The following is a 56791-nucleotide window of genomic DNA, read 5'->3' as shown; positions in this document are numbered from 1 at the left end:
GCGGCGGTCGTGTGCGCAGTGCCGGAAGCGCCTGCCGCATGGGCTTTTTCGACGTCGAGGCGCGTGATGCGCCCGCCGGGCCCGGTCCCGATGACGGTTGTGATGTCGACGCCGAGTTCCTGCGCGATCTTGCGCGCCAGCGGCGAGGATTTGCGGCGGACGCCGTCGGAGGCGGAGGGCACTGCCGGCGCCTCGGCGATGTCGGCAGGGTCCTGGGCGGGTCGTTGCGCGGTCTGCCGTCGTGCCGATGCGGTGTCGGCCGGCTGACCAGGTGCCGAAGACGCCGCGGCGGCGGTTCCGCTGCCGTCGCCGAGGATGGCGATGGGTTCGCCGATGGGAACGCGGGTTCCGGGTGCGGCGATGATGTGTTCGAGGACGCCGTCGTCGTAGGCCTCGAGTTCCATCAGGGCTTTGTCGGTTTCGATTTCGGCGAGCACGTCGCCTCGGGTGACGGTGTCACCGACCTGTTTGAGCCAGGTGGCGACGACGCCGTCTTCCATGGTGTCGGAGAGGCGCGGCATGGTGATTTCGGACAACGATGTTTCCTCTCAGCGTCGCTTGCCCACGGCCGCAAGGGTTTCGACGGCGGCGGTGTAGAGCGATTCGACGGACGGCAGGGCCAGCTTCTCGAGCGGCTTGGCATAGGGGAGCGGCACTTCGGCCATGGCGACGCGGCGCACGGGAGCGTCGAGATAGTCGAAGGCGCCGTCGGAGATCGAGGCCGCTATCTCGGCGCCGATGCCGTAGGTGAGCCAGTCGTCCTCGCCGATGACCGCGCAGCCGGTGCCGCGGACCGAGCGGACGAGGGTGTCGCGGTCGAGTGGGCGCAGGCTGCGCAGGTCGATCACCTCGGCGGAGATGCCCTCGGCGGCAAGCTGTTCCGCGACCTGGGCGCAGACGGTGGCCATGCGGGAGTAGCCGATGAGAGTGATGTCGGTCCCCTTACGGGTGACGGCGGCCTTGCCGATCTGCGCGGGCGGAAGATCGTGCGGTACGTCGCCTTTGGTGTTGTAGAGCGACAGGTTCTCGAGGAACAGCACCGGGTCGTCGTCGTCGATGGCGGCTTTGAGCAGGGCACGGGCGTCGGCGGGGGTGCTGGGTGCCACGACTTTGAGCCCGGGTACGAACGCGTAGTAGAGCTCGATGTTCTGCGAGTGGGTGGCGCCGAGTTGCTGTCCGCCGCCGCCCGGGGTGCGGATGACCATCGGCACGCTGGTCTGCCCGCCGAACATGCCGTAGATCTTGGCGGCGTGGTTGACGATCTGGTCGAGGGCGAGCAGGGAGAAGTTGATCGTCATGATCTCGACGACCGGGCGGAGGCCGAGCATGGCTGCGCCGATGGCCGCGCCGACGAATCCCTCTTCGGCGATGGGGGTGTCGCGCACGCGCTGGTCGCCGAATTCGTTCAGCAGTCCGGCGGTGATCTTGTAGGAGCCTTCGAAGACGCCGATCTCCTCACCGATCAGGAAGATGTCGTCGTCGCGGCGCATTTCCTCGCGCAGGGTTTCGCGCAGCGCTTCGCGGTAGGTCATGACAGGCACGGGATGGTCCTCAGGCGGTGAAGAGCGGGTCGGCGGGCAGGCGGCGGGAATCGCCGGGCACCGGGGTGGCGTAGGTGTAGTCGAACAGGCTCGACGGCTCCGGGTGCGGGCTGGCGTCGGCGAACTCGACGGCGGCGGCGACCCCGGCGTCGACCGATGAAGCGATGGCGCCGGCCGAATCATCGTCCAGGACACCAATACTCAGCAATGCCGCCTTCCAGCGCTCGACCGGGTCGTGCGAGCGCGCTGCCGACACCGCCTGCTCACTGCGATACTTCGCGGGATCGACCACCGAATGGCCCTTGAGGCGGTGGCTGACCGCCTCCAGCAGGGCCGGCTGGCCGTCGCGCCGCGCGGCCTCGATCAACTCGCCGGCGATATCGCGGACGGCGAGGACGTCGGTGCCGTCGACGCGTTCACCGCGCATGCGGTAGGCGGCGGCGCGCTTCCACAGATCGGGTTCGGCGGAGGACTTCTCGACGGTGGTGCCCATACCGGTCTGGTTGTTGACCACCAGGAAGACGATCGGCAGCTTCCACAGTGCGGCCAGGTTCAGCGATTCGTGGAAGGCGCCGATATTGGTTGTGCCCTCACCCATTTGGCAGACCACGACGTCGTCGCCGCCGCGGTAGTCGATCGCCAGCGCCGCGCCGACCGCCAGCGGTACCTGGCCGCCGACGATGGCGTAGCCGCCGAGCAGCCGAGTCTCGGTGTCGTACATGTGCATCGATCCGCCCCACCCTTTGGAGGTGCCGGTGGAGCGGCCGTACAGCTCGGCCATGACCCGGCCGGGCTCGATGCCCTTGGCGAGGGCGTAACCGTGTTCGCGGTAGTTGGTGAACAGATAGTCGGTGGGCCGCATCGCCGCGCCCAGGCCCACCACGGTGGCCTCCTCGCCGAGGTTGAGGTGGCAGTAGCCGCCGATCTTGGCCTGCTGGTAACTCTGCGCGGTGCGTTCCTCGAACCGGCGCACGAACAGCATGTCGCGGTACAGCTTTCGCAGTGTGTCGGGGTGTTCGGCCGCCACGCGGGACTCGAACGATGCTGTCGGCGTGGCCGTTCGGTCGGCCGGCGCAGAGTCGGTCGCTGCGGTGCGGGCTTGCTCCGATGCGGTCGATTCGGCGGCCGGGGGCCGTCGTTTCGGTGCGCGCCGGGTCGACGTGCGCGTGGCCTGCTGCGGGGTTGTGGTAGTCACGGTGGTGCTCCTCAACGTGAACGCGGCGCGGTGTGGATCGGCAGGCCGAGCCCGGTCAGGGCTGCTTCCATACCGATCTCGCCGAGGGTGGGGTGGGCGTGGATGGTGTCGGCGAGTTCATCGAGTGTCGCTTCGAGCGAGATCGCCAGTGCGCCTTCGGCGATCAGGTCGCTCGCCGAGGGGCCGATGATGTGCACGCCGAGTACTTCCCGATGGCGTGCGCCGGCCACGATTTTGCAGAAGCCTTCGGTGTCGCCGAGTGCCTTGGCTCGCCCGAGTGCGGCGAACGGGAATTTGGCGGTGATCACCTCGTGGCCGCCGGCGCGGGCCGCGTCCTCGGTGAGGCCGACGCTCGCGATCTCCGGGTGGGTGAACGTCGCCGCGGGGATGGCGGTGTAGTCGATGCCGGCGTCGTGACCGGCGATGACGTCGGCGGCGGTGATGCCCTGGTGGGAGGCGACGTGGGCCAGCAGCGCCTTGCCGGTGACATCGCCGATGGCGTAGACGTGTTCGGCCGTGGTCCGCAGCCGCTCGTCGACGAGAATGAAACCCCGGGCGTCGGTGTCGATTCCGGCGTATTTCAGGTCGAGATCGGCGGTGTTGGGACGGCGGCCCACACCGACGAGCACGACGTCGGCCTGGATTGTCCGTGTCGTCGCACCGTCGACCTCGACCGTCAGCGCATCGCCGCTCTGCTCGATGCCGGTGACGGTGCAGCCGGTGAGGACGCTGATGCCGCGCTGGGTGAACGAGCGGCCCAGCGCGGCACCGATCTCCTTGTCCTCCAACGGGACCAGCCGATCCTGCATCTCGACGACGGTCACGTCGGCGCCGAAGGTCGCGAACAGGCCGGCCCATTCGGCGCCGACCGCGCTGCCGCCGATGACGACCAGTCGCGCGGGCACCTCCGTGACTCCGAACGCGCCGTCGGAGGTGATCACGCCCGGCAGGTCGGCGCCCGGAACGGGCAGCAGCGCGGGCACGGACCCGGTCGCGACGATCACGTCGGTGGCCGTCACCGTCCGGGTCGACGCGCCGGCCGGGGCGGCGCCGTAGCGCGGCCCGTCGGTGAAGACCGGCGAGGGACCGGGGTCGAATATCTCCACGGTGGTCGGTCCGGTGAAGCGGGCATGGCCCTCGATCACGGTGACGCCGTTGGCCTTCAGTAGCCCCGCCACGCCGCCGGTCAGCTCCGCGACGATGCCGTCCTTGCGTCGGCGGACGGCGGCGAAGTCGAAGCGAACGTTGTCGGCGTAGACCCCGAATTGCGATGCGGCGCTGAGCGTTTCGAATACCTCGGCCGAGCGCAGCATGGCCTTGGTGGGAATGCATCCCCAGTTCAGGCACACCCCGCCGGGGCGTTCCTTTTCCACCACGGCGACGTGCAGGCCCCGCTGGGCCGCGCGGATCGCCGCGACATATCCGCCCGGCCCGCCGCCGATGATCAAGAGATCGAATTCCGGCACTTGTGGTGCTCCTCGTCCTGGATTGTGTGACCCGAATCCGGTTGCGGTGTGGGTCATCAGGTGTGGAGTCTTATCCGTGCGCGGACGCCGGACAATTCCCGGCAAGCCCAGCAATTGCGGTTCGGAATTGGGCGCTGCGCCCAATTCCGGTCCGGGCTGTTCCGCGCCGACGGCTCAGCCGGCGGGGTGATCGAGCAGTTCGCGGGCCGTCAGCGCGAGGGAGAGTTCGAGTTGGTGGCGCGGGCCCTCCAACGGCCGCCCGAGCAGCGTCGCGGCACGCTGGAGCCGGTTGATGACGGTGTTGCGGTGGCAGTGCAACAACGGTGCGGCATGGGCGGCCGAGCAGTTCTCGGCCAGCCAGACCGTCAGCGTGTGCAGCAGGATGTCGCGCTCCTTCGCGGGCAGCGCCAGAATCGGGCCCAGTGATCGCTGTACCAATCGCTGCGCCAGATCGGGCGCGCGCACCAGCAGGGCTTCGGGGTAGTTGTCGTCGAGCCGGGTGAGGGTCGCGTCGCGACCAGCGGTATCCAGTGCGAGGATGGCGAGTGCGTGGGCGACGTCGATCTCGGCCAACCCCTCCACCGCCGGAGAAAGCCCGGCGTGTCCGAGAACCAGTGGTTCCAGCACCTCCGCCACCTGCTGCGGGGAGTGCTGTTCGAGCGCGACGATGCCGACCGTGTGATCGCCCCGATCGTGGCGGACCGAGCGAATTCCCATGGCCGCCAACGCGCTTTCGGTCCCCAGTCGTAGCGGCTGCGGTTCACCGCGAGCGACGACCACCAGGTAGTCGCCGCCGGCGGGGATGGCGAGTTCCCGCGCCGCATGCGCGGCGAAGACGGCATCGCGGCCACGGCCGGAGAGGACATCTTCGATCAGGGCGTGGCGGCGGCGCTCGTCGCGTCGAACGCGATCGAGTTCGGCGCCGCGATAGGAGGTCACCAGCGCCGAGGACATCCCGTCGACCACCGCCCACATGGCGGTCCCGATTTCGCGGAAATCGGCAGGTGACATGTCTCCGGCACGATCCATCAGGGCTTCCCACACGATGCGCCCGCCGAGGCGGAAGGTGCGCTGCATGGCCTCGAGCGGAACGCCCTGCGCGGCGCGTTGCCGCCCGATCGCGGCGGCCACATCGTCGCTTTCGGCGCCGGCTCCTTTCGCCGCGAGCAGTTCCAGCACCCGGGTCAGGAACCGCCGGCATCCGTCCCGCAGATCCTCCCGGCTCACCGCCGAATAGTCCGTCCACTCCGGATTGTCGGTGAACACCGCCGCCATGAGCCGGGCGGTGAGCTCGGCGATATCGCTGCCGCACGCCCTCGCCAACTCCGCGGAGTCGGGCACGGGTTCGGGAATTTCAGCGGGCGACACGTCGGCCACAGTACGTCGAGATCGGACGAACGGACACAACCGGTCGGTCGTCTAGTGGCTCTTACCTGCGGATTCGCCCGATCGTCCAAGTCGTCCGGCGAAGTTGTCCAGGTTGCGCAGATCCCCGGCTGTGGTCACTGCCACATTCTTTCCTCCACAGTGATCCGCTCCACAGGCAGGAAAGTTCATGACAGGTAGCTCGACCCGCGATACGGGGAGTGCGCTGCACGCGCCACAGCTCATCGCGAATTGCCAGATGCTGTACCTGGTGTGGATCCCGGAGGATCCGCACGCCGTAGCGGCATTGGTGCCCGAGGGTTTGACCCCGCGTGCGGACGGCGCCTGCTACATGAATCAGTACATCGTCACCGACCCGATGCAGACGTCCAACGGCGCCGCCGAAGCCGATGCGTTCGGCGCGTATTCACTGACCTATCTGGGCGCCGATCTGGCGGGTCTCGATACCGAGGCGGGAGTGCCGGCTCGGTGGTGGACGCACTACTTCAACAGTTCCGAGGCGATGAATCGCTATGCGGCCGAGCGCGGTGTCCCGACCGGCCCCGGCCGTACCGAGTTGGAGATCGAACCCGAAAAGGTCGTCGCGACAACGTATCTCGGTGGCATGCCGACCATCAGGACCACAGCGCGGATCAGCGATTCACCGACCACTCGATCGGCGGGCCAGCTGCGCTACATCACGCGCGGCGAGGAGGGATTCGTCAGCGGCCGCTACCCGTTCGTCGCCGAGATGGCCGGCGGCTTCGCGGTCGAATCGCTGGAATTCCTCGATCCCGATCACGACACCTTCGCGCTGCGGCCCGCCGACCCGCTGACGGTGACCTTCGGCTTCTACTCGCCGGACATCACCTTCTGCTATCCGGGCGGCGAAGGCCCGCTGGGCAGCAAGCACGGCAGCTGAACAGACCGTCACATCGCAACACCGAAAAACTCGACGAGGAGAAGTTCGACATGGCACTGCTCGACCGAAGCGCCTGGTACGATCTTGCGCGCACGACCGAATGGACACCCACCTACATTTCGGCCGATGATCTGTTCCCGCCCGAAATGAGTGGTGGCGAGGGCATTCCCGACGAGGCGTGGTCGACCTACGACGAACCGTACAAGGTCAGCTATCGCGAGTATGTCGATGTGCAGCGGCAGAAGGACGCCGGCGCGTACTCGGTGAAGGCCGCCCTCGAACGCAACGATCTGTACAACAAGGCCGACGCCGGCTGGATCTCCATTCTCAAGGAGCACTACGCCGCGGTGGCGCTCGTGGAATACGGTGCGGCGCTGCAGGAATCGCGTTTCGTGCGATGGTCGAAGGCGCCGGGCATGCGCAATATGGCCACCTTCGGGATGCTCGACGAGATGCGGCACGGCCAGATCCAGCTGTACTTCCCGCACGAATACATCAGCAAGGACCGCCAGTTCGACTGGTCGCATCGGACCATGTGGACCAACAACTGGGTCGCGCTGGGGGCCCGCCACTACTTCGACGACATCATGATGACCCGCGACGCGGTCGCCACCTCGATCTACGCCAACTTCGCATTCGAGACCGGTTTCACCAACCTGCAGTTCATCGGCTTGTCCGGTGATGCGGCCAACGCGGGTGACTTCACCTTCTCGAAGCTGATCCAGAGCATCCAGTCCGACGAGGCGCGTCACGCGCAGCTCGGTACGCCGCTGCTGCAGATGCTGATCGAGCACGGCCAGGTGGAGAAGGCGCAGAACCACATCGACGTGTCGTTCTGGCGTTCGTATCGCCTGTTCACGATCCTGTCCGGCATCCCCATGGACTACTACGTTCCGCTGGATGTCCGGGAGAGCTCGTTCAAGGAGTTCATGCAGGAGTGGATCGTCACCCAGTTCATCAAGTCGATCGAGGACCTCGGTCTGCGCAAGCCCTGGTACTGGGACATCTTCATGCGTGACCTCGACGAACACCACCACGGCCAGCATCTGGGCACCTACTCCTGGCGCCCGACCCTGTGGTGGCACCCCGCCGCCGGCGTCAGCCCCGAGGAGCGGGACTGGCTGGAGGAGAAGTATCCCGGCTGGAACGACACCTTCGGCAAGGTGTGGGACGTCATGATCGACAACTTCGCCCACGGCCGCAACGAGAAGACGATCCCGGGCACGTTGCCGATCACCTGCAACGTCTCCCAGCTGCCGATCGTGGGCACGCCGGGCAGGAGCCTGCACGACACCACGCTCGTGCACGAAGGACGCAAGTACCACTTCGCCTCCGAGGTGGACAAGTGGATCTTCCAGCAGGACCCCGAGCGCTACAAGCACCACCGCAGCCTGATCGACCGCTTCCTGGGCGGGGAGATCCAGCCCGCGAATCTCGACGGCGTTCTCGAATACATGGGCCTCGGGGTGGTCAGCGAGGGCGGCGAGGACGCCCACAACTACGCGTGGGTGGACCGCTACCGCGACAGCCTGGTCCAGGCCGGCTGAGCGGCCGCACGGTCCTGCCCTCTCGACAAGCGTCCTCTCGAAAGTTCAAGGAGCCCTTGCCATGTCCCTGTTCCCGATTTCCTCGAAGTTCGACGGTGACTTCGTTCTGAAGCTGGTCGCCGTCGACACCGACAACACCATCGACGAGGTCGCCGCCGCGGCCGCCGAGCATTCCGTCGGCATCCACGTGCCCGACCAGCCCGGGAAGATCATCCGCGCCCGTGCCGAAGGCGCTGACGCGCCCTTCCCGCGGGAGATGAAGCTCGCCGATACCGGGCTCGAGCCGACCGACACCATCGAGTTCTACTTCAGCGAGGTTTAGATGAGCGACGAAACCAGTACGACGACGCCGATCGCCGATCCGGTCGGCCCCGTGGTCCAGGCCGGTGAGATCGCCGAGGCCGTGGGCGAAGCCGCGCGCATCGACAACGCGGGCAAACGTGTGGACATCCGCAACCGGGGTTCGTATGTGCGCGTCGAGGTCGACGGCGGTGAATGCGTCCTGCACCGGGCGACGATCGAAGAACAGCTCGGCCGCCCGTTCCAGATGCACGAACTCGAAGTGAGCATGCCGTCGTTCGTCGGACGTATCGAGACCGGCACCGAGACGGTCCGCTTCTATCTCGCCAACTTCGCCACCAGCACAAAGGAATCCGCATGACCGCCTCACTTCGCCCGCTGAAGACCTGGAGCCATCTGGCCGCGCGCCGGCGGCGTCCGAGTGAGTACGAGATCGTCTCGACGAATCTGCACTGGCATCTGCGCGACTCCGAACAGCCGTGGGATGTCGCTCACGAGGGCTACATGGCCGACTGGTATCGGCGCTACCGCAACGGAAGCCCGGTCCGCCACGACGACTGGGACTCTTTCCGCGATCCCGACGAACTGGTCTATCGCTCCTACAACATCCTGCAGGACGGCCAGGAGAACTACGTCGAAGGCCTGCTGAGCCAGCACAACGAGGAAGAGCACGACAAGAGCCTGGACTCGGAGTGGGTCACCAGCCTGGGCCGGTTGTATGCACCGGGACGGTACCTGTTGCACACCGTGCAGATGGCCAGCGCCTATCTGGTGCACATGGCTCCGGCGAGCACCATCAGCAACTGCGCGGCCTTCCAGGCGGCCGATCAGTTGCGGTGGCTGTCGCATACGGCGTACCGCACCGCCGAGCTGGCGCAATCACATCCGTCCTACGGTCTGGGTTCGGCCGAGCGCGCGCTGTGGGAGGAGTTGCCGGCCTGGCAGCGCTTCCGCGAACTCATGGAATGTGTTCTCGCCACGCGTGATTGGGCCGAATCGTTCGTCGCGCTGAACCTGGTGGCCAAACCGGCGATCGACGAGGCGTTCTACCGTCAGCAGGGGATCAGCGCACGGCGTCACGGCGACACGCTGTTCGCGTTGATGGCCGAGGCGGCGCTGCGCGACAGTGAGCGCTCGCGCCGGTGGGCGGTCGAGCTGGTGCGCACGATGGCCGAGAATCCGGACAACGTACCGGTGGTCAAGAAGTGGCTGGACCGCTGGGTGCCGCTGGCCGACGCCGCGATCGACGCGTTCTGCGCGGAACTGCCGGACAACCCGGAGGCGGCCGCGACGGCGATCCAGGCGACCCGGGCCTTCCGCAATCAGTTGCCGCTCGGGAGCTGAGATGTACAGCTCGGAGACAACCGCTGCGAGCCTTGCTTCGGGGCCCCTGCCGCAGGCGAATCCGGCCGTGACGGTGACCACCACCGACGGCGCGTCCTTCGGCTGCGCGGAGGGTGACACGCTCCTGCGTGCCGCCCTCCGGGGCGGGGTTCCCGCCGCCTACGAGTGCAACAGCGGTGGCTGCGGCAGCTGCAAGTTCGTCCTTCGCGACGGCGAGGTCGATCAGCTCGATCCGGACGCTCCCGGGCTCAGCGACCGCGACCGGCGAAAAGGCAAAATGCTTGCCTGCCAGTCGGTTCCGCGCACGGACTGCACCGTCGCGCTGACCTGCGCTCCGGCGTGGCCGCCGGGGCATCCGCGGCCGAACCGATTCTCCGCCACCGTGGTCGCACTGCGCGAGCTGACCCACGACATGGTCGAGCTGACCCTCGAATCCGCCGGCGCCGCCGAATTCCTGCCGGGGCAGTACGCGATGGTGAGCATCGACGGGGTGACCGAACACGGCCTGCCGACGCGGCCGGCCGAACGTGCCTACTCGATGTCCAATCTGCCCAATCCGGGTGGTGTGTGGCAGTTCCAGATCAAGCGAGTGCCCGGCGGGACGATCTCGCCCTACGTGACCGAGCAGCTGGGAGTCGGTGATCAGGTCCGGTTGGACGGTCCGTTCGGGCACGCGCACCTGCGACGGTCCGAACGCGATGTCGTGTGCATCGCCGGTGGGTCCGGACTGGCCCCGATGGTCTCGGTCGCGCGGGGACTGGCCGCGCGCGCGGACGCCGGCGCGCGCCGGCTGCACTTCTTCTACGGCGGCCGCGGTGCGGCGGATATGTGTGCTCGTGAGTTCGTCGACGAGGTGACTCCGAGCCTGCTGAACGCGTTTCTGTCCGAAGCGATTTCGGGAGAGCCGGACGGCGACTGGACCGGCGCGCGCGGATATGTGCACGAACTGCTCGCCGCCTACGATCTGCCGGATCTGGCGGACCACGACATCTATGTGGCGGGCCCGCCGGTGATGACCGACGCGGTGGTTCGCTTCCTGGTCCTGGAGCGGCAGGTCCCCGCCGAACGCGTTCACTTCGACCGATTCTTCTGAGGAAAACCATGGCATTCGAACTCGTGACGACATTGGACGATCTGTGGGAGGGCGATATGGAGTCCTTCACCGTCGGAGAACAAGAAATTCTGGTCGCCCACCTCGAGGGCGGCGAAGTCATCGCGACACAGGCGATCTGCCCGCACCAGCAGATCGAGCTGGTCGAAGGCGAACTGCAGGGCACGACGCTGACCTGCAAGGCGCATCTGTGGCAGTTCGATCTGCCGAACTGCCGGGGGATCAACCCCGGCCATGCCGAATTGGCGAAATTCCCGGTGAAGATCGACGGTGACGACATCTACGTCGACCCCACCGGCGACACACCCAAGATCGCACATTCCTGAGTGGGAGAAATCCATGCCTTTCGTCCGCATCGACTGGTTCCCCGGTCGGACCCTGGAGCAGAAGCGTGAGATGGTCGCGACACTGACGCCCGAAATCGCGCGAATCGCCGATTGCAAGCCGGAGACCATCCAATTCATCTTCACCGACGTCACCCGGGAGGACTGGGGACGCAACGGTCGTCTGTTCTGCGACTACTACGAATACGAGAACGATCCCCAGTAGTGCATCGCACCGGTGGGACAACATTCGAAAGAGAGATGCACATGGTTACGCTCAATTCCGATATGGGTGAGTCCTTCGGAATTCATTCCTTCGGCAACGACGACGAATTGGTGAGCCTCATCGACACCGCCAATGTCGCCTGTGGTTTCCACGCCGGTGATCCCACCGGCATCCACGAGACGGTCGCCAAGGCCCTGGCCGGCGGTGTCTCCGTCGGCGCCCACCCCGGCCTTCCCGACCTCGTCGGCTTCGGTCGCCGGGAGATGAAGCTGTTCCCCGACGAGGCGGCCGATATCGTCCGGTACCAGGTCGGTGCGCTGGTCGCGTTCCTGAAGGCGGAGGGCGCGCCACTGCACCACATCAAGGCGCACGGTTCGCTCTACGGCATGTCGTCGCGGGATCCCGAACTGGCCGAGGCGATCGCGTCGGTGGCGGCGGAGTACGAGGTGCCGATCTTCGGCATCCCGAACAGCCAGCACGAGAAGGCCGCCGAGAAGCTGGGCGTGCCCTTTTTCGCGGAGTTCTACGTCGATCTCGGGTATCGGGCGGACGGCAGCCTGATCGTGGCTCGCCGGCCACACGCGACTCCGGTCGAGGAGGCGACCGAACGGGCCCGGCGGGCGCTGACCGACGGCATCGCGACCGCGGTCACCGGCGAGGAGTTCCCGGTCCGGGTCGATACCGTCTGTGTCCACTCGGATACGCCGAACGCCTGCGAAATCGCCCGGGCGGTCCGTAACGTCCTGTCGTCGCTGTGATGACGGCCACAAGCTGCGCCCCTGAACGAAAGGAACTGTCGTGAGCGAGCATCAGGTCACCTCACCGCTGCCGGGAATCTTCTACCGTTCGCCGGCGCCGGGGCAGCCCCAGTTCGTCGAGGCGGGCGCAGCCGTCGACGCCGACCAGACCATCGGGCTGGTCGAGATCATGAAGCAGTTCACCGAGATCAAGGCCGGTGTGCGGGGGGTGCTGACGTCGTTCACGGTCGAGGACAACGCCACCCTCGCACCGGGCGATCCGGTCGCCATCATCGAAGCGAGTTGAACCATGCGTAAGTTGCTGATCGCCAACCGCGGCGAAATCGCGGTGCGTATCGCGCGGGCCGCCCGGGAGCAGGGTATTGCCACCGTCGCCGTCTACAGCGAGGCCGACGAGAGTGCCGAACACGTCCGGATCGCCGACGAAGCGGTCCTGATCGGGCCGGCGCCCGCGCCGGCGAGTTATCTGTCGGTCGACGCGGTGATCCGGGCCGTGCGTGCCAGCGGTGCGGACGCCGTCCACCCCGGGTACGGATTCCTTTCCGAGAACGCCGATTTCGCGCAGGCCGTCCTGGACGCGAACGCGGTGTGGGTCGGGCCCGCACCCAGCGCGATCCGGGAGATGGGCGACAAGGTCGCCGCGCGCAAGAGCGCCGATGCGGCGGGTGTTCCGACCGTGCCCGGATCCGACGGTGAGATCAGGGAGCTCGACGAGGCCGAGCGGGTCGCCCGGCAGATCGGGTTTCCCCTGGCGATCAAGGCGGCCGCGGGCGGCGGCGGCCGGGGCATCCGCATCGTCGAGCGCGAGGCGGACCTGGCTGCCGCGATCTCCACCGCCCAGGCCGAATCCCGGGCGGCCTTCGGAAGCGACTCGGTGTATCTGGAGCGTTTCGTTCCGCGCGCCCGTCATATCGAAGTGCAGATCTTCGGCGACGGCGCCACCGCGGTACACCTCGGACTGCGTGACTGCTCGATGCAGCGGCGCAGGCAGAAGGTGGTCGAGGAGGCCGGCGATCTCGGCCTGCCCGAGACGGTCGCGACGAATATGGCCGAATCGGCGGTTCAGCTCGCCAAATCCGTCGGTTACACCGGTGCGGGCACGGTCGAGTTCCTGTTCGACGAGCTGCGCGGCGAGTACTACTTCATCGAGATGAACACCCGCATTCAGGTCGAGCATCCGGTGACGGAGATGGTGTACGGCCGCGACCTGGTCGGCGAGCAGCTGCGGGTGGCCGCGGGCAATCCGTTGTCGTTCGCGCAGGCGGACCTGAGCCCGCGTGGGCATGCGATCGAGATCCGTGTCAACGCCGAGAATCCCGCGATGAACTTTCTGCCCAGCCCCGGGACCGTGACTCGGTTCGATCTGCCCGGTGGTCCGTTCGTGCGGGTGGACAGCGGATTCAAGGCCGGTTCGGTCGTGACCCCGTACTACGACTCGATGCTCGCCAAGATCATCGTGTGGGGCGAGGACCGGCCGAAAGCGTTGGCGCGCATGACCCGGGCCCTGCGCGAGCTCGATATCGAGGGCGTCACCACGACGGCCGGGTTCATCGGTGAGGTGCTGGCGACGGAGGAATTCCGTACCGGCGACTATCACACGACGTGGCTGGAGCGGTGGATGATCGATCGGGCGGAGGGCGGCGATGCCTGAGCAGGGCACCTCGCGCTATTCCTGGGGAGCCGATGAACATCTGGTCGTGCAGATCGCCGAGGAGATGACGCTGGCCGCGAACTTCACGGCGATGGCGATGAGTACCCAGTTGCGCGAACGCGATCTGGCCGGCGTGCTGGACATCTGTCCGGCCAACGCGTCCCTGCTGATCCGGTTCGATCCGGACCGGATCGAACCGGCGAAGCTGGAAAGCGTCGTGCGCGACATCGAAGCCGTTGTCGCACAGCAGGATCAGCCCACCATCCGCACCCGGCTGCTGGAGATTCCGGTCTGGTACGACGATCCGTTCACCCGGGAGGTGGGCGCCAAGTTCCGCGATCGCCACCAGCGTCCCGAGGGAAGCGATGTGGAATACGCGGTGGCCGAGCTGGGGCTCGACTCGGTGCAGGAGTTCATCGACCGCCACTCCGGTTCGCCGTGGCTGGTGTCCATGGTCGGGTTCGTGGCCGGTTTGCCGTTCATGTTCCAGATGGTCGAACGCGAGCGGCAGATCGAACTTCCCAAATATCTGCGGCCGCGGACCGAGACGCCGAAGCTGACGGTCGGGCACGGCGGATGCTTCGCCTGTATCTATTCGGTGAAGGGCGCGGGCGGATATCAGATGTTCGGGCTGACGCCGTTGCCGATCTTCGATCCGCGACAGAATCATCGGATCTTCCGCGAATCGATGGTGCTGTTCGAGCCCGGCGACATCGTCAAGTTCCGCCCCATCGACGTCGACGAATACCAGCACCTGGAACGCGCCGCGGAACAGGGGGAGGACGTCTACCGCACTGTCGAGGTCGACTTCGCATTGAACGAATTCCTCGCCGGCCCAGACGAATACAACGCCCGACTCCTAGGAGCTCTCGATGCACGTTGAGGTCGTAGAGCCCGGCCTGGCGACGACGATTCAGGATCTCGGTCGCAGCGGCGCCTACAACGTCGGCATCCCGCCCTCGGGTGCGCTGGACCAGACATCGGCCAAGATCGCGAATCTATTGGTGGGCAACGAAATCGGCGCCGCCGTGCTCGAGGCCCCCTATCTGGGGCCGAAGCTGGCGTTCGCCGGCCCCGCCGTCGTCGCGGTCACCGGTGCGCGAGCCGATGTGCTGGTCAACGGCGTCGAGGCCCCGGCGTGGGAATCGTTCCAGGTAGAGGAGGGCGACGTCCTGTCCTTTGGATATGTCCAGGCCGGGGCACGGTTGTACATCGCCGTCGCGGGCGGCTTCGACGTTCCCCCGGTGCTCGGATCGCGTTCCACCTACGGACTGGGCGCGCTCGGCGGTTTCGAGGGGCGGACGCTGCGGGCCGGTGACGCACTGCCGGTGGGCGCTCCGCCCGCCGAGTACGTGCCGCGTTCGGTTCCGGAGAAGGCGCGCCCCACCTGGGCGCGCGATGTCGAGCTTCGCATCGTGCTCGGTCTGTACGACTACCGCTTGACGGCGGACGGGCGAAACACACTGCTGGATACGGTGTGGTCGCTGACACCCGTCGCCGATCGGACCGGATTCCGTTACGCCGGTGCGAAACTCGACTTCGAGGATCGGGAGCAGCCCTTCGGCGCCGGGTCGGATCCGTCCAATATCGTCGACGCCGGCTATCCGATCGGCTCCATCCAGGTCCCGAGCGGCTCCGAGCCCATCATCCTGCACCGCGACGCCGTCTCCGGCGGCGGATACGCGATGGTGGGAACGGTGATCAGCGTCGATATGGATCTGGTCGGGCAATCCGCGCCCGGTACCGGAACCCGGTTCAGGGCGGTGTCGCTGGACGACGCGCTCGCCGCCCGCCGCCGAGCGCAGGCGCGATTCGTGGCGCTGACCAATGCGCTGACGACAGATGCCCTGACCTGACAGGTGGCCCGCGCCGATCCACGGCGCGGGCCACATCTGTACCGGCGAATCACCGCACCGGCACGGTGCGGCGTGGATCCACCATGAAGTCCACGCGCTTGTTCAACGCCAGCGCCTCGTCGTAGTCGATCTCGCGGAAGCGGATGGTGTCTCGGCCGGGGCGCATCTGCCCGACCTTCCACAGCGAACAATGCGGCACCGTCGCCACCACCGCGAAACCGCCGGAGGTGTTGCCATCCATGCCGAGAATCGTCAGCACGTCGCCGTTGGCCAGGACGCCGCCGACCGGGTACGCGTCGTCGAGCACATTGGAAGGGTGTCCGCCCGCGATACCGACATCCGGTCGGGCCCAGGAGAATCGGTGCGGGTTGAGCCGGGTGCCGATGCGATCGGAGTTCAGATCGACGCGCCAATGCCTGGTGACCAGATCCGACCAATCCTCCTCGGTGAGGTAGTCCGGAGTCGCGTGCGGGCCTTGGATGATCTCGATTTCCCAGTCGGTGACGAACCGCGGCCGCATCGATGCCGGGAGCCGGCGTGGTGCGATCGGTGCGGCGCCGTGTGTGGCGAGCAGATCGCCGCGCACCAGTGCGCGTCCCTCCACCCCGCCGATACCGGCGACCAGTGATGTCGCCGCCGATCCATACACCTCGGGGACGGCGAAGCCGCCGCGTATCGCCAGGTAGAGCCGAAAGCCGGCACCGGCCGATCCGATGGTGCGCAGCACGTCCCCGGCACGGACGCCGACGGTCTCCCACATCGCGACCGGGGTGTCGTTCACCAGGACTTCGGAGCCGTCGGGTGCCGCGATCGCGATCTGGGTGTCGACCAGAAACGCCACGGAGAAGCCGACTTTGGGAACTTCCAACGCCGGCGCACCGACCGGATTTCCGACCAGGGCATTGGCCGCGCGCAGCGACAGATGGTCCATCGGACCGGAGGGGAAGTACCCTAACGCCTTGAGCCCGATCCGGCCCGGCCATGCCTGCACCGTGGTCTGCAGCCCCGGATCGATGACTTCCATCGCCGTCTGCGTCACGGCACCCTCACGCTCGCCGCGGCCCGGCGCCGTTCCGCGGCGACGGCCGCCGCCCGGGGCGCGAGCCGCTCGACTCGATCGAGATACTCGGCGACCACGAATTCGCCGGATTCGATCCGGTAGGTGTAGGTCCCTTCGAAGACGCTGAGCCGCAGCGCGAGCAGCTCCTTCTCGGTCACGCGCTCGAAGCCGATCCGATCGCCGATCCGGAACAGATTGAAATCGGTTGCGGCGTCGATCGTTTCGGAGTGGGTGCCACGATGTGCGGGCCGGCTGCCGAAGTTGCGGCCGACCAGTGGCAGGGTGCGCCCGAACAGTTGGTAGCTGCCGGGTGCCTCGACCGGGTAGAGAACCACGCACGGTCCGCCGATTCCGACGGCTCCCTCCGCGGTCCACATTCTCGCGGGGTTGTATTTGGGCACCGAAATCTGGGTCAGCGGATCGAGCGAAAACAAGGACGGAAGTCCGGGAAAATATCCGATGAAGGCGTTCCACCACGTGGTCTCGGCAAATCGCTGGAAGAATTCTTCCCGGTTGACGAATCCGTTGCATCGAACGATGTAGTCGATGTTGTCGCCGTCGGTGACATTGGGTGCGTCGTTGCGGGTGGTGATCCGATATCGGGCCACCGCCTCGCGGGTCATCTCGTCGTCGAAGGCGATGGGCAGCGTCACGATTCGGCTCGACAGCACCAGCGAGTCGGTATCCGGCGTGCTTCGCTCTCGTTCGACCAGCTCATCGAGCAGACGCGGCCGCGGCAGGCGCGCCGGGTCGAAGGTGACCATCACCGAGCGGAAGCCGGGCGCGGTCTCGATCACGCCGTCGATCGGATGGTCCTGCAGGGTGCGCCGCAGCGCGTGCACACGGAAATTGAGCCGCAGATCCAGTTCGATGCCGTCGTATTCGACGAGAACCTGGTGGTCACCGGCTTGCTTCACCTGCATCGCGGGACGTTTCGTACTCCCCGCAACCGTGCGAAGTATGGTCCGAGAAGCCGGCATTCTCATCCTTTCCCGCCGATTGGGGCCGAGTCATCATGCATGCCATTCAATAATGTCCGCAATAGACGACGACGCAATACGCCGTGCTGTACAAGGCAGTGCGGGCGCGTGGGCCGGGACGGACAGCGGTGTTCGCTGCGTGGATGCCGCATCCTCGTCCGGTAGGTAGGAAAGGAGCCCTCGCCGACTATGACCGACCTCCCCGATTCGGTAGCCCGGGTGCATCGTGAGTTGGTACGGGCGGCCATCGCTGCCCAGGGCACCCGCGGTATCGCCGAGCGCGTGGTCGGCACGGTCGGCGGCTGGGTGCTCGTCCTCGACGGCGCCGGTGCGCTGCTGGCATCGATTCCGGACGGCGCGCGCACTCACCTGGCGCTCATCCAATCCGAGCTGCCGCGCTTCGCGACGCAGTCGCGGGCCACCACGATGTCGCTGTCCATCCCCGGCGAATCGGTGTCGATCCGGCCGATCGGTGTGCAGGGCCGCATCCGTGGATTCTTCGCGACCGGACGGGCCACTCCGCTCAACCCGATCGAGCGCTCGCTGGTCGACACCGCGACCTACCTGCTCGCCGAAGACCTCCACCACAACGACGAACTGCGTCGCGCGGCCCGCAACAACAGCCTCGCGGTGTTGCGGCTGCTGCTCGACGGCCACGCCGAGATGGCGCGCAGCACGAGTCAGATCCTGCGCGTGCCGGTGCCGGTCGGCCCGGTGCGCGCGGCGCTGCTCGGAGTTCCCCGGCGGCATGCCCGCGAACTGCTCGAGACGGCCGAAGAGGATCAGGCGCTGCGCCGCATCGAGACGGTGATCGCCGAATTGCGGCCCGGCCGGGTCGGCATCGTGTTGCCGACCGCGGAAGGCGATGTCCGCACCCTGGAGGCGATCCTGCGCCGGGTTCCGCACGGCCGCGGCGCGGTGAGCGAACCGGTCGGCGCGCAGGAACTGCCGACCGCGTGGAGCCGGGTGACCGGCGTCTTCGAGGCCGCGCCCGATCAGCCCGGAAAGCTGTACATGGCACGCGATGTCTCCGAGGCGGGCCTGCTCCGGCATCTGACCGGGCCCGATGCCCGGGCGTGGGCCGAAGCGACCCTGGCGCCGATCACCGCGCTCGACGAGGGTTCCAAGGTCGACTTCGCCCAGACGCTGCGGACATTTCTAGCGCACAACGGCCAAGCCGACGCCTCGGCCAACATGCTCGGCATCCATCGCCACACGCTGCGGTACCGGATGACCCGGATCGCCGACGCGCTCGCGCGGGATCTGGACGACCCCACGGTCCGCGCGGAATTGTGGTTCGCCCTGCAACTGCACCCCGGCCAATAGCCGGTCAGGACAACGCGTCTCGCAACCCCAGCAGTCCTTCCGCGCAGGCGGGGCCGAAGGCGCCGGCCAACTCCGCCGGTTCGATTTCGGTGCTGTAGACCACGAGCGAGCGGCCGGGGTCGATCTCGAAGACGTCGACCGTGCCGAGGTGGTTCGTCACCGGCAGGTCGCCGCCGACCGCCCGGTATTGCAGGCGGCGCAGCCGGGAGTCGAGCGTGACCACCTCTTCGTCGAGGCGGCTTCCGTCGCTCAGCGTCACCGTGCGGCGGGTCCGGTCGCCGGTGGATTCGACGATGGCCGGAAACCACGAACTGATCGCGGGCACATCCTCGATCACCTTCCAGACCTCGTCGGCGGGGTGATCGATGAGAATCTCGGACCTGAGAGTTGTCACGTGAGTTCCTTTGCAACACAGGGATATCCGTCGGGAGAAGCCTGCAACACCGGCATCGGGTCCAGGAGTGCGCGGTTTGGACAGCCCGCCGGTGCGGAGTGCGCCAGCAGGCGCATACCCCGCGCCCGGCCGGGTTGCCAGACTGCCACGGATCTCCTGGACAGGCGGTCGCTCCCGGGCGACCGGCCTGGTGTCCGCACGTGCCGTGGATCGCCCGAGCACGGAACCGAAAGCGAGGCCGTTGGTGTACGACAAGGATCACCTCGAGCAGGTGCCGACGAACCTGTTCATAGGCGGTGAATGGCGCGAAGCAGATGCCCGATTCGTCGTGGAGGACCCGGCCACGGGCCATCCGCTGGCCGACGTCGCCGAGGCGTCGGCGAACGATGCCGTCGCGGCGCTGGACGCCGCGGTCGAGGCGCAGCAGTCCTGGGCGCAGACCTCGCCGCTGGTCCGCGCGGATCTGCTGCGCGCCGCATACGAGCAGGTCGTGGCACGAACCGACGAGTTCGCCCACCTCATCACCGCGGAAATGGGCAAACCGCTCGCGGAGGCCCGCGGGGAGGTCCGCTACGGCGCACAGTTCCTGCGCTGGTTCTCCGAGGAAGCGGTGCGCATCGCGGGACGATGGTCGCGCTCACCCGAGGGCAACACGCGGCTGCTGACGATGCGCGAGCCGGTCGGCCCGACCGTGATGATCACGCCGTGGAACTTCCCGCTGGCCATGGCGACGAGAAAGATCGCGCCCGCCATCGCCGCCGGCTGCACCATGGTGCTCAAACCCGCCGAACAGACCCCGTTGACCGCGTTGGCGTTCGCGGAGGTACTCCGTTCGGTGGGCCTGCCGCCGGGAGTGCTCAACGTGGTGACCACGACCCGTGCCGCCGAGACCGTCGCGCCCCTGTTGCGCGACTCGCGGGTGCGCAAGCTGACGTTCACCGGATCGACCGCGGTGGGAAAGACGTTGATGGCCCAGGCGAGTGGTCAGCTGCTGCGGTTGTCCATGGAACTCGGCGGCAACGCGCCCCTGCTGGTATTCGACGACGCGGACCTCGATCGGGCGGTCGCCGGTGCGATGGTGGCGAAAATGCGCAATATCGGCCAGGCGTGTACGGCGGCCAACCGGATCCTGGTGCACGAATCCGTCGCCGACACGTTCGGCACCCGATTCGCCGAGGCGATGGCCGCCCAGCGCGTCGGCCCGGGTACCGAGCCCGGCGTGGAGGTCGGTCCGATGATCGATCAGCGCGCCCGTCACAAGGTGCAGCGATTGGTCGCGAGCGCGGTCGATGCCGGGGCGCGCGTGCTGACCGGCGGAACGTCGCGGCCGGGGCCCGGATACTTCTTCGAGCCGACGGTGCTCACCGATGTGGGCGACCACGCCGTCGTGCGTGAGGAACTGTTCGGCCCGGTGGCTCCGATCTCGGTGTTCGGCACCGACGAGGAAGCCGTCGCCATGGCCAACGACACCGAATACGGTCTCGCGTCGTATCTGTTCTCCAGCAACATCTCTCGTGTCATCGACGTCGCCGAGCAACTGCAATTCGGCATGGTCGGAGTGAATCAGGGCGTGGTCTCCAACGTCGCGGCGCCGTTCGGGGGCATCAAGCACTCCGGTTTCGGGCGCGAAGGCGGCGCCGAAGGCATCGACGAGTATCTGTCGACCAAGTACGTCGGGATCGCGCCGTGAGTACTGCCGCGGTGCCTGCCCCCTCGCATCGATGCGGAAGTTCGTCTGCGCCGGTGGCGGCGAGCACCCGCATCGGCTTCGACTACGCGCGCACGTGGTTGCTCGTCGCGGCCGGCCGCTCGAATTCGGCCGAAAAGTCCGGGGCCGCAACGGCAGACGTCGTGGTGCTCGATCTCGAGGACGCGGTGCCCGCCGAACTCAAGGACGCCGCGAGGACTTCGGTCGCGCGGTCTCTCCGGTCCGGCACCCATGCCTGGGTTCGCATCAACGACGCGGATTCCCCGTACTGGGCCGATGATCTGGCCGAGCTGGGCCACCTGCCCGGTCTGGAAGGGGTGGTGCTGGCGAAGGTCGAACACGGAGACCAGATCGACGCCACGGCCGCGGCTCTCCCGGCGGCGACACCGATTGTGGCGCTGCTGGAATCGGCGGCCGGGATCGAAGCCGCGGCGGCGATCGCGCACCGGCCCGCCACCGCGCGATTGGCCTTCGGCAGCGGCGACTTTCGCCGCGACACCGGAATGAGCGATGCCGCCGAAGCCATGGCCTATCCGCGCACCAGGCTCACGGTGGCCAGTCGAGCCGCGGGGCTTCCCGGCCCGATCGACGGGCCCACGGTCGGCGAGGACGAGGAGAAACTGCGTGCCGACACCGCCGCGGCGGCGGCGCTCGGCATGACGGCGAGGATCTGTCTGCGAGCGGGCCAGGTGAACGTCGTCAACACGGCACTGTCGCCGTCGCCTGCCGATATCGACTGGGCCACAGGCATTCTGCGTGCCGACGCGGACGGCGCGACGCGCGACGGCTCCTATCGGCCGCAACTCGCCCGCGCCCAGGCGGTGATCGAACGGGCCAGGATCTACTCGTGCTTCGTGCCGCCGTGGTGAGTATCGATGACGCGGCGCAGCAGGTCGAGAAACCGCTGCGCCTCCGCCTCGGTCAGCCCGGCCAGGCTCCGGGTGTTGATCTCGATGACGGCGGGTGCCAGGTCGGCGGCCAGTTTCCGTCCGGCGTCGGTGACCGTGATCAGTTTGCGGCGCCGGTCGCCGTCGTCCTTGGTGATCCGGATCAGTTCGCGTCGCTGGAGGCGGTCGAGCAGGGGAGCGGCGGTGGATTTGTCGAGGCTGGCGAGCTCCCCGAGGGTTCGCTGGTCCATCGCCCCGTGCAGGTGCAGCAGGCTGAGAACCGTGAATTGCGGACCGGTCAGGTCGCTGTCCACCCGTTCGTGCCACAGGCGGGTGTAGGCCTGGCTCAACCTGCGTGCCAGCGGACCGACCCCGTCGATCGCCGCGCGCAGGGCGGCGTCGGACGTGCCCTCCGGTCTCATCGGCCACCTCTCCTTGTTCAGGACGTGTACGTACTATATCGTGAACCGAGTAGGACGTGTACGTCCTAATTGAAGGAGTCGACCGTTATGAAACTCGTTATCGCGATGACCGGAGCTACCGGCGCACCCATCGGGGTGCGTCTGCTGGAAGTTCTGCGGGAGCTCGACGTCGAGTCGCATCTGGTGCTCAGTCGTTGGGCGCGTGCGACAGTGGCGCAGGAGACCGGATATTCGCTCGGTGATCTGAAGGCGCTCGCCTCGGTGGTCTACGGCCCGGACGATCAAGGTGCGCCGATTGCCAGCGGGTCGTTCAAGGTCGACGGCATGGCCGTGGTGCCGTGCAGTATGAAAACCGTCGCGGCGATCCGGATGGGATACGGCGAAGGATTGATCGCCCGGGCGGCGGATGTGACGCTCAAGGAGCGTCGCCGGCTGGTGCTGGTGGCCCGCGAAACACCGCTGTCCGCACTGCATCTCGAGAACCTGACGGCACTGGCACGAGCCGGGGCGACGATCATGCCGCCGGTGCCCGCGTTCTACAACCAGCCGGCCGGCATCGCCGACGTCGTCGAGCATCTGGTGGTCCGAATACTGGACCAGTTCGACCTCGAGGCCCCCAACGCGCGCCGCTGGGAAGGAATGCGCCCCACCGCCCGTGCCGGTTCGGTCGCACACTGCCCGGAGGTGGTTCGGTGACCCAGCGCGGAAGTGCCCTCGATTTCCGGGATTTCGTCGCAGAACTGCTGGCCCGCGGTGACGCGATACGAATCCGACGTGCTGTGGATCCGCATCTGGAAGCCGCGGCCGTGACCCGGCGCGTCTATGAAACTCGCAGTCCCGCACCGCTGTTCGAGAATCTGACCGCCAGCGAACCGGGATTCCGGCTGCTCGGCGCGCCGGCCGGGATGAGCCGGCCCCGTGCCGAAGCCTACGGCCGGATAGCGGCGCATCTGGACCTGCCGCGCGACACCACCCCGCGCGCGCTGCTGGAGAAACTCATCGCCGCGATGCACGCGACGCCGATCGCTCCCCGGGAGGTGGACAGCGGCCCGTGCCTGGAAAATGTCGTGCACGGCCACGACGTGGACCTCGAACGGTTTCCGGTGCCGCTGCTGCACGAGCAGGACGGCGGCCGATATTTCGGAACCTACGGCTTCCACGTGGTCCGTTCGCCGGACGGGCGATGGACGAGCTGGTCCGTCGCACGCACGATGCTGCACGGCCGCAACACACTGGTCGGTCCCGCCATGCCGCAGCAGCACATCGGCATGATTCATCGCATGTGGCAGGAGCGTGGCCTGCGTACTCCCTGGGCGATGGTGCTCGGCGCCCCTCCGGCAGCGCTGGCCGCTGCCGGAATGCCGCTACCGGCCGAGGTCAGCGAGGACGGCTATGTCGGTGCGCTGACCGGAGAGCCGGTGGAGGTCGTACGAACCCCCGTCACCGGGTTGCAGGTTCCGGCCACCGCGGAAATCGTTCTCGAGGGCTGGATCACCTCGGAAACCGCCGTGGAAGGACCGATGGGGGAGTACCACGGCTATTCCTTCACCGAGAGCAAGCAGCAACCGATCTTCCACGTCGAGACGATCATGCACCGCGACGATCCGATCCTCCCCATCTGTGTCGCGGGGCTGCCGCCCGAGGAGAACCACACCATCTGGGGGACCATGATCTCGGCGACCAGCCTGGACCTGCTCCGGTCGGCCGGTCTGCCGGTGACCATGGCCTGGTGCTCGTACGAGGCGGCCACCTGCTGGATCGTGGTCGCGATCGATATCGAGCGTCTCGCGGCGACGGGCATGACCGAACGCCGGCTGGCCGACGAGGTGGCGCGAGTGTTCTTCGGCTCGCACGCCGGGTGGCTGGTCCCGAAGGTCCTGTTGGTGGCCGACGATATCGACATCACCGATATCGGCCAGGTGACCTGGGCCCTGGCCACCCGGTATCACCCGGGGACCGGCGAGTACGTGTACCCGGACGCGCCCGGGATCCCGATGGTTCCCTACCTCACCGAGAGCGAGGCCCGTTCCGGTCGTGGGGGCAAGTCGGTGCTGAGCTGTCTGCTGCCCTGCCAGTTCGAGGGCCGCGCGCCCGGAATCACCGCGTCGTTCCGGAATTCATACCCGGAAGCGATCCGTCGGAAGGTCCTCGCCGACTGGCACGAGTACGGATTCGGCGAGCTCGGCTGATGCGGCGTGGCGGTGCCCTGCGGAGGTTACCGGCACCGGACGGCTGGTCGAGCACCGCCATCGCGCTGACCCTCATCGGCGTCGGGAGTATCGACTTGCGTTGACCCGCAATCGCGTTCACGACAAGGCGCATCACCCGCCGCGCGCCGCGGACCGTAGGCGTGCCGGGAGCGCGGGGTGAATTGTCGACGGCTGTTAACGGCCGGCCGAAGTGTGGTTATTCCCCGAAGGTAACCACCTCCTCCTGCCCCTCGACAGAAAGCGATGCCGCGCATGACATTCGACGATTCCGCACGTTCGGTACGCCCGGCGCGGACGATCACACGGCTCGGCTTCGCGGTAGTCGCGGCGTGTGCGCTCGCGATCACCGGATGTTCGTCCGGCGGAGGCACTTCCGCGCCCGAGACGTCGGCCGGTTCGACTGCTCGCGCGTCCGTTTCGGCTCCGGCTTCGGCGACCTCGGTGGCCACGAGTCCGGCCGACCGAGCCCCGTCGACCTCGACGTCCGAAGGTGCGGAACGGACCGAATCCACCGCACCGCAAGCGTCCCCTCAGGGGCCGGGCGACCCCGCCGGGCCGCCGCCCGCAGCGACGCCCGCCGGACCGCCACCGGATGCGACACCCGCCGCCGTGAAGTGCACCGATCAGATCAACTATGCGGGTGATCCGCGGTCGAATGCGGAGATCAATTCGATCGGGGAGCAGACGGGGCAGTGCCCGGCACCGCAGGCTCCGGCGTATGTGAAGTGCACGGATCGGATCAACTACGCGGGTGATCCGCGGTCGAATGCGGAGATCAATTCGATCGGCGAGCAGACCGGGCAGTGCCCGCCTCCGCAGCACTCCTGATCGTTTGTACCGCCCGTCCGGTGTCGCCGTTCTCGAGTGCGGTGTGCGCTCCGGCCCGGTGGTGACGAGCCGGCGGTTCCGCAGCGCCGATCAGCCCCGTCGAGGCGACGCCTCGGCGGGGTGGGCGTCGGTCAGCTCGCTCAGTGCGGACTGGAGGTCGTCGACGATGTCGGCGGTGTCCGGGGCGGGTACGTCCTGCCAGCCGGGACCCGCCAGCAGGACGCGGGTGCCGCGCTCGGCGCAGGTGCGCACGGCCGAGAGGAGGGCGGTCGATTCCTGCTGTGACCACAGCACTGCCACCCAGCCCGACGCGCTGCGATCGAGGGCGTCACCGAGGGCTGAGGTGGGGACGTTGGGGCCGAGCATATGGGCCGGGACGTCGAGCTCGGCGAGTGCGGCGCGCAGGACTTCGAGCGGCAGGGAGTGTGCTTCGCCGCTGGTGCAGGCGAGCAGTACCGGGGCTGCCGACGCGTCCGCCGGTGGCGGGACCGCGCGGTGCAGTGCGGCCGTAATGCACCAGGACAGCAGGTGTTCGACATCGATGCATCCGATGCCCGCCCCTTGCCGCTGGACGATTTCGGCGAAGGCCGGGCGGCACAGCCGGTCCCACGTGTCCACCACGCCGAACGCGCGGATGTGGGCGAGTAGCAACGACTGCAGGGTGGTGGGGTCGGAGGCGAAGGCGGCCTCGAGGAGTGAGGCGTGGTCTCCGGCGATCGGAAGTGGTCCGCGCACGGACTCGGCCGCGCGGGCCGGACTCGAGCCGCCCCGGACGAGCACGACCATGCGCTCGAGCCGGGCGATATCGGCCTCGGAGTACAGGCGGTGGCGACCGCGCCGATGCTGGGACGGGCCGATGCCGTAGCGCTGATTCCAGCTGCGCAGCGTCGCGGTGGGAATGCCGATGCGCTCCGCGACGGTACGTACCGAGAATCCGGTCGCGTCGTTGTCGGGGGGCGATGCATCGGGCATGGCGATCATTCTGCCTTTCGCGGGCATGGGCGCCGCAAGGTCACAGTGTTGCGGCACCCGCGCGGTTCGGGACGGCGGTAGTGGACGAGGGGTCGGGCGGAAGTGCGACACGTCCATTATGCATCGATCATGCATCGATTTGCTGTAGGATCGGCTGTGTCGTCGAACCCATGCTCATCGAACCGAGGAGTCGCAGGTGCTCGAACATCACTCGCAGGTAGATCGACCCGGCGGACTCGGCGGGAAGGTGGCGAGATTGCTGGTCGGTGGTGCCCGTCGGCTGATCCTATTCGCTGCGGCAGCGATGCGCCCGGCTCGGCCGGCCGGTGTCGCCGTCCTGGCGACGGTCGTCGTCGCTTGCGTCGCGGCGCCGGCCGGGGCGAGTCCGATGCCCGCAGCGGCACCGGCTCCCGTCGCCTCGCTCGATCTGAACCGTTACGTCGGAACGTGGTATCAGCTCGCCGCGGTTCCGCAGTTCTTCAATCTCGTGTGCGCCCGCGATACGCGCGCCGAGTACGCGGCACTGCCGAACGGTGATATCTCGGTTCATAATTCGTGCACCACGTGGTCGGGCGCGGGCAACGAGATCCAGGGTGCGGCGCGCGTGGTCGATCCGGTGACCCACGCGCAATTGCGTGTGGCGTTCCCCGGGGTGCCGACGCAGGAAAGCCTGGACGGCCCGCCCAACTACATCGTGACCGCACTCGGGCCGGACTACTCCTGGGCTCTCGTCACCGACCCCTACCGGATCTCCGGATTCGTCCTGTCCCGCACGCCCGCACTCGATGCGGACCAGTGGAGCCAGGTTGTCGCGGCGATCGTCGCCGCCGGCGAGCAGCCGTGCCTGTACCTGACCTCGCCGGTGACCGGTGGGCGAGGCGACATCACCCCGCTGTGCCGGCTGTGAGCCCGGCTCGATGCGACGGCCCAGCCATGGCAAGTCCGGTGAGTGGAGGTGAGTAGCGATGGGTGTGGCGATAGCTTTGTTCACCCGTGACCTGCGGGTGCACGACAATCCGATGCTGACCGCGGCGCAGCGAGCCGGTGATGCCGTGGTCCCACTGTTCGTCCTCGACGAATCATTGGTCACCGGCTCGGAGGCAGCGCCCAACCGGGTGCGATTCCTCGCCGCCGCGCTGGACGAGCTCGACGGCGAATTGCGGTCGCGCGGTGCGCATCTCGTGCTGCGGCGCGGCAAGGTCGTCGACGAGGTGGAGCGGATCGTCGCCCAATCGCAGGCGGAGTCGGTGCATCTCGCGGCCGAGGTCAGCCACTACGGCAAGCGACGCGAATCGGCCCTGCGCGACAGGCTCGAATCTCGCGGTTGCCGGGTGCAGACGCACGCGGCGACGGTGACCAGCGTGGACCTCGAGGCGATCGAGCCGAGCACCGGTCGCGATCATTTCGCGGTGTTCACGCCGTACTTCCGGCGGTGGGAAACCGCTCGTCACCGGCGTCCTCTGCCACCGCCCACAGATCTCACCGTGCCGCCGCTGGACGGAAAGCAACCCGGCCTGGAGAAGCTCCGCACCACGCGGGCTTCCTCGAACCTGCGCGTCGGCGGCGAGACGACGGGGCGAAAGATGTTGCGCCGCTGGCTCTCCGATCCGGTCACCGCCTATGCGGAGGCCAACGACGAGCTCGCCGCCGACGCCACCTCACATCTGTCGCCGTACCTGCATTTCGGATGCCTGTCGGCCGCGGAGGTGGTGTCGCGCCTGGACCTGTCGGACCCGGGGGCGCACAGTTTCGCCCGGCAATTGGCCTGGCGCGACTTTCATCATCAGGTGCTGGCGGCCCGGCCCGCGGCGGCGTGGTCCGACTACCGCTCGGGGCCGGTCGAGGTCCGCGAGGACGAGCAGGCGTTCGAGGCGTGGTCGCATGGCCGCACCGGGTTCCCGATCGTCGACGCGCCGATGCGCCAACTGCGTGACGAAGGGTGGATGCCGGGGCGCGCGCGGCTGATCACCGCGTCGTTCCTGGCCAAAACGCTGCGGTTGGATTGGCGGATCGGTGCGGCCCATTTCCGGTTCTGGCTGGTCGACGGGGATGTGGCGAACAACCAGATGAACTGGCAGTGGGTCGCGGGCACCGGAACCGACACCCGCCCGAATCGCACCCTCAATCCCCTGCGGCAGGCGAACCGTTTCGACCCCGAGGGTGCGTACGTCCGGCGCTGGTTGCCCGAACTCGCCCACCTGTCCGGTGCGGCGATACACCGGCCGTGGCGCGAGGACGTCGATGATGCGACCTATCCGGCGCCGATCGTGGAAGTGCCCGGCATGTAGTCGATTCGGTGATCAGGAGACGGTATGCGATGTGTGGTGTTCGGTGCGACCGGCTACATCGGTGGCCGGCTGGTGCCCGAGCTACTGGCCGCGGGGCACGAGGTGCGGGTGCTGGCCCGCACACCGGCCAAACTGGACGACGCGGCCTGGCGCGAGAGCGTGGAGGTCCTGCGCGGTGATGTGCTCCGCGCCGAGGATGTGGCCGCGTCCTGCGCCGAGGCCGATGTGCTCTACTACCTGGTGCATTCGCTGACGCGAACGGATTTCGACGATGTCGACCGACGCGCGGCAACACTGGTGGCGGAGGAGGCGGCCCGGGCGGGGGTCCGCCGGATCGTGTACCTGGGCGGCATCGTCCCGCCCGGCCAGCGCCTGTCGCGGCACCTGTCCTCCCGTGCCGAGGTCGGGCGGATCCTGCTCGCGGGAGCGGTTCCGGCGATAGCGATGCAGGCGGCGGTGATCATCGGATCCGGTTCGGCCAGTTTCGAAATGCTGCGGTATCTCACCGAACGGCTGCCGGTGATGGTCACGCCGCGTTGGGTGCGCAACCGCATCCAGCCGATCGCGGTGCGCGACGTGCTGTACTACCTGACGCGGGCGGCCGAACTACCGCCGGAGGTGCGCGGCGCCTTCGATATCGGCGGCCCGGATGTGCTCACCTACGAGCGGATGATGCGTGATTACGCGGAAGTGGCGCGGCTGCCGCGGCGCGTGATCGTCCCGGTCCCGGTTCTCACGCCGTGGCTCTCGGCGCAATGGGTCAATCTGGTCACCCCGGTGCCCAGGGCGATCGCGGTGCCGCTGATGGAATCGCTGGTCAACGACGTGGTCTGCGAAGATCACGCGATCGCCGAGCACATACCCGATCCGGCGCGCGGATTGATCGACTACCGCACCGCGGTCGAATTGGCGTTGCGGCGCATCCGCGACCTCGACGTCCCCACTCGCTGGTCGGATGCCGATCAGCTCGGCCGCGAACCGTCGTCACCGCTACCCACCGATCCCGCGTGGTCGGGCGGTTCCCTCTATGTCGATGTGCGAGAACGCCACACCCGGGCCGATCCGGCGACGCTGTGGTCGGTGATCGAATCCATCGGCGGCGAATACGGCTGGTATTCGTTTCCGCTGGCGTGGTCGTTGCGCGGCTGGATCGATCGGCTGGCGGGCGGCGCCGGACTGCGGCGGGGCAGACGGGATCCGCATCGGCTGCACGCCGGCGAGGCGCTGGACTGGTGGCGAGTGGAACGCATCGACCGGCCACACAGCCTGGTGTTGCGCGCGGAGATGCGGGTGCCGGGCAGGGCGTGGCTGGAGTTGAGCGTGGAGAAGAATGCGCGGGGCACGGTCTATCGGCAGCGCGCCGTATTCGACCCGCACGGTCTGGCCGGTCACCTGTACTGGAAGGCCATCGCTCCCTTCCATGCGCTCATCTTCGGCGGGATGACCCGCAACATCACCGGAGCTGCCGAAGAGGCTGCGGCTCAGCGGGTTTCCTAGCTGCGACCGGCTTCCCAGCGTTCGGATACGCCCGCCGAGACCAGAGTGCGCGAGCGAGACCACGGCTCCCCACCGCGGCACGCCGGGGAATACCGACCCGGGCGCGATGAACGAAGATGTCGAAATCCAGGCTTTCGATGCGATCCAGGATTTCCGAATAGAGGGTGAGCGCGGTGGTGACGCAGGGCCGCGAGCGTGGCGCGAGCAGGGCGATACCGGCGCGGGCGTAGGTGTACACGTCGCGGGTGTAAGCATGCTGGGCGACGAGAGCGCGGCGGACCCGAGGGTCGGTGCGGCGGTGCGCCTGGCACCACAGCAGCAGACCTCGGTCGACGCCGTGTGCGGCCAGTTCGTCCGCCGGCAGATACACCCGGTCCCGGACCAGGTCCTCATCCACGTCGCGCAGAAAGTTGGTGAGCTGGAAGGCTTTTCCGAGCGCGGCGGCGTAGGGGGCGGCTTCGTCCGCCGGGCATACGGTGCCCAGCACCGGTAGTACCTGTAATCCGATGACTTCGGCGGAACCGTAGACGTAGCGGTCCAGCGCGCGCCGATCCGGATAGTCGGTGACGGTGAGATCCATGCGCATCGACTCCAGGAACGAGTCGAACAGTGCCGGAGCGATGCGGTAGGAGTGTGCGGTGTGCAGTACGGCCGGGAGCACGGCGTCGGCATCGGCGTCCTCGGTGGTGAACTGTGTGGCCAGCGCGTCCAGTCGTGCCGCTCGCTCGGTGACCGGACGGCTCGGATCGATATCGTCGAGGATGTCGTCGGCCCGGCGGGCGAATCCGTAGAGCGCGTGAATCGCCGGACGCTGGTCGGGGGACAGTAACCGGGTGGCGAGGAAGAACGTTGTGCCGTGGCGGGCGTTGAGCGTCCGGCAGGCGCGATAGGACCGCTGCAGGCGGGTATCGGTGCGGCCGTTGTCGAGGAAGGCGATGGGGGACATAAGTTTCCGATCAGCGGATGCCGGCGGCGGACGGTGTGGCGAGGGCGGGCACGTGCCGGCGTGCGGGCCGTGCAGAGGGCACCGGCCCGGTGACGCGATCCGCGGCGAGCCGGCCGGAGATGAGCACGGGGGGTATGCCCACACCGGGAACGGTGCTGCCGCCCGCCAGCACCACGTTCTCGAGCCCGCGGATCATATTGGCCGGGCGGAAGGGGCCGGTCTGAGTGACGGTGTGCGCCAACGCGAACGGGCTGCCGGCCAGCATGCCGCGCCGGGCCCAGTCCGCGGGTGTGGTGAGGTGGAGCAACCGGGGATCGGTCAGCGGGATCGGCAGGCGATCCCGGACGGTGGTCAGAATCTCCTCGGCGTAGGCGGGGCCGAAGCGGTCCCAATTGATGGGTCCTCGAACGAGATTCGGTGCCGGAGCGAGGATGTAGAGCAGGTCGCGTCCGGGTGGGGCGAGGCTCGGGTCGCCCGCGGTGGGCCTGGTGACCAGCAGCGACGGATCCGTCATGACGCTGCCGCGGGCGATGATGTCGTCGAAGGCTTCGTCCCACGCGCGGCCGAAGAGCAGATGGTGGTGCCCCGCCCGGGGCATCGCCGCGCAGCCCACGTGCAGTACGACCGCGGACGGCGCCGCCGTGGGGCGCAACGGGCGGCGCGGGGAACGGCCCGTCAGCCGGTAGGTGTCGGACAGTTCGGTGGTGAGCACGACCGCATCGCACGGGATGCGCTCGCCGGTCGCGGTGACGACCGTGCGGATCCGTGATCCGGTGCGATCCAGGCTCGTCACGGCGGTGTCGTAGCGGATCTCGACGCCGGCGTCGTGTGCGGCCGCGGCGAGCGCGTCGGGCAGCGCTCGCATCCCGCCACGCGGGAACCAGACGCCGGCGATGGTGTCCATATACGCGATCACCGCGTATGCCGCGATCGCCCGGCTGGGCGCGACGCCGGCGTACAGGGATTGAAAGGTGAACAGGCGTCGCAGATCCGGATCGTCGATGTGCTGTGCGACCGCGCGGTTCCAACGGCGGAATCCTCCCATCGCCGCCAGGCGGGCCAGCGAGGGACGCAGCGCCGACAGCGGTGAATCGAAATTCGCCGCGATGAACGAGTCGAACTCGGTCCGGTAGAGCCGGGTCAGCCACTCGCGCAGTCGCCGGTAACCCGCCGCTTGGCCGGCCCCGGCGAACTCGGTGATCGCCGCGGCCATGCGATCGGCGTCGCTGTGGACCTCGAGATGACGCCCATCGGCGAAATGGGCCCGGTAGGCCGGATCCACCCGTACGAGCGACAGGCGATCGTCCATATGCTCGCCGACCGCGGCGAACGTCTCCTCGACCAGGTGTGGCATCGTCAGCACGGTCGGGCCGGTGTCGAGGCGGTAGCCGTCGACATCGACGCGACCGGTGCGCCCACCCGGGACCGAATCACGTTCCAGCACGGTGACTTTCCGGCCGCGGCCGGCCAGGTGCAGTGCCGCCGACAGTCCGGCCAGCCCCGCTCCGACTACGACGATATGGTCGCTGCGACCAGTGGTCGTGCGCATGGTGTTCCTCCTCAGGGGTGGCGGGTGACGCAGATGAGGCCCATGCCGTCGAGCACGCGGCGCATCGGTTCGGGCAGGGTCGCGCTCTCGGTGGTGCGCCGCGCCTCGCCGATGCGATCGCTGATCATCGCCTCGATCCGGGCGGGCGCTCCGGAATCGGCGATCAGGTCGCGCAGTCTGTCGGTGGCGTCGGCGTCGACGACCGGTGCGGACAGCAATGTGTCGAGTTCGCGGCGCGCGGCGGGTTCGGCGAGCTGCCGGGCGGCGATCACGACGGTCGTGGCCTTGTGCTGAGTCAGGTCTCCGTCACCGGGCTTGCCTGTGGCGTCGGGGGTTCCGAATACTCCCAGCAGGTCGTCGCGCATCTGGAATGCCTCCCCGACGGCGCGTCCGTACCGGCTCAGCGCCGACAGGGTCGACTCGTCGCATCCGGCCATCGCGGCGCCGAGTTCGAGTGGCCGGCGCACGGTGTAGTTGCCGGATTTCGCACGTGCCAGCGCCACTACCTGCTCGAAATCCGGTTCCGTGCGGACGTCGTTGAGCAGATCGCCGAACTGTCCCACCGCCAGCTCGATGCGCATCTCGTCGAAACGTGGCCCCACGCGGTACAGGCAATCGGGGCGAATTCCACTCTCGCGCAGCATCTTGTCCGCCCAGACCAGGCAGATGTCGCCGACGAGCACGGCCGCCGACTCGCCGAAACGACCCGCGTCGCCGGGCATTCGCCGGTCCCGGTGTGCGTCGGCGAAGGCGACGTGCCCGGTGGGCGCGCCGCGGCGCAGCGCCGACTCGTCCATCACATCGTCCTGAATCATCGCGAAGGCATGGACCAGTTCCAGCGCGGCGGCGGCCCGCAGTGCGGCGGCGTCGGGAGCCTCGCCGCAGAGCCAGCCGATGTACATGAACGTCGATCGCAGGCATTTGCCGCCTGCCACGTATCGGCGGGCGATGTCGTCGATCGCGATCCCTCGGACGGCGCCGATCCGGTTCTCGCGCAGGAATGCGTCCAGTTCGGTCAGGACTCGATCCCGCACCGCGGTACGCCACCGTGCGACGCCGTCCACCGTATTCATCGGGTGATCGGCCAGAATTGTTGCGGGGGAACACAATCGGTGCGCATTGTCGATGGTGACGCTCACGTCCACTCCTCGGTTCGGCGGTGCAGCGATATGGGTGCCGGCTGGCTTTCCGAGGCGGGGATCGCGACCGCGTATTCCGGGCCGTTCCGGGGATCCTCCCTCGACGTCTGATCCCAGGCTACCGCAAGCGATGCGTAAATGATGCACTCTGCGACGAACTCGCCTGTTTCGATCGGCGACACGCGACGCGGCCCGGATGAAAGGCGAAGCCGCTTCGTGCGAGGTGGGGTCGGCTCGACGGCTCGTCGCCGCGGTGCCCGTCCGTCGAGGCGGAAAACGCATCGTTCATGCATCGAATTGCGGGTACTCTGGCTGAGACGAACCAATCAGAGGAGGCCCTCATGTCTCGTTCTTCCGCGCGTCGCGCGCTGTTCGCTCTCGTTTCCGGCGGTGGTATCGCCTTGACCTCGGCCGCGCTGCCGGCCGCACCGGCCCAAGCCGACTCCACCAGCTGTCCGGCGCCGGGTGCCACATCGGTCGCCGATACAGGTGCCGATGCCGCGTGTTCGGCCACCAGCACGGGTGGGAGTGCGGCGGCCGCCTACGGCATCGACGGTACGGCCACCGCGAACGCCGGGCCGACGAGCTTGTCGCTGGCCATCGCGCAGGGCGGTGGTATCGCCCGGTCCGCCTCGGGGCCGTGGTCGGGGCCCGCGGCGATCGCGGTGGGGCCCGGCGCGAGCGCCGACCTGACCGGTGTCCGGCCCGGCCTGGCCATCGGCATCGCCGGACCGGGTGCGACGGTCACGGTCTCCGGCATCGGGACCCCGGTGTGTAGCGGCGGCCCCGGTTTCGCGGGCGATTTCCAGACCTTCCAGGGCTGTCTGTCCATGCGGTGATCCGCACCGTCCCGGATGGTCCCCGGTGCCTGTTCCACGACGGTGTGGTGCCGTCGAGTGATCCGGCGCGATAGCGGCGGAAGTGCGGGCGAACGAGACGTCGGCGCGTAATCTCGAACGCGGCAACCCGCCGGCGAATGTGTCTGGTTGTGCCGGCTTCCATCGAACTCCCGGGAGTCGACGTGGAACCACTGACCGAGCACCTGCGCCGCGACCGCGCGGATCGGGCGAGCGCCGTCGCCGCCGCGCTGAGTGCCCGCGATATCGACGCCGTGGCGGTCACCTGGGTCGACACCAGCGGTATCGTCCGGATGAAAGCCGTTCCGGTGGAACGGTTCTCGCACGCCGCCGCCTGGGGTATCGGAGCCTCGCCGGTCTTCGACGCCTTCCTGGTCGACGACTCCATCCTGACCGAGCATGTCGCCGGTGGCCCGACCGGTGACCTACGGCTGTACCCGGACCTCGATCGGGCCACCGCCGTGGCCGCGCTCCCGGGATGGGCATGGGCGCCCGCGGATCGCTATACGCAAAGTGGCACGCCGCACCCACGCGATTCCCGGCTGCTGTTGCGCCGGCTCGTCGCCGAGCTGGCCGACGACGGCTACGAGTTGCGTACCGCGATCGAAACCGAATGGACGATATCGCGCCCCGATCCGCGCGAACCCGACACCTTCACCCCCGCCACCTCGGCGCCCGCCTACGGCATGGCCCGGGTGAGCGAACTGGCTTCGTATCTGCGCGATGTGGTGACGAAGGTGCGCGAGAGCGGCATCGGCGTCGAGCAGATACATCCCGAATACGAGGTGGGCCAGTTCGAACTCTCCGTCGCCTCCGGCGATCCCGTCCGTACCGCGGACAACGCGGTGCTGGTGCGCGAGATCGTCCGCGCCGTCAGCGGTGCTCACGGCTTGCGGGCCACGTTCAGCCCGATGGTCGTGCCCGGTGTCGTCGGTAACGGCGGCCACGTACATCTGAGCCTGTGGCGTGACGGGGTGAATCGGATGTCCGGCGGTCCCGGACCTTTCGGCATCGGCGCGGAGGGGGAGCACTTCGCCGCGGGGATCCTGGACCATCTGCCCGCGCTGCTGGCCGTCGGCTGCCCGGCGGTGGCGAGTTATCTGCGCTTGCAGCCCAGTCATTGGGCGGGTGTCTTCCGGTGCTGGGGGCTGGAGAACCGGGAGGCCGCTCTGCGCTACATCACCGGAAGTGAGGGGGAGCGCGATCGCGCGGCCAATATCGAGATCAAGACATTCGACGCCGCCGCCAATCCGTATCTGGCGTTGGCGGGCCTGGTGGCGGCGGGCCGGGCCGGTTTGCAGGTGGAGGCGACCCTGCCCGAGCCGGTGGCCGGCGACCCGGCTCGACTCGACTCCGCCACCCGATCCGCGCGCGGGATCACCCCGTTGCCGACCACGCTCGCGGACGCGGTGGCGGCCTTCGATGCCGACGAGGTGCTGTGCGCGGCATTCGGCGCCGACCTCGCCGACACCATCGGCAGCGTGCGGCGCGGTGAGATCGCGCTCTTCGCCGAGGCCACACCCGAGCAGATCACCGACGCCTGCCGGTGGAGGTACTGACCCGCACCGTCACCTCGCCGCCGGCTCCGCACTGCCGGCTCGTTCGAGAAGTGAGCGCACGAACGCCAGATGGCCGGGGACCACGCCGAACCACACATCCGGTGCCCGTGTGCCGCGCATGGCCACGAAGGTGGCCAGCGCGACGACGCCGTCGCGGATCTCGAGCGCCAGTTCGCCGTGGAATCCGAGACCCGAATCGGCACGCAGCAGAAGGCATTCCGGTGCGGAGAAGGTGATACGCCAACCGGCGACAGTCTCCGGCGCGCCAGGGGTGAGGTCGAGTTCGATGCCGGCCCACGCCGCCCGCAATCGCGCACCGGTGTCCTCGGGAACGTCCTCCATGATCGCGCGGGCCCACTGCTCGGCGGTGCGGTCGGTCGCGGTGGGCGTTTCCAGCACGTGGCTGTCGATGTAGACGACGTCGTCGAGGGTGGTGAGGGCGAGCAGGTCGGCGGTGATTCCGCATTGGCGGACGCTGGGGGAGGTGTGCACGGACATGACGAGAACCTTCCGGTTCGGTACTGCACAATAGATACAGAACAGTACTGTATCTATTGGTGGGTGATCTAATCAAGGGCGTATCGAGCCGGTCGAGAAGGAGGACGTGATGGCGCCACCGGTGCGAACTCCGCGGCAGGCGTGGATCGATGCCGGCCTCTCGGTCCTGGAGCACCACGGTCCCGACGCGGTCCGGGTGGAGGCGCTGGCCGCGCAACTCGGCGTAACCCGCGGCGGTTTCTACCGGCAGTTCCGCTCCCGCGACGAACTACTCGAGGCGATGCTCGACGACTGGGAGCGGCGAGCCGTCGACGATGTGCGCGAACAGGTCGAACGTGAGGGCGGCGATCCCAAGCGCAAGATCCGTCGGGCGGGCACGCTGACCTTCGCCGAGGATCTGACGCCGCTGGATCTCGCCATCCGGGCCTGGGCCCGGCGCGATCCGGCGGTGGAGGTGCGGCTGCGGAAGGTGGACAACGCCAGAATGGACTACCTGCGCACGCTGCTGCGGAACTCCGGCGTCGCGCCCGAGGATGTGGAAGCCGTTGCGCTGCTGTCTTTTTCGATGGTAATCGCCAATCGCCTGATCACGGCCGAGCATCCCGGCCAGAACAGATCGGAGGTGCTCGCTCACGCCGCACACCTGCTGTTCGACTGACCGCGCGGGCATACTGGCGGGGTGAGCGATCAACGAGGCGTTCCGTCCTTCCACATCGACCAGGTCGACCACCCGGAGCAGGACCTGATCGTCCGGATACTCGACAATCAAGCCGCGCTACCCGGCGTGGCGCGGATGCGTGAGTGGGCGCGCGCCGCACTGGCGCTGCGACCCGGCGAAACCGCCCTCGACCTGGGCTCCGGCACCGGCAGTGAAGTGGTGGAGCTGGCCGCTCTGGTGGGTGCGGACGGGCGAGCGATCGGTATCGATCCGAATCCGTCGATGCTCGCGGTGGCGCGCGAGCGCGCCGCGGACGTGAAGGCCGAATTCATCGAGGGATCGGCCTACGATCTGCCGCTGCCGGACGCATCCGTCGACGCGGTTCGCTGTGAGCGGGTCTATCAGCACCTCGACGATCCGGCGCAGGCCACCGCCGAGATCGCGCGGGTGCTGCGGCCGGGCGGACGGGTGGTGCTGATCGACAGCGACTGGTCCACCGCGATCTTCCATCCCGGCGATCCGGAGGTCGTCGCGGCATTGCAGCAGCGGATGGAGACCAACAGCCCGAATCGCAACTCCGGCAGGCATTTACGGGGCCGGCTGGTCGAAGCGGGCCTGGTGATCGACGATATCGGTTCCGAGGCCGTGATCTGGGAACCCGAGTCGATCCTCCCGATGTTCACGGCGGTCACCGACCGGGGTGTGGCCGACGGATTGATCACCGACGCCCAGCGCGACTACGTTCTCGCCGAAATCCGGCGCGGTGCCGAGACCGGCGACTATCACTTCTCGGTGACCATGTTCGCGGTGGTGGCGCACAAGCCCTGACCGTCGCTCACGGCGCGGCCGGATCCGCCACCGGCGGCCGTCGCGCCGCGAGCGCGGCAGCCACCGCCGCCGCGGCGATCGTCACCAGCGCGCCCAGCATCATCGCCGCGGCCTCGCCCGGAACCAGCACATGCAGCTGGGTGCCGACGGTGACGGCCGCGACCGGCACACCGATCTGAGCGGCGGCCAGTGCGCCGAATGTCACCGGCTGCCCCAGCAGACGGATGAGCAGATGCACCAGCAGCGCGCCGGCTCCCAGCGCGAGCCCGAGCAGGATCAGCCGCGGGCGATCGGCGAATTCCCGCAGATTCAGCCGAGCGCCGAGCCAGACGAAGAACAGGGGAGCGAGGAATCCGTCGGTCGCGGCGAACAATTGCCGCGCCACCCGGCGTGGTTCGCCGACGGCCGCGACGGCCAGTCCGGCCGCGAACCCGGCCAACATGATCGACACGTGCGTGCGGGTGGCGATGGCGGCCATGCCGAATACGAGAGCCAAACTGACTCGGAGTTCGAGGGCGAATTTGCGGCGCTCGGAGACTCGGTGCGCACGCCGGCGTAACCCGGAGCGCTCCAGCCACCGCAGCAGCACGAACAGCAGCATCGCGGTGCCGATCACCGCCAGCGCACCCCATGTCGCGCGTCCGGCGTTGCCCGCGTCGATCACCAGCGGGAGCGCGACGATCGACGCGGTGTCGGCGATGGCCACCTGCGCCGTGAGTTCCAGCACCGACCTGCCCTGCAGCCCTTGGGAATCGATGATCGGCAGCACCAGCGCGGCGGAGGACGAGGCGAGCAGCACCGCATAGATCGCGCCGTGCCCGGTGTCGAAGAACCCGGCGAGCAGGTACCCGATCACGGCCGCGGCCGACCCGACCAGCACGGCCCGGACGGCACCGATCCCGAGCGCCGAGCGGATTCGAGGATCGCGAATCGGGACATGGGTGCCGGCGACGAACATCACCAGCGCGAAACCCATGTCGGCCAGGAAGGAGAACACCGGATCCGACGCGTCGAGCCACCCGAATCCGGTGACACCGCAGACGATTCCTGCCAGCAGCTCGCCGACGATCACCGGTATGTGCCAGGCTTCGCGCCACGCCAGCAGCGGTCCCGCCAGCCCGAGCGCCAGCACCAGGGCCAGGGTGGACAAACTCATCGGTGCCTACTTCTTCCGCTCGACGTCGTGGACACTGTCCGCCGCGCAAGACTCCCGGTCACGCCGACACGCCGTCGCTACCGTCCGGCGCCGTGCCCGGCCCCTTGCGCGGAGGGGCCGGGCACGGTGGCTCAGTGCGCGCCCTGGGCGTGCTCGGCCTGCAGCTGGTTGTACTTCTGTGTGCCCGCGGCGATTCCGACCGGAAGGGCTACCGCGACGCCGCCGACGCTCGCGCCGAGGCCACCCACCGCGACCACGCCGACCAGGCAGGCCGCGGCCATCGCGGGCACGGTCATGGTTCCGGCGGTGGCGAGGGAGATGAGCGTGCCGCCGGTGGCGATACCCAGCGGGCAGCCGACGGCCGCGCCGATCACCGAACCGGCCATCCCGCCGACCGCCATCGCCAGACCCATGTGTGGTGCGGCCGCCGCGACGGCCTGGTTCAGATCCGACATCTGCGTGTCGGCAACCGAGCCGGGCTGTGCCGCAGTCGATTCCACGGTGCCGGCGACGGTCTGGGACGGCGCCGCAGGCTGGGCGGGATCGGCTGCCGCGGGAACCTCGATCGGAGTTCCGAGCAGTGTCCGGCCGGAGCCGTCGCGAATGTCGAACTGTTCGGGGCGCACGGCCACCGCGCCGAGCGGAGTCTGCAACGCCGCGGTGCCGGTGGTCGTGTCGTCCTGATAGCGGATGCCGGGAGCCAGGTCGGTAGTGGTCCGATCCGATTGCGGGGCAACGGATGCGGTGGCAGCGGGTGCTGGGGCAACGGCCTCGCCCTGGGCGGCTCCGGCCGCCGCGACGACGGCGGTGGCGAGCAGGGTGGACACGGCGATGGTCCGGGTGGTGGTCTTCATGGATTCTTCCGCTCTGATCGGTGGGCGAGTGTCGATTACCGTGCGTTGCCGTCGGCCGGCATCGACTGTGCGATCAGGCCTTTGGAATGAAGCGAGGTGTACTGGTCGCTCACCGCGTTCGCCAAACTCGGTCCGCCGGTGACGATGCCGCCGGCCATGCCGCCGAGGAATCCGAGCGTGCCCGCGCCGAGAATGCAGCCGCCCACGATGCCGATCGGCGTCAGCACCGGCACCGGAATGGTCAGGGTGCCGCCGGTGATCGCCCCGAGTGGGCAGCCGACCACCAGGCCCGCCGCCGTGCCCACGACCTGGCCGACCGTGGAGTCGTTGGCCCACGCACCGGCGATGGTGTCGAACGCGTTCAGATACTCCGTGGTCGGATCGACCGGTGCACCGGCGGGTGCGGCCGGATCGGCCGGCGTGCCCTGATCGCCCGCGACCGTGGCGGTCGCGGGCGACCCAGACTCGGCGAAGGCCGGAGCGGCGATGCCGACCGCGGCGGAGGTGGCGAGAACCGCGATCGCGGCTGCGCGAATGACGTGACGCATGATTCTTCTTTCTCGATGCCTGATATCGCTCGTGGCCTCTCGGTTGGTGAACTGAGGGTTCTCACGAGCCGTCCGTACATTAACCACCCCCGCTTCGCGCCGGCGCGGGGGCGGCCGGAGACGATCAGGCCGAGAGATCTACATCGGCACCACGGTTTTCAGCCAGCCGGTCCGGCGGAGATCGAAGGCCTCGTAGGCGTCGATCATCGATTGCGGTTCGGCGTGCTGGGTGATGAACCGCGTGGGATCGAGGTCGCCGCGCCCCACCTTGTCGAGCAGGCCGGGGACGTAGCGGTGGTGGTTGCAGTTGCCGCCCTGCACGGTGAGATTGCGGTTGAGGACGACACCGAGGGGGAAGCGGTCGAAGGTGGGGGGATATACGCCGATCACACCGACCGAACCGGCCTTCGCGACCGCCTGCACCGCCCAGCGCCCGGCAGACTCGGTGCGTCGCCGACCAGCCACTGACCGGAATCGGTGCCGGGCACCATGCCGGGCATCGTGCCGCGCACCAGATGCAGATCGGTCCCGCAGATCGCGGACGAGGTGATCTGCACGATGGCGTCGGTGGGCTCCTGGATCTTCGGATCGTCGACGACGTCGAGACGGATATCGCCGACGCCGTGCCAGACAACTGCTTTCACGTTCACTCCTCGATAGCCGGGTCGGATGTGGTGTTCGTGGGGCTGGCGCGGTGGTGTTCGTGGCCGGCGCCGGGGGCCGGTCACTGGACGCCCTACCCCGGGGGCGGCGAGATATTCCGGCGCGGCCGGTGCGAAAAGGTTCGATCCGCAGCCGCCGGGTATGCGGTGAACAGGCGTCGGCGAGGCGCTCGCACAGCCGCTCGTGCGACCACCCGCGGCCTGGTTCTCTGTTACAAAGAAAGGAGGTCCGCTTCCGGCGCAGGGGTAGCGTGGCGAATGGGGCCGTATTCGAATCTGCTTGGAGGAGAGATGTTTCCGAGCGAAGGGGAGCCGCAACCGGGGCCGCTGTTCGACGGGGTCGCGGAGGCCGAGGGCGGCCCGCGTCCCCAGCTGAGGGCGGTCGTCCGGGAACGTTCCCATGCCGCGATCCTGTGCTTGCGCGGCGAGGCCGATACCGCGGCGCTGACCGTGTGGCGAGCGCACATCCGTTCGGGCGCCGCGGTCGCGCGCCGCGCCGGCGGACATCTGGTGATCGATACGACGCGTTTGAGTTTTCTGGGCTGGCGCGCATTGGCGGTACTGGCCGATGAGGCCGACCGGCTCCCGGTCGGCCTGGCGCTCGTCAGCACCAGCCCGACGGTCGCCCGCATGGTGGACGCCGGCGATATCGATGCCCATGTGCCGCTGTACGGCACCGTCGTGGAGGCGCTGGGGCCGGTAGGCCCCGTCGGTCCCCCGCGTCCGGCAACCAGTACCCAGCCCGTGCCATCTCACGGCCGCAGCCGGCCGTCGGTTCGGACCGGCTGTCCGAAAGCCGAGTGATCGCCTCTCATGAATGAATCTCTGGCCGCGGACCCGGCCGAAACGGAAGCCGGGGCGGCGCGCCTGCCGCAGGATCTGATCGTCGCCGGTGCGTCGGCCGGCGGCGTGGAAGCGTTGCGCGAATTCGTCGGCGGGCTACCGCCGGACCTCGACGCCGCGGTCGCGATCGTCCTGCACATGCCGCCGCACGGCGCGAGCGCGCTGCCGGCCATTCTGAACCGGACCGGGCCGCTTCCTGCCGTCGCCGCCACCGACGGCATGCCGCTGCGTTCCGGCGTGGTGTACGTGGCGGTTCCGGATCGCCATCTGGTCGTCACGTCCACTCATCTGCATCTGTCGCGGGGCCCCACCGAGAACGGCCACCGGCCCGGCGTGGACGCGCTGTTCCGGTCCGCGGCCATGTCGTGGGCGCCGCGAGTGGCGTGCGCCGTGTTGTCCGGGACCTTGGACGACGGAACCGCAGGAGCCGCATTGGTGGCCAACCGCGGCGGCGTGGTGGCGGCGCAGGAGCCGCACGATGCGTTGTATCGCGGTATGCCGCAGAGCGTAATGGATTCCGTCGCAGTCGATCTGGTCCTGCCGGCGCGAGACTTGGGGAAGGCCGTCGCCGATCGGCTCCGCACTCGCCGCCGCACGGCCGATCCGCCGGATGCGTCCGAACTCCAGCGTCTGGAGGCACGTATCGACGCGGGTGCGGTACCGGGTAACGAAGGGGTGGCGGCGATGGCCCGGCCGTCCGGGCTGACCTGCCCGGACTGCAACGGTGTTCTCTATGTGCTCGAGGACAGCGGCCGCTACCGGTGCCGGGTCGGCCACGCGTGGACCGCCGAGGCACTGCTGATCCAGCAGAAGGTCGAGGTCGACAAGGCGCTGTGGACGGCCCTGCGCGCCCTCGAGGAAAAACAGCGGCTGGCCGAGCGGATGACCGGCGATGCCGCGCGCCACGGCGACGACCGGCTGGCGCAGCGCTATCGAGAGCAGGGCGCCGAGCAGGCCGCCGCGATCGAAACGCTGCGTAAGCTGCTCGTCGACCGTTCCACGAACTGAGGGAGCGGTAGGTTGAGCGGGTGGACGAGGACAAGGCACCCGGCAGTGCCCGCGGATTCGAGGAGATCCTCCAGTATCTGAAGGAAGCTCGCGGATTCGATTTCACCGGCTACAAACGCAGCAGCCTCATGCGGCGGGTGGACCGGCGCATGTCCCAGCTCGGCGTGGGCGACTATGTCGAATACTTGGATGTGCTGCAGGCCAATGCGGACGAATTCGTCGCGCTGTTCAACACCATCCTGATCAACGTGACGGGATTCTTCCGCGATCCCGACGCGTGGGACTACCTGCAGTCCGACATCATTCCCACGATGTTGGGCGAGCGGGGCCCCGAGGAACCGATCCGGGTCTGGTGCGCCGGCTGCGCTTCCGGCGAGGAGGCCTACAGCCTGGCGATCGTGCTCGCGGAGGCGATGGGCATCGAGGAATTCCGGCAGCGGGTCAAGATCTATGCCACCGATGTCGACGAGGAGGCCCTCGGCGTCGCGCGGCACGCCACCTACACCGAGAAGGAGATCAGCCCGCTCGGCGCGGACCTGATCCAGCGCTATTTCGAGCCGGCCGCGGGGCGATACGCATTCCGCAAGGATCTGCGGCGCTCGGTGATTTTCGGCCGCAACGACCTGGTTCAGGACGCGCCGATCTCCCGGATCGATCTCCTCGCGTGCCGGAATACGCTGATGTATTTCAACGCCGAGACGCAGACCAAGGTGCTCGACAAATTTCATTTCGCCCTCTCACAGCGCGGTCTGCTGTTCCTCGGCAAGGCCGAGATGCTGCTGAGTCACAGCCGCATCTTCGACGCCGTGGATCTCAAGCGACGGATATTCCGCAAGGTGCCGGCCGCGCGGGTCGACGTCGGTTCCGTGTTCGGGCGCACCCTGGTGCACGATCGCCGCGACGCCGAGCAGGTCGAATCCCTGTGTGCCCTGGCCTTTTCCGCCGGCCCGGTCGCGCAGGTGGTGCTCGGCCGAGACGATGTGATCGTATTGGCCAACGACCAGGGCAAGCATCTGTTCGGCCTGTCGGACCGGGATGTGGGCCGGCCACTGCGCGATCTCGAATTGTCCTATCGTCCTTTGGAATTGCGCGGCTATATCGACCAGGTGCGTGCCGACCGGCGCGCGGTGCGGGTCAAGGATGTCGAGTGGCAGCGTGGGCCGGGGGAGGTGCTGGCACTCGAGGTGCATATCTCGCCGCTGCTGGCCGATGATGTGGCGATCGGGATCTCGCTGGTCTTTCACGATGTCAGCGCGACTCGCCGGTTGCTGTCCGAACTGCATCATGCCAATGAGCAACGGGAATCGGCCTACGAGGAACTGCAGTCGACGAACGAGGAACTCGAGACCACGAACGAGGAATTGCAGTCGACCGTCGAGGAGCTGGAGACGACCAACGAGGAACTGCAGTCCACGAACGAGGAACTCGAGACCACGAACGAGGAATTGCAGTCGACCAACGACGAACTGCAGACGATCAATACCGAATTGCGCGAGCGCAGTACCGAACTCGACGACGTGAACGAATTCTTCGCCTCGATCATGAGTTCCTGGCACGCGGGCGTCGCGGTAGTCGATACGTCGATGCGGATCGTGGTCTGGAACGCGGGCGCGGAGGATCTGTGGGGCCTGCGGGCCGACGAGGCAGAGGGAGAGCATCTGCTCAATCTCGATATCGGCCTCCCGGTCTCGGAATTGCGGCCGGTGGTCCGGCCCGCCCTGTCCGATCCGGCCTATGAGCGCGAGATTCGTCTCGACAGCGTGAACCGGCGTGGCCGCGCGATCGTGATCCGGGTGGTCTGCACGTCGCTCAGCGACCGCGAAGGTAAACCGTCGGGCGCGATATTGCTCATGGAGCCGGTGGAACCCGAGGCCGCGGTCAGCTGACCTGCCGGTTCCGCGCGGTCGCCACCGTCGCCCACACCACCTTGCCGGTCGGCCACCTGGGCGCGCATCCCCAGGCTGCGGCCAGCTCCGCCACGATGTGCAGGCCGTGCAACCGGCGCCCGGCGGAGCCGGGTTCCGGTTCGCGCAGCACCGCTTCGCGCGGGTCGGGATCGGCGACCGCGATGGTGAGCAGATCTTCGCGATATTCCAGCCGCACGTCGATATCGGGGACGCCGGTGAAGTGGCCGTGCAGGTCGGCGTTGTCGATGAATTCGGTGGCGATGATCTGCGCGGCCTCGCTGATCTCGGCGATGCCCCATTCGGCGCAGACGTCGTCGATGAGCCGGCGCGCCCGATGCCCGGTGACCGGGGACAGCGGCATCGTCATGGCGGCCCGGCGCCGGATCGGCGGTTCGGCCGCCGCGGCGAGGGCGGCGTCGACGCTCGGGTGCACCGCCAGGAACCGGCGGATCGCGCTGCGTCCGAGCCGGCGGCGTAGTTCGGTGTCCTCGGCGACGAGGAAGATCGGCACGGCCGGCCAGTTCGCGGTGCGCAGCCAGGCGCTGGTGAACGCGGTGAGCACGGTTTCGGAGGCGATCGTCATGCGGTCGACGCAGACGATGACCGCGCGCGGCTGTTCGACGACGAACTTCACCAGGTCGTCGGTGAATCGGCGGTATGTCACCGCGTCGAGCGTGATATCGGGATCCAGCACCACACAGCGATCGATGTCCGTCGGCGCCCAGCAGATCGGCGGAACGGTGGTCATGGCGAGTCGCATTCGAGCGCTGTCACCCGGGCGACCGGGCCTGTGCGACCGGCAGCCGTGGACACGTGCGTACTGCCCATATTCCGACCCTACCCCTGTGGGCGCCGCCGAAACTCGTCTTTTTCCTGCCACCTGCCCGGCGTGCGGAGGGACGCGTAATCGGCGAGCGTGTCGCCGTCGCCGACTTCGACCGTGAACTCCACCGCCGCGGAGATCCGGTAGGGCCGGCTTTCGATCACCGATCCGAGAATGCGGCGCAGCCGGGAGAGCTCCGCGCGGACGGCGACCGCATGGTCGGGGTCGCCGTGGACGGCCGTGCTGAGCTCGGTGACCGACATGCCGCGGCGGCCGTGCCGGTGCAGAAGCAGCAGGATCTCCGCGTGCCGTTGCGAAAGCGGTGTGTGCCAATCGGATTCGCCGCCCGTGCTGCGGACCACCGGCGCCCCGGACAGGTCGAGGGTCATGTGGATGCGGGTGTCGCCGGTCGCGGGACGCAGCAGCCAGCCCTCGGCCAGCGGTTCGGCGACGCACAGGCCCAGTCCCGGAACATGTACGGCGCGTTCGGTATTGGGCACCGCGATGCGCCGCGCCGGCGCCACCCCGGAGGAGTGGGCGACCCAGCCGTGCCGGTCGATGACCAGGGCCGGGCCCGGCAGCGCCGAAAGGGTGGGCATGGCGGTGTCGCGCAGCCGCTGCAATCGCTCGTACTGCCGGTGCAGCAGTTGCCCCTGCGCGATCTCCACCGCGGCGCTGACCAGGGCGGTCACGGTGGGGTGCAGGGTCAGCGCCGGGCCGCTCACATCGACGACACCGAGCAGATCGCCGGTGCGTGGATCGTGCAGCGGCGCCGCGGTGCAGTACCACGGATGCTGCGACTGTTCGAAGTGCTCGCCCGAGAACAATTGCACCGGAACGGCTTCGGCGAGCGCCGTGCCGATGGCGTTGGTGCCGACCGTGGTTTCGGTCCAGGTGGCTCCTTCGCGGAAGCCGAGTTCGTCGGCGCGGCCGCGTACCCGGGCCGCACCCGAGCGCCACAGCACGATGCCGTCGGCGTCGGCGACGACCATCATCATCTGCGAGGAGTCGGCGACCCCGGTCAGGATGCGCGACAGGTCGCCGATCACTTCCTGTAGAGGTGAGGCGCGGCGGCGCTGTTCGATCTCGTCGAGCGGCAGGATCGCGCGCGTATTGGTCCGATCGGGCGCCAGCCCTGCCGCGAGCACCCGCGACCAGGACCGCGCGACCACCGTGCGCGGGCGCAGCGGTGGACGCCCGCCGCCGATGACCGCGTCGTGCATCCGCACGAGGTCGCGGGCGTAGCGCGGCAGATCCGTTCCGGGGGTGATCGCCTCGAAGCTGCCCACGTGGTCCATTCCTGAAGAGTGCAACGCCTTGCAACGATTGTGACACCGGTTCGACTCGCGTGTGCTGTAGGTCACAGATATTTGGAAGGAGTATCCGATGACCTCGACATTGGAACCGGTGGCGGAGCGGTCCGACGGTGCGGGCCCACAGCAGCGGGTCGAGACCTGGCTGCGCGAGTTCGAATCCGCGCTGGCGGCGCGCGATATCGAGGCGGCGGCCGGCCTGTTCGCACTCGACAGCTTCTGGCGGGACCTGGTCGCGTTCACCTGGAATATCAAGACCGTCGAGGGGCGCGACGGAGTCGCCGACATGTTGCGCGCCCGGCTCGCCGACACCGATCCGCGGGGGTTCCACACCACCGAACCGGCGACCGAGGACGACGGCGTGGTCACCGCCTGGATCGGATTCGAGACCGCGGTCGGGCGTGCGGTCGGCCATCTGCGCCTCACCGACGAGGGTGCGTGGACGCTGCTCACCAGTCTGCGCGAACTGAAGGGGCTGGAGGAGAACAAGGGTCCGCGCCGGCCCAAGGGCGCCGAGCACGGGGCCAACCGCGCGCGCGTCACCTGGTCCGAGGAGCGGGAGCGCCAGGAACGCGAACTCGGCTACACCACTCAGCCCTACGTGCTGGTGATCGGTGGCGGACAGGGCGGTATCGCCCTCGGCGCCCGGTTGCGGCAGCTGGGGGTGCCGGCGCTGGTGGTCGACAAGCACGATCGCCCCGGCGACCAATGGCGCAAGCGCTACAAGTCGCTGTGCCTGCACGACCCGGTGTGGTACGACCACCTGCCGTATCTGCCGTTCCCGGACAACTGGCCGGTGTTCACGCCGAAGGACAAGATCGGCGACTGGCTCGAGATGTACACGCGGGTGATGGAGGTGCCGTACTGGTCGAAGACCACCTGCACCTCGGCCGCCTACGACGACACCACCGGCGAATGGACGGTGCATGTCGAACGCGACGGTGAGCAGCTCGTGCTGCGTCCCCGGCATCTGGTTCTCGCCACCGGGATGTCGGGTAAGCCGAACATCCCGAATTTCCCTGGTATGGAGCGGTTCCGGGGCGAACAGCAGCATTCGAGCCAACATCCCGGGCCGGACGCCTACGCCGGGAAGCGGGTCGTGGTGATCGGCTCCAACAATTCCGCGCACGATATCTGTGCGGCGCTGTGGGAGGTCGGCGCGCAGGTGACGATGGTGCAGCGCTCCTCGACGCATATCGTGCGCTCGGATTCGCTGATGGAACTCGGCCTCGGCGATCTGTATTCGGAGCGGGCGCTGGCGAACGGCATCACCACCGACAAGGCCGATCTGATCTTCGCCTCGCTGCCGTACCGGATCATGCACCAGTTCCAGATCCCGATCTACGACGCCATCCGCGAGCGCGACGCCGACTTCTACGACCGGTTGACCGCGGCCGGCTTCGAACTCGACTGGGGTGACGACGGCTCCGGGCTGTTCCTGAAATATCTGCGTCGCGGCTCCGGCTACTACATCGACGTCGGGGCGAGCGAGCTCATCGCGAACGGTGAGGTCGCCCTGGCACACGGGCAGGTTCGCGAGCTCACCGAGGATGCGGTGATTCTCGACGACGGCACCGAACTGCCGGCGGATCTGGTGGTCTACGCCACCGGATACGGCTCGATGAACGGCTGGGCCGCGGATCTGATCGGCCAGGAGGTGGCCGACAAGGTCGGCAAATGCTGGGGTTACGGATCGGGCACCACCAAGGACCCGGGCCCGTTCGAGGGTGAACTCCGCAATATGTGGAAGCCCACACAGCAGGACGGCCTGTGGTTCCACGGCGGCAATCTGCATCAGTCGCGCCACTATTCGCTGTATCTGGCGCTGCAGCTGAAGGCGCGATACGAACAGATCCCCACGCCCGTGTACGGGCTGCAGGAAGTGCACCACCTGAGCTGAGGGAAGGCCCGGCCGGGTCGTTCGACACGAGCGACCCGGCCCGAGAAAGCGATGAACGACAGAATTTTCGTGAGGTGACGGCCGACGATGTCCGATATCCCCGCGACGAGCGACCCCGCCGCACCGGGTCTGTGCGGCGGGGTCGATTCGATGCACACCTCAGTTCGTTGGGCTGAACTGCCGCGAAATCTCTTCCACCACAGTGGGATCGGCCAGAGTGGTGGTTTCACCGATATCGCGTCCGTCGGCGATGTCGCGCAGAATGCGGCGCATGATCTTGCCGGAGCGGGTCTTCGGAAGTTCGGGCACGAGCAGGATGTGCTTCGGCGCCGCGATCGGGCCGATCTCGGTGGCGACGTGGCCGCGCAGTTCCTCGGAGGCGGTGTCCGCGCTGCCGTCACGAGTGACGACGAAGGCGACGATGCGCTGCCCGGTCACCGCATCGGCGGCCCCGACGACGGCCGCCTCGGCCACCGCGGGATGCGAGACCAGCGCCGATTCGATCTCGGCGGTCGAGAGCCGATGGCCGGAGACGTTCATGACGTCGTCGGTGCGGCCGAGGATCCAGATGTCACCGTCGGTGTCGTAGCGGGCGCCGTCGCCGGCGAAGTAGTAGCCGTGGTCGGCGAAGCGTTCCCAGTAGGTGCTGCGGAAGCGTTCCTCGTCGCCCCACACGCCGCGCACCATGCCCGGCCACGGTTGATCGAGCACGAGATATCCGGATTCGCCCGGCGCGACTTCGTGGCCCGCGTCGTCGACCACCTTCGCCGAGATGCCGGGCAACGGTTGTTGTGCCGCACCGGGTTTGGGCCGGCGGGTGCCGGGCAGCGGTGCGATCATCGCCGCACCGGTCTCGGTCTGCCACCAGGTGTCGACGATCGGCGCCCGTCCCGCGCCGATGTGTTCGCGGTACCACGCCCACGCCTCGGGATTGATCGGTTCGCCCACGCTGCCCAGAACCCGCAGGCTCGACAGGTTGTAGCGGGCGGGAATGTCGTTGCCCCACTTCATGAATGTGCGGATCAGCGTCGGCGCGGTGTAGTAGATGGTGACGCGGTAGCGCTGCACGATCTCCCAGTGCCGTCCCTCGTGCGGGGTGTTCGGCGTGCCCTCGTAGACCACCTGGGTGGCCCGGTTGGCCAGCGGCCCGTACACCAGATAGGTGTGCCCGGTGATCCAGCCGATATCGGCGGTGCACCAGTACACGTCGCGGCCCGGATCGTGATCGAAGACCAGGCGATGGGTGTAGGCGGCCTGGGTCAGGTAGCCGCCGGTGGTGTGCAGGATGCCCTTCGGTTTCCCGGTGGTGCCCGAGGTGTAGAGGATGAACAACGGATGTTCGGCGTCGAACGCGGTGTATTCGTGCCGATCCGGGACTCCGGCCAGCAACTCGTCCCACCAGATATCGCGGCCTTCGGTCCAGGGCAGCTCACCGGCGAGGTCGTCGCCGACGCGGCGGACGACGACCACCTTCTCCACCGTGGCCGCGCCGGCCAACGCCTCGTCGACCCGCTCCTTCATGGGCACGGCCGCGCCGCGCCGGTATTGACCGTCGGCGGTGACGACCACGCGCGCGCCGGCGTCGTCGATCCGGGCGCGCAGCGCGGCGGAGGAGAATCCGGCGAAGACGACGCTGTGCACCAGGCCCAGGCGGGCGCAGGCCAGCATCGTCACGATGGCCTCCGGAATCATCGGCAGCTGGATCGCGACGCGGTCACCGGCCCGCAAACCCAAGCGCGCCAAGGCATTCGCCGCGCGGTGCACCGCGCGCTGCAATTCGGCGTAGGTGAGATCGCGGGTGTCGCCGGGTTCCCCGACCCAGTGGATGGCGACCTTGTCGCCGTACCCGGCGTCGACGTGGCGGTCCACGCAGTTGTAGGCGACATTGAGCCGGCCGCCGGCGAACCAGCGGGCGCGATGGGGTGCGGGGCGTTCCAGCACGGTGTGCCAGTGGGTGTCCCAGTGCAGGTGCTCGGCCTGCCGAGCCCAGAATCCGTCGCGATCGGCGGCGGCCAGTCCGTACAGTTCCGCGCCGGAGTACTCGTTCCGGTGCGTCGAGAGATCCGGATTCCCGGTGGTCAAGTCGTCCATGGCGGCAGTGTGGTGCGACGGGGTTGGCAACTGGTTGACGCGACCGCGGGGTCGGTGACGGAAGGGTGGAGAAGCAGACGATGAACGACAGCAGCACCCTGGTTCGGCGGCGAGCCGCGCTCGAATCCGAATGGGCGCGTTGGGTCCGCGGCGGAGCGGACGCCGCTTCGGCGTCGAAGACGGTGTGTGACAGCACCGTCCGTGCCGAGGTGAGCCGCTCCTGGCGGCGCTCGCTGGGATCGGTCGACCCGGCTCGCGACAGCGCACCCGGCAGCGACACCGACATCGGTGCGCGCTGGCTCGACTCGCCGCTGTATCGGCCGGTGACCGAATTGGCCGAGCAATTGCGCGATATCGCCGAGGACGCGGGCTTCGTCGCCGCCGTCACCGACGACGCCGGAACGATTCTGTGGTCGTGCGGCGGACCGGTGATGCGCCGCCGCGCCGAGCGCGTCAACTTCGCGCCCGGCGGTCGCTGGGACGAGGCGCACATGGGCACCAACGCACTGTCGCTGGCCCTGCGCACCGGGCGGCCGAACCGCGTGTTCTCCGCCGAACACCTGGTGGCCGCGCTGCACGGCTGGGTCTGCTACTGCGCGCCCATTCACGGCGCCGACGGCCGCCGGCTCGGTTCCCTGGATCTGTCCTCGACCTGGGATCGCACCCATCCGCTGGCGATGGCGACCGTGCAGTCGCTGGTGACCGCGATCGAGAATCGTCTGCGCACCCTCGCCCCGCCCGCGACCGGCCTGCGGCTGAACTGCCTCGGCGCCGCCCGCGCCACCCGCGACGGCACTCCGATTCGCCTGCGCCCCAGGCAGATCGAGATCCTCACGTTACTCGCCCTCGAACCCGGCGGCTTCACCCCCGAACGCCTGCACTACGCGATCTACGGCGACCGCCCGGTCGTTTCCAGCACCCTCAAGGCCGACGTCTCGCATCTGCGCCGCGCCACCGACGCGGCCATCGCCAACCGCGTCTACCGGCTGACCGCGCCGATCCGCTGCGACGCGGCCGATCTGCTCACCGCACTGGACGCGGGCGACACCGAGACGGCACTGCGCCTGTATCGCGGTCCGCTGCTCCCGGATTCGGAGACACCCGCCATCGTGGAATGGCGGCAACATCTCGAGGTCGCCGTCCGCACGGCGGTTCTGACCGGTGGCGATCCCGGCCACGCGCTGGCACTGGGCGAACGCATGCCGGCCGATATCGAAATCCACGAGCGCGCACTGGAATTGCTACCCGCCGGCGACGGCCGCCGAGCCGTCGCCGCGGCGCGGCTGCACACCGCGCTACGCGGCTAGAGGTCTCGCCGGGAGGCGATATCCGGCCGCCGGCGCTGAGTTGCCCCTTCGCGAGGAAGGACCAGCGCAGTGTCCCGCCGGTCCGGCTATCGGATATCGGTGCTCAGCGCCAGCTCTCCGCCTGCTTCGATGTCCGCGCGCAGCGCCTCCACCTTCGCCATCGCGTAGGCGCGGGCGTCGGAGCCGAGCAGTTGCCGCAGCGGTCCGTCGCCGCGGTCGACCAGCGCGAGAATCGCGGCTGCGCCGCGCACCGGATCGCCGAGCTGGGTGCCCTGCATCGCCAGGTGATCGCTGGTCATCTGCCGGATGGGCTCGTAGCCGTCGGTGGTGGCAGCGGGCAGGGCCAGCGAGTCGGTGGTGAGGAACTCGGTCCGGAAGTAGCCCGGCTCCACCAGGGTGACCCGGATGCCGTGCTCGGCGACCTCGCCCGCCAGGGCTTCGGTCAGTCCCTCCAGCGCGAACTTGCCGGCCGAGTAGAGGCCCCAGCCCGGCACCGTGGTGAGCCCCAGCACCGAGGAGATGTTCACGATGTGCCCACGACCGTGGGCGCGCAGGTGTGGCAGCAGTGCCCGCAGCACGTTCCAGACGCCGAAGACCTGGATGTCGAACATGCGCCGGGCGTCGGCGTCGGACACCTCTTCGACAGCGGAGAGGTAGCCGTAGCCGGCGTTGTTCACCACGACCTCGACACTGCCGAAGCGGTCCAGCGTGTGCCGGACGGCGGCGCTCACCCGGCTCTCGTCGGCGAGGTCGACGGTGAGCGGGAGCAGGCGGGCGGTGTCGATGCCGTCCAATGCGGCGAGCAACCGGTCGGCCGAGCGGGTGGTGGCGGCGACGTTCTCGCCGCGGGTGAGCAACTGCTTCACCAGTTCCAGGCCCAGGCCGCGGGAGGCGCCGGTCACGAACCACGTTGCGGGTGCGGTCATCGTTGTGTTCCTTCGGGTTCGCGGACCTCCCTCCGAGGTCCGGTGATCCCAGTCTGGCCGCCGTAGCCGCTGGTCAGGGCGGTATAACCGGCCCGCTCCGACCTGGGACGGCGGAACGTAGGACGCGGCGGACCAGGCAGGGCGGGCGGGTTCCGGCGACACTGGACGTATGAGCGAGCCGAATCGGGAGCTGGCCGACTTCCTGCGCCGCGCCCGCGCCCAGATCGATCCCGCCCGCGCCGGGCTGCCCACCGACAACCGGGTACGCCGGGTTCCCGGCCTGCGCCGCGAGGAGGTCGCGCGGCTCGCGGGTGTGTCCGCCGACTACTACACCCGGCTCGAGCAGGGCCGGCGGATCACACCGTCCGTCGGCGTGGTGGACGCCGTCGCCCGCGCGCTCGACCTCGACGCCGCGGGGCGCGAGTACCTCGGGCAGCTGATCGGCCGCCCGAGCGGTATCGCGCGGGGCAGCGTGCCGGTGCAGCGCGTCCGCCCCGGCCTGTACCAGCTGCTCGACTCCCTCGACGCGGTGCCCGCACTCGTCCTCGGCCGCCGCGCCGACGTGCTGGCGAGCAATTGGATGGCGCACGCCCTCTTCACCGACTTCGCCGCCCTGCCTGCCAGGGAGCGCAACTACGTGCGCTGGATGTTTCTGGGCAGCGAGCCGCGTGGGCTGTTCCTCGACTGGGAAACGCAGGCCCGTGCGGCGGTCGAGAGCCTGCGCCTCGATGTCGGCAACAATCCCGGGGATCGCGCCGGACTCGCCCTGGTCGAGGAGCTGAGCGCGGCAGCCGGCGAATTCCGGCAGTGGTGGGCCGAGCACCGGGTGCTGCAGCGGACACACGGCTCGAAGCGGCTGCGTCATCCGGTGGCGGGCGAGCTCACGGTGGAGTACGAAACCCTCACGCTGCCGGGCGATTCCGATCAGACGCTGTACCTGTACACGACCGAGCCGGGCAGCCCGTCGCAGCAGGCGCTGCGGATGCTGGCCAGCTGGTCGGTGCCCGGTGGAACCGCGGTTCTTCCTTGACGCGCGGGGGATGGAACCTAGATGGAACCTAGTTGCCCGAATACCGGCTCACCACCTGTTCGGCGGCATCGGATTCGCTCGAATTGCCATGTCCCAGTTCCACATTGAGCTCCTCGGCCGCGGCGCCGACCACCACCGGGGTGTGCACGGGTGCGTACCCACTCGCCACCACCGTGTAGGTGCCGTCGTGCAGGTCGGCGAAGGTGTAGGCGCCGTCGAGGCCGGTGACCAGGGTGTCGACCACGGTGCCGTCCCGGTCGGTGAGGGTGACCAGGGCGTCGCGCAGAGGGCGGCCATCGCGTCCGCGCACCACGCCGTGCAGGCGGGCGCAGGGGCGCAGCGTCACGTCGAGGCGCGGTGTGTCGCTGCCACCGGCTCGCACCGGGAAGGCGGCCGGGTGAAAACCGTTGGCGCTCACCGCGATCGTGATATCGCCTTCGGGCAGTTCCACGAGGCCGAACGTGCCGCCGGCGGCGGTGGCCGCGGAGGCGAGCACCTCCCCGCGAGCGTCGAGGGCCGACACCCGGGCGCCCGAGATGGCGGCGCCGTCGTCACCGCGTGAGACGGTGCCGGTCGGTCCGGCCATCGCGGTGAGAACCACCTCGCAGGGCACCGGATGCTGCGCGAGCTGCACCGTGGACGCGTCCGGGCGGCGGCCGTCGATAGAGGCGATCACAACGTAGGAGCCGGGTTCGGGGGCGGCGAGTTCGAAGTAGCCCTCGGCATCCGTCAGCGCCCGGCCGATCTGGCGGCCCGACATCGAGATCAGGGTGAGTACGGCATTCGGCAGCGCCGCACCGCGGGAGTCGTGGACGCGACCGAAGGCGACCGGTCCGGACACGGCGGGCCGGTGCGGTGTCTGCGCGATACCGTTGTGCTGCACAGTGTTCGACTCCGAAGCGACCGCGGATTCGTTGGCGTGCGCGCTGTGCTCGGCATCCATATCCACAGCGGCGGTGGCGGCGATCGCTGCCGTCCGGTGTCGCGGAATGAGCGTCGCCACCAACGCACCGGCCACGGCCACACCACATCCGATCAGCAGAGAGACCCGGAAGCCGTTCTCGCTCGCCACCGCATGCCCACCGAGGGAGATCGTCATCTGCGCCAGGACCGCGCCGACCACAGCCGCCGCGACCGAGGTGCCGATGGCGCGCACCAGCGTATTGAAGCTGTTGGCGGCGGCCGTCTCCGACTGCGGCACCGCGGCCATCACCAGGGCCGGCATGGCGCCGTAGGCGAATCCCACTCCCGTGTTGATGATCAGCGTCACGATCAGCAGGCCCCAGGTGCTGCCCATCAGCGCCATCGAGGACCCGTATCCGGCGGCGATGATGACGCAGCCGACGATCAGGGTGATCTTGGGCCCGCTGCGGGCGGAGAGTGTGGCGCCGAGGGGGGAGACCAGCATCATCATGAGTCCGGCCGGGGCCATCCACAGACCCATCGCCATCATCGATTGCCCGAGGCCGTATCCGGTCGCCTTCGGCAGCTGCAACAACTGTGGCACCACCAGCGATTGGGCGTACATCGCCATGCCGACGACCATCGAGGAGGCGTTGGTCAGCAGCACCTGCGGTCGCGCGGTGACCCGGAGATCGACGAGCGGGTTGCGGGCGGCCAGTTCCCACCAGCCCCACAGCAGCAGGACGACGACGGCGGCGACGAACAAGCCGATGGTCAGGCCGCTGCTCCAGCCCCAGCTCGAGCCCTTGGACACCGCGAGCAGCAAACACACCAGGCCCACGCCGAGGCCGAGGGCGCCGAGCACGTCGAACCGTCCGGTGGCGGCGGAACTCGGCGGGGTGGCGGGGATCAGCGTGAAGATCAGGACGCCGATCACCGCCGCGAGCGCGGCCATCGTCCAGAACAGCACTCGCCAGTCGGAGTACTGGATGACCGCGGCCGCCATCGGCAGGCCCAGCGCCCCGCCGATACCGAGCGAGGAGCTGATGAGCGCGATACCGGATCCGAGGCGCTCGCGCGGCAGCAGATCGCGCAGCGCGGCGATGCCGACGGGCACGATGCCGGCGCTCATGCCCTGCAGGCCGCGCCCGACGATCATCGGCCACAGCGACGAGGACACCGCGCAGATCACCGAACCGACGAGCAGTGGCACGGTGGAGCCGAGCAGCACCAGGCGTTTGCCGTAGAGGTCACCCAATCGTCCCGACACCGGTGTGGTGACCGCGGAGGCCAGCAAGCTCACGGTGAC

The 56791-nt window shown here is 68.4% G+C and carries 56 protein-coding genes and 1 pseudogene (2 of these 57 cut by a window edge); 32 read left to right on the top strand and 25 right to left on the bottom strand.

The window, feature by feature from the left end:
* The 5 genes from NA3_RS09150 to NA3_RS09130 all read right to left on the bottom strand — a co-directional run.
* On the bottom strand, window positions 1–536 hold the beginning of the coding sequence (locus NA3_RS09150; RefSeq protein WP_174561062.1) for a dihydrolipoamide acetyltransferase family protein. 730 nt of this gene lie to the left of the window's left edge; only the first 536 of its 1266 coding nucleotides appear in the window; it begins with the start codon at window positions 534–536; its stop codon lies off the left edge, out of view.
* 12 nt (window positions 537–548) lie between these two features.
* On the bottom strand, window positions 549–1532 hold the full coding sequence (locus NA3_RS09145; protein WP_218021807.1) for an alpha-ketoacid dehydrogenase subunit beta: 984 nt from the start codon (window positions 1530–1532) through the stop codon (window positions 549–551).
* Between the two features lie 19 nt (window positions 1533–1551).
* A complete protein-coding gene (pdhA, locus tag NA3_RS09140; protein WP_084491464.1) occupies window positions 1552–2736 on the bottom strand; it encodes a pyruvate dehydrogenase (acetyl-transferring) E1 component subunit alpha in 1185 nt (394 codons plus the stop codon).
* A gap of 11 nt (window positions 2737–2747) precedes the next feature.
* A complete protein-coding gene (gene lpdA / locus NA3_RS09135; protein WP_062963141.1) occupies window positions 2748–4202 on the bottom strand; it encodes a dihydrolipoyl dehydrogenase in 1455 nt (484 codons plus the stop codon).
* A gap of 174 nt (window positions 4203–4376) precedes the next feature.
* Window positions 4377–5570, bottom strand: coding sequence for a PucR family transcriptional regulator (locus NA3_RS09130; protein WP_227995324.1), 1194 nt, complete (start codon window positions 5568–5570; stop codon window positions 4377–4379).
* A gap of 187 nt (window positions 5571–5757) precedes the next feature.
* Between NA3_RS09130 and NA3_RS09125 the strand changes: the two genes are divergently transcribed.
* From NA3_RS09125 to NA3_RS09065, 13 genes are all read left to right on the top strand, one after another.
* Entirely contained in the window at window positions 5758–6489 is a 732-nt protein-coding gene (locus NA3_RS09125) for a hypothetical protein (RefSeq protein ID WP_062963139.1), read from the top strand.
* 50 nt (window positions 6490–6539) lie between these two features.
* Window positions 6540–8036, top strand: a complete 1497-nt coding sequence (locus NA3_RS09120; RefSeq protein ID WP_062963138.1) for a YHS domain-containing protein — start codon at window positions 6540–6542, stop codon at window positions 8034–8036.
* A 61-nt stretch (window positions 8037–8097) separates the two neighbouring features.
* On the top strand, window positions 8098–8358 hold the full coding sequence (locus tag NA3_RS09115) for a toluene-4-monooxygenase system B family protein (RefSeq protein WP_062963137.1): 261 nt from the start codon (window positions 8098–8100) through the stop codon (window positions 8356–8358).
* Window positions 8359–8697 (top strand): MmoB/DmpM family protein, encoded by a 339-nt coding sequence (locus NA3_RS09110; RefSeq protein ID WP_062963136.1) that lies wholly within the window; start codon window positions 8359–8361, stop codon window positions 8695–8697.
* Window positions 8694–9680 carry an aromatic/alkene monooxygenase hydroxylase subunit beta gene (locus NA3_RS09105; protein WP_062963135.1) on the top strand — a complete coding sequence of 329 codons (987 nt, stop codon included), beginning with the start codon at window positions 8694–8696 and terminating at the stop codon, window positions 9678–9680. Before NA3_RS09110 ends, NA3_RS09105 begins: the two co-directional genes overlap by 4 nt.
* A gap of 1 nt (window position 9681) precedes the next feature.
* A complete protein-coding gene (locus tag NA3_RS09100) occupies window positions 9682–10773 on the top strand; it encodes a 2Fe-2S iron-sulfur cluster-binding protein (RefSeq protein WP_084491402.1) in 1092 nt (363 codons plus the stop codon).
* Between the two features lie 8 nt (window positions 10774–10781).
* Window positions 10782–11117, top strand: a complete 336-nt coding sequence (locus NA3_RS09095) for a monooxygenase system ferredoxin subunit (RefSeq protein ID WP_062963133.1) — start codon at window positions 10782–10784, stop codon at window positions 11115–11117.
* Between the two features lie 13 nt (window positions 11118–11130).
* Window positions 11131–11340 carry a tautomerase family protein gene (locus NA3_RS09090; RefSeq protein WP_062963132.1) on the top strand — a complete coding sequence of 70 codons (210 nt, stop codon included), beginning with the start codon at window positions 11131–11133 and terminating at the stop codon, window positions 11338–11340.
* A gap of 41 nt (window positions 11341–11381) precedes the next feature.
* Window positions 11382–12098 carry a 5-oxoprolinase subunit PxpA gene (locus tag NA3_RS09085; protein WP_218021793.1) on the top strand — a complete coding sequence of 239 codons (717 nt, stop codon included), beginning with the start codon at window positions 11382–11384 and terminating at the stop codon, window positions 12096–12098.
* Window positions 12099–12138: 40 nt separating this feature from the next.
* On the top strand, window positions 12139–12384 hold the full coding sequence (locus NA3_RS09080) for an acetyl-CoA carboxylase (protein WP_062963130.1): 246 nt from the start codon (window positions 12139–12141) through the stop codon (window positions 12382–12384).
* A 3-nt stretch (window positions 12385–12387) separates the two neighbouring features.
* Window positions 12388–13749, top strand: a complete 1362-nt coding sequence (locus NA3_RS09075) for an acetyl-CoA carboxylase biotin carboxylase subunit (RefSeq protein WP_062963129.1) — start codon at window positions 12388–12390, stop codon at window positions 13747–13749.
* Complete coding sequence (locus NA3_RS09070; protein ID WP_062963128.1) at window positions 13742–14632, top strand: 5-oxoprolinase subunit B family protein; 891 nt, start codon at window positions 13742–13744, stop codon at window positions 14630–14632. Before NA3_RS09075 ends, NA3_RS09070 begins: the two co-directional genes overlap by 8 nt.
* Complete coding sequence (locus tag NA3_RS09065) at window positions 14622–15605, top strand: 5-oxoprolinase subunit C family protein (RefSeq protein ID WP_062963127.1); 984 nt, start codon at window positions 14622–14624, stop codon at window positions 15603–15605. Before NA3_RS09070 ends, NA3_RS09065 begins: the two co-directional genes overlap by 11 nt.
* Window positions 15606–15654: 49 nt before the next feature.
* Here NA3_RS09065 and NA3_RS09060 read toward each other — a convergent pair whose 3' ends face one another.
* Window positions 15655–16644, bottom strand: a complete 990-nt coding sequence (locus NA3_RS09060; protein ID WP_062963126.1) for a 5-oxoprolinase subunit C family protein — start codon at window positions 16642–16644, stop codon at window positions 15655–15657.
* A complete protein-coding gene (locus tag NA3_RS09055; protein WP_062963125.1) occupies window positions 16641–17588 on the bottom strand; it encodes a 5-oxoprolinase subunit B family protein in 948 nt (315 codons plus the stop codon). The genes NA3_RS09060 and NA3_RS09055 overlap by 4 nt, the downstream gene beginning before the upstream one ends.
* A 246-nt stretch (window positions 17589–17834) precedes the next feature.
* Here NA3_RS09055 and NA3_RS09050 point away from each other — a divergent pair, with 246 nt between their 5' ends.
* Window positions 17835–18971 carry a PucR family transcriptional regulator gene (locus tag NA3_RS09050; protein ID WP_062963124.1) on the top strand — a complete coding sequence of 379 codons (1137 nt, stop codon included), beginning with the start codon at window positions 17835–17837 and terminating at the stop codon, window positions 18969–18971.
* A 4-nt stretch (window positions 18972–18975) separates the two neighbouring features.
* Here NA3_RS09050 and NA3_RS09045 read toward each other — a convergent pair whose 3' ends face one another.
* Window positions 18976–19365 (bottom strand): SRPBCC family protein, encoded by a 390-nt coding sequence (locus NA3_RS09045; RefSeq protein WP_062963123.1) that lies wholly within the window; start codon window positions 19363–19365, stop codon window positions 18976–18978.
* A 244-nt stretch (window positions 19366–19609) separates the two neighbouring features.
* Here NA3_RS09045 and NA3_RS09040 point away from each other — a divergent pair, with 244 nt between their 5' ends.
* On the top strand, window positions 19610–21055 hold the full coding sequence (locus NA3_RS09040; protein ID WP_227995323.1) for an NAD-dependent succinate-semialdehyde dehydrogenase: 1446 nt from the start codon (window positions 19610–19612) through the stop codon (window positions 21053–21055).
* A gap of 53 nt (window positions 21056–21108) precedes the next feature.
* A complete protein-coding gene (locus tag NA3_RS09035) occupies window positions 21109–21942 on the top strand; it encodes an HpcH/HpaI aldolase/citrate lyase family protein (protein ID WP_062963121.1) in 834 nt (277 codons plus the stop codon).
* On the opposite strand, the gene NA3_RS09030 is transcribed toward NA3_RS09035, so the two are convergent.
* On the bottom strand, window positions 21915–22382 hold the full coding sequence (locus tag NA3_RS09030) for a MarR family winged helix-turn-helix transcriptional regulator (protein ID WP_062963120.1): 468 nt from the start codon (window positions 22380–22382) through the stop codon (window positions 21915–21917). The two genes, NA3_RS09035 and NA3_RS09030, sit on opposite strands and share 28 nt — an antisense overlap.
* Before the next feature lie 87 nt (window positions 22383–22469).
* Here NA3_RS09030 and NA3_RS09025 point away from each other — a divergent pair, with 87 nt between their 5' ends.
* The 3 genes from NA3_RS09025 to NA3_RS38155 all read left to right on the top strand — a co-directional run bounded on the left by NA3_RS09025 (window position 22470) and on the right by NA3_RS38155 (window position 25420).
* Window positions 22470–23078 carry a UbiX family flavin prenyltransferase gene (locus NA3_RS09025; protein WP_062963119.1) on the top strand — a complete coding sequence of 203 codons (609 nt, stop codon included), beginning with the start codon at window positions 22470–22472 and terminating at the stop codon, window positions 23076–23078.
* Window positions 23075–24571 (top strand): UbiD family decarboxylase, encoded by a 1497-nt coding sequence (locus tag NA3_RS09020; RefSeq protein ID WP_062963118.1) that lies wholly within the window; start codon window positions 23075–23077, stop codon window positions 24569–24571. The genes NA3_RS09025 and NA3_RS09020 overlap by 4 nt, the downstream gene beginning before the upstream one ends.
* A gap of 630 nt (window positions 24572–25201) precedes the next feature.
* The gene (locus tag NA3_RS38155; RefSeq protein ID WP_218021792.1) at window positions 25202–25420 is read left to right on the top strand and encodes a hypothetical protein; all 219 of its coding nucleotides are present in this window, start codon (window positions 25202–25204) and stop codon (window positions 25418–25420) included.
* Between the two features lie 90 nt (window positions 25421–25510).
* Here the strand turns inward: NA3_RS38155 and NA3_RS09010 are convergent, their stop codons facing one another.
* Window positions 25511–26392: a MerR family transcriptional regulator gene (locus tag NA3_RS09010; protein WP_062963550.1), complete on the bottom strand. Its 882-nt coding sequence runs from the start codon at window positions 26390–26392 to the stop codon at window positions 25511–25513.
* 196 nt (window positions 26393–26588) lie between these two features.
* On the opposite strand from NA3_RS09010, the gene NA3_RS09005 reads away from it, so the two are divergent.
* Genes NA3_RS09005 through NA3_RS08995 form a run of 3 tightly spaced genes read left to right on the top strand, consistent with a single transcriptional unit; the run spans window position 26589 to window position 30177 of the window.
* Window positions 26589–27299: a lipocalin family protein gene (locus tag NA3_RS09005; protein ID WP_227995322.1), complete on the top strand. Its 711-nt coding sequence runs from the start codon at window positions 26589–26591 to the stop codon at window positions 27297–27299.
* 58 nt (window positions 27300–27357) lie between these two features.
* Window positions 27358–28680 (top strand): cryptochrome/photolyase family protein, encoded by a 1323-nt coding sequence (locus NA3_RS09000; protein ID WP_062963116.1) that lies wholly within the window; start codon window positions 27358–27360, stop codon window positions 28678–28680.
* Between the two features lie 24 nt (window positions 28681–28704).
* Window positions 28705–30177, top strand: a complete 1473-nt coding sequence (locus tag NA3_RS08995; protein ID WP_062963115.1) for an SDR family oxidoreductase — start codon at window positions 28705–28707, stop codon at window positions 30175–30177.
* Here the strand turns inward: NA3_RS08995 and NA3_RS08990 are convergent.
* Genes NA3_RS08990 through NA3_RS08980 form a run of 3 tightly spaced genes read right to left on the bottom strand, consistent with a single transcriptional unit; the run spans window position 30134 to window position 33811 of the window.
* A complete protein-coding gene (locus NA3_RS08990; protein WP_062963114.1) occupies window positions 30134–31123 on the bottom strand; it encodes a phytoene/squalene synthase family protein in 990 nt (329 codons plus the stop codon). The two genes, NA3_RS08995 and NA3_RS08990, sit on opposite strands and share 44 nt — an antisense overlap.
* 10 nt (window positions 31124–31133) lie before the next feature.
* Window positions 31134–32672 (bottom strand): phytoene desaturase family protein, encoded by a 1539-nt coding sequence (gene crtI, locus NA3_RS08985; RefSeq protein WP_062963113.1) that lies wholly within the window; start codon window positions 32670–32672, stop codon window positions 31134–31136.
* A gap of 11 nt (window positions 32673–32683) precedes the next feature.
* Window positions 32684–33811, bottom strand: coding sequence for a polyprenyl synthetase family protein (locus NA3_RS08980; RefSeq protein ID WP_227995321.1), 1128 nt, complete (start codon window positions 33809–33811; stop codon window positions 32684–32686).
* Window positions 33812–34152: 341 nt separating this feature from the next.
* On the opposite strand from NA3_RS08980, the gene NA3_RS08975 reads away from it, so the two are divergent.
* Window positions 34153–34650, top strand: a complete 498-nt coding sequence (locus tag NA3_RS08975) for a DUF6764 family protein (protein WP_062963111.1) — start codon at window positions 34153–34155, stop codon at window positions 34648–34650.
* 149 nt (window positions 34651–34799) lie between these two features.
* Window positions 34800–36227 (top strand): type I glutamate--ammonia ligase, encoded by a 1428-nt coding sequence (locus NA3_RS08970; RefSeq protein ID WP_227995320.1) that lies wholly within the window; start codon window positions 34800–34802, stop codon window positions 36225–36227.
* A 9-nt stretch (window positions 36228–36236) separates the two neighbouring features.
* Here NA3_RS08970 and NA3_RS08965 read toward each other — a convergent pair whose 3' ends face one another.
* Window positions 36237–36725 (bottom strand): hypothetical protein, encoded by a 489-nt coding sequence (locus NA3_RS08965; protein WP_062963110.1) that lies wholly within the window; start codon window positions 36723–36725, stop codon window positions 36237–36239.
* 109 nt (window positions 36726–36834) lie between these two features.
* On the opposite strand from NA3_RS08965, the gene NA3_RS08960 reads away from it, so the two are divergent.
* Window positions 36835–37383, top strand: a complete 549-nt coding sequence (locus NA3_RS08960) for a TetR/AcrR family transcriptional regulator (RefSeq protein ID WP_062963109.1) — start codon at window positions 36835–36837, stop codon at window positions 37381–37383.
* Window positions 37384–37404: 21 nt separating this feature from the next.
* A complete protein-coding gene (locus tag NA3_RS08955) occupies window positions 37405–38211 on the top strand; it encodes a methyltransferase domain-containing protein (RefSeq protein WP_062963108.1) in 807 nt (268 codons plus the stop codon).
* A 7-nt stretch (window positions 38212–38218) separates the two neighbouring features.
* On the opposite strand, the gene NA3_RS08950 is transcribed toward NA3_RS08955, so the two are convergent.
* From NA3_RS08950 to NA3_RS39445, 5 genes are all read right to left on the bottom strand, one after another.
* Entirely contained in the window at window positions 38219–39367 is a 1149-nt protein-coding gene (locus NA3_RS08950; RefSeq protein WP_062963107.1) for a cation:proton antiporter, read from the bottom strand.
* 131 nt (window positions 39368–39498) lie between these two features.
* Window positions 39499–40221 carry a hypothetical protein gene (locus NA3_RS08945; protein ID WP_062963106.1) on the bottom strand — a complete coding sequence of 241 codons (723 nt, stop codon included), beginning with the start codon at window positions 40219–40221 and terminating at the stop codon, window positions 39499–39501.
* A 35-nt stretch (window positions 40222–40256) separates the two neighbouring features.
* Window positions 40257–40769, bottom strand: a complete 513-nt coding sequence (locus tag NA3_RS08940; RefSeq protein WP_062963105.1) for a hypothetical protein — start codon at window positions 40767–40769, stop codon at window positions 40257–40259.
* Between the two features lie 138 nt (window positions 40770–40907).
* On the bottom strand, window positions 40908–41192 hold the full coding sequence (locus NA3_RS38150; protein WP_062963104.1) for an MDR/zinc-dependent alcohol dehydrogenase-like family protein: 285 nt from the start codon (window positions 41190–41192) through the stop codon (window positions 40908–40910).
* Complete coding sequence (locus tag NA3_RS39445; protein ID WP_128145145.1) at window positions 41156–41413, bottom strand: hypothetical protein; 258 nt, start codon at window positions 41411–41413, stop codon at window positions 41156–41158. The genes NA3_RS38150 and NA3_RS39445 overlap by 37 nt, the downstream gene beginning before the upstream one ends.
* A 309-nt stretch (window positions 41414–41722) precedes the next feature.
* Here NA3_RS39445 and NA3_RS08925 point away from each other — a divergent pair, with 309 nt between their 5' ends.
* The 3 genes from NA3_RS08925 to NA3_RS08915 are packed head-to-tail and all read left to right on the top strand — an operon-like array spanning window position 41723 to window position 45168.
* Window positions 41723–42235, top strand: coding sequence for an STAS domain-containing protein (locus NA3_RS08925; protein ID WP_062963102.1), 513 nt, complete (start codon window positions 41723–41725; stop codon window positions 42233–42235).
* 9 nt (window positions 42236–42244) lie between these two features.
* A complete protein-coding gene (locus tag NA3_RS08920; protein WP_062963101.1) occupies window positions 42245–43282 on the top strand; it encodes a chemotaxis protein CheB in 1038 nt (345 codons plus the stop codon).
* 20 nt (window positions 43283–43302) lie between these two features.
* The gene (locus tag NA3_RS08915) at window positions 43303–45168 is read left to right on the top strand and encodes a CheR family methyltransferase (protein ID WP_062963100.1); all 1866 of its coding nucleotides are present in this window, start codon (window positions 43303–43305) and stop codon (window positions 45166–45168) included.
* Here NA3_RS08915 and NA3_RS08910 read toward each other — a convergent pair.
* Window positions 45161–45937, bottom strand: a complete 777-nt coding sequence (locus NA3_RS08910; protein ID WP_062963099.1) for an ATP-binding protein — start codon at window positions 45935–45937, stop codon at window positions 45161–45163. The genes NA3_RS08915 and NA3_RS08910 overlap by 8 nt on opposite strands.
* A gap of 89 nt (window positions 45938–46026) precedes the next feature.
* Window positions 46027–47301: a sigma-54-dependent transcriptional regulator family protein gene (locus NA3_RS08905; RefSeq protein WP_062963547.1), complete on the bottom strand. Its 1275-nt coding sequence runs from the start codon at window positions 47299–47301 to the stop codon at window positions 46027–46029.
* 97 nt (window positions 47302–47398) lie between these two features.
* Between NA3_RS08905 and NA3_RS08900 the strand changes: the two genes are divergently transcribed.
* Window positions 47399–49225: an NAD(P)/FAD-dependent oxidoreductase gene (locus NA3_RS08900; protein ID WP_062963098.1), complete on the top strand. Its 1827-nt coding sequence runs from the start codon at window positions 47399–47401 to the stop codon at window positions 49223–49225.
* 159 nt (window positions 49226–49384) lie between these two features.
* Here the strand turns inward: NA3_RS08900 and acs are convergent, their stop codons facing one another.
* Complete coding sequence (gene acs / locus NA3_RS08895) at window positions 49385–51316, bottom strand: acetate--CoA ligase (protein WP_062963097.1); 1932 nt, start codon at window positions 51314–51316, stop codon at window positions 49385–49387.
* A gap of 80 nt (window positions 51317–51396) precedes the next feature.
* On the opposite strand from acs, the gene NA3_RS08890 reads away from it, so the two are divergent.
* The gene (locus NA3_RS08890; protein WP_062963546.1) at window positions 51397–52623 is read left to right on the top strand and encodes a helix-turn-helix domain-containing protein; all 1227 of its coding nucleotides are present in this window, start codon (window positions 51397–51399) and stop codon (window positions 52621–52623) included.
* An 86-nt stretch (window positions 52624–52709) separates the two neighbouring features.
* On the opposite strand, the gene NA3_RS08885 is transcribed toward NA3_RS08890, so the two are convergent.
* Window positions 52710–53549, bottom strand: a complete 840-nt coding sequence (locus NA3_RS08885) for an SDR family NAD(P)-dependent oxidoreductase (RefSeq protein ID WP_062963096.1) — start codon at window positions 53547–53549, stop codon at window positions 52710–52712.
* 169 nt (window positions 53550–53718) lie between these two features.
* On the opposite strand from NA3_RS08885, the gene NA3_RS08880 reads away from it, so the two are divergent.
* A complete protein-coding gene (locus tag NA3_RS08880) occupies window positions 53719–54579 on the top strand; it encodes a helix-turn-helix transcriptional regulator (protein ID WP_062963095.1) in 861 nt (286 codons plus the stop codon).
* A gap of 28 nt (window positions 54580–54607) precedes the next feature.
* Here the strand turns inward: NA3_RS08880 and NA3_RS38495 are convergent, their stop codons facing one another.
* Complete coding sequence (locus tag NA3_RS38495) at window positions 54608–55522, bottom strand: MSCRAMM family protein (protein ID WP_227995483.1); 915 nt, start codon at window positions 55520–55522, stop codon at window positions 54608–54610.
* Window positions 55523–55540: 18 nt separating this feature from the next.
* Window positions 55541–56791, bottom strand: a pseudogene (locus NA3_RS38490) (MFS transporter) (its annotated part continues 156 nt past the right edge of the window); the annotation flags it as partial.

It is taken from the genome of Nocardia africana NBRC 100379 (assembly GCF_001612635.1).
In the GTDB taxonomy this organism is placed as follows: domain Bacteria; phylum Actinomycetota; class Actinomycetes; order Mycobacteriales; family Mycobacteriaceae; genus Nocardia; species Nocardia africana.
The sequence above is the reverse complement of the archived record's forward strand: the minus strand, read 5'-3'. Positions and strand labels throughout refer to the sequence as shown.

What these genes read in the sequence shown, in the direction of transcription:
- NA3_RS09145 (WP_218021807.1), bottom strand. Translation starts at nt 1,532, where the DNA reads ATGACCTACCGCGAAGCGCTGCGCGAAACCCTGCGCGAGGAAATGCGC.
- NA3_RS09125 (WP_062963139.1), top strand. Translation starts at nt 5,758, where the DNA reads ATGACAGGTAGCTCGACCCGCGATACGGGGAGTGCGCTGCACGCGCCA.
- NA3_RS09120 (WP_062963138.1), top strand. Translation starts at nt 6,540, where the DNA reads ATGGCACTGCTCGACCGAAGCGCCTGGTACGATCTTGCGCGCACGACC.
- NA3_RS09115 (WP_062963137.1), top strand. Translation starts at nt 8,098, where the DNA reads ATGTCCCTGTTCCCGATTTCCTCGAAGTTCGACGGTGACTTCGTTCTG.
- NA3_RS09110 (WP_062963136.1), top strand. Translation starts at nt 8,359, where the DNA reads ATGAGCGACGAAACCAGTACGACGACGCCGATCGCCGATCCGGTCGGC.
- NA3_RS09105 (WP_062963135.1), top strand. Translation starts at nt 8,694, where the DNA reads ATGACCGCCTCACTTCGCCCGCTGAAGACCTGGAGCCATCTGGCCGCG.
- NA3_RS09100 (WP_084491402.1), top strand. Translation starts at nt 9,682, where the DNA reads ATGTACAGCTCGGAGACAACCGCTGCGAGCCTTGCTTCGGGGCCCCTG.
- NA3_RS09095 (WP_062963133.1), top strand. Translation starts at nt 10,782, where the DNA reads ATGGCATTCGAACTCGTGACGACATTGGACGATCTGTGGGAGGGCGAT.
- NA3_RS09090 (WP_062963132.1), top strand. Translation starts at nt 11,131, where the DNA reads ATGCCTTTCGTCCGCATCGACTGGTTCCCCGGTCGGACCCTGGAGCAG.
- NA3_RS09085 (WP_218021793.1), top strand. Translation starts at nt 11,382, where the DNA reads ATGGTTACGCTCAATTCCGATATGGGTGAGTCCTTCGGAATTCATTCC.
- NA3_RS09075 (WP_062963129.1), top strand. Translation starts at nt 12,388, where the DNA reads ATGCGTAAGTTGCTGATCGCCAACCGCGGCGAAATCGCGGTGCGTATC.
- NA3_RS09070 (WP_062963128.1), top strand. Translation starts at nt 13,742, where the DNA reads ATGCCTGAGCAGGGCACCTCGCGCTATTCCTGGGGAGCCGATGAACAT.
- NA3_RS09065 (WP_062963127.1), top strand. Translation starts at nt 14,622, where the DNA reads ATGCACGTTGAGGTCGTAGAGCCCGGCCTGGCGACGACGATTCAGGAT.
- NA3_RS09055 (WP_062963125.1), bottom strand. Translation starts at nt 17,588, where the DNA reads ATGCAGGTGAAGCAAGCCGGTGACCACCAGGTTCTCGTCGAATACGAC.
- NA3_RS09050 (WP_062963124.1), top strand. Translation starts at nt 17,835, where the DNA reads ATGACCGACCTCCCCGATTCGGTAGCCCGGGTGCATCGTGAGTTGGTA.
- NA3_RS09030 (WP_062963120.1), bottom strand. Translation starts at nt 22,382, where the DNA reads ATGAGACCGGAGGGCACGTCCGACGCCGCCCTGCGCGCGGCGATCGAC.
- NA3_RS09025 (WP_062963119.1), top strand. Translation starts at nt 22,470, where the DNA reads ATGAAACTCGTTATCGCGATGACCGGAGCTACCGGCGCACCCATCGGG.
- NA3_RS09010 (WP_062963550.1), bottom strand. Translation starts at nt 26,392, where the DNA reads ATGCCCGATGCATCGCCCCCCGACAACGACGCGACCGGATTCTCGGTA.
- NA3_RS09000 (WP_062963116.1), top strand. Translation starts at nt 27,358, where the DNA reads ATGGGTGTGGCGATAGCTTTGTTCACCCGTGACCTGCGGGTGCACGAC.
- NA3_RS08995 (WP_062963115.1), top strand. Translation starts at nt 28,705, where the DNA reads ATGCGATGTGTGGTGTTCGGTGCGACCGGCTACATCGGTGGCCGGCTG.
- NA3_RS08990 (WP_062963114.1), bottom strand. Translation starts at nt 31,123, where the DNA reads ATGTCCCCCATCGCCTTCCTCGACAACGGCCGCACCGATACCCGCCTG.
- crtI (WP_062963113.1), bottom strand. Translation starts at nt 32,672, where the DNA reads ATGCGCACGACCACTGGTCGCAGCGACCATATCGTCGTAGTCGGAGCG.
- NA3_RS08975 (WP_062963111.1), top strand. Translation starts at nt 34,153, where the DNA reads ATGTCTCGTTCTTCCGCGCGTCGCGCGCTGTTCGCTCTCGTTTCCGGC.
- NA3_RS08965 (WP_062963110.1), bottom strand. Translation starts at nt 36,725, where the DNA reads ATGTCCGTGCACACCTCCCCCAGCGTCCGCCAATGCGGAATCACCGCC.
- NA3_RS08960 (WP_062963109.1), top strand. Translation starts at nt 36,835, where the DNA reads ATGGCGCCACCGGTGCGAACTCCGCGGCAGGCGTGGATCGATGCCGGC.
- NA3_RS08950 (WP_062963107.1), bottom strand. Translation starts at nt 39,367, where the DNA reads ATGAGTTTGTCCACCCTGGCCCTGGTGCTGGCGCTCGGGCTGGCGGGA.
- NA3_RS08945 (WP_062963106.1), bottom strand. Translation starts at nt 40,221, where the DNA reads ATGAAGACCACCACCCGGACCATCGCCGTGTCCACCCTGCTCGCCACC.
- NA3_RS08940 (WP_062963105.1), bottom strand. Translation starts at nt 40,769, where the DNA reads ATGCGTCACGTCATTCGCGCAGCCGCGATCGCGGTTCTCGCCACCTCC.
- NA3_RS08925 (WP_062963102.1), top strand. Translation starts at nt 41,723, where the DNA reads ATGTTTCCGAGCGAAGGGGAGCCGCAACCGGGGCCGCTGTTCGACGGG.
- NA3_RS08920 (WP_062963101.1), top strand. Translation starts at nt 42,245, where the DNA reads ATGAATGAATCTCTGGCCGCGGACCCGGCCGAAACGGAAGCCGGGGCG.
- NA3_RS08910 (WP_062963099.1), bottom strand. Translation starts at nt 45,937, where the DNA reads ATGACCACCGTTCCGCCGATCTGCTGGGCGCCGACGGACATCGATCGC.
- NA3_RS08900 (WP_062963098.1), top strand. Translation starts at nt 47,399, where the DNA reads ATGACCTCGACATTGGAACCGGTGGCGGAGCGGTCCGACGGTGCGGGC.
- acs (WP_062963097.1), bottom strand. Translation starts at nt 51,316, where the DNA reads ATGGACGACTTGACCACCGGGAATCCGGATCTCTCGACGCACCGGAAC.
- NA3_RS08890 (WP_062963546.1), top strand. Translation starts at nt 51,397, where the DNA reads ATGAACGACAGCAGCACCCTGGTTCGGCGGCGAGCCGCGCTCGAATCC.
- NA3_RS08885 (WP_062963096.1), bottom strand. Translation starts at nt 53,549, where the DNA reads ATGACCGCACCCGCAACGTGGTTCGTGACCGGCGCCTCCCGCGGCCTG.
- NA3_RS08880 (WP_062963095.1), top strand. Translation starts at nt 53,719, where the DNA reads ATGAGCGAGCCGAATCGGGAGCTGGCCGACTTCCTGCGCCGCGCCCGC.
- NA3_RS38495 (WP_227995483.1), bottom strand. Translation starts at nt 55,522, where the DNA reads ATGGATGCCGAGCACAGCGCGCACGCCAACGAATCCGCGGTCGCTTCG.